Origin of the sequence: Richelia sinica FACHB-800 (assembly GCF_014698825.1) — a bacterium.
Classification (GTDB): domain Bacteria; phylum Cyanobacteriota; class Cyanobacteriia; order Cyanobacteriales; family Nostocaceae; genus FACHB-800.
This window is the reverse complement of record NZ_JACJTT010000002.1, coordinates 346,027-389,893: the sequence shown is the minus strand read 5'-3', so window position 1 is coordinate 389,893 and position 43,867 is coordinate 346,027. Positions and strand designations below refer to the sequence as shown.

Below are 43,867 nucleotides of genomic sequence, written 5' to 3'. Positions count from 1 at the left end.
GTTATGTTCATTGGCTTGAGGAGATAATGTTATGTTGACTATTTTAGGCTTTTTAGAGCTACTCTATCTAAAGATGTAAAGTTTTGTATCGACATTCAACATTTCTGGTTTTGATCATAATTCAATCTGTTTTAAAGATTGTTTGGCGTTTTTTTTATCCACCAATTTGCCAGATAGATTTTTTATTAATGTGGATAAAGTTTCCTTCATTGTTTATTTTTTTGCTTGCGCTTTATTATTGGCCAATCCATTTATTTAATCAATGGAAATCGAATGATAACACTAATTACGACCATTATTCATCACATCGTCATACATGGCTTGATTTATTAAAGCTTTTATTAATGCTATGTCTTTCTTTCTTCTTATTAATGGCAGTATTGGCTCGCGAAGTTTATGAGACTTATCGCATATTGCAGATAGCTCTGGCGTTCGCAGTGCTTCCTGCTCACATTAACAGTTATTTTTATCAGAAATTTAAGACTAATTCTATACTTTTCTGTTTAGTTGTCTCATTACCTATAGTTACAATATTTTTATTTATTAGTAGTTTTTCATATTTAATCAACTTATCTCTACTTTTGCTACTAATAGGGTTGACAATTTGGACATTTTACGGATTATCTTTTTTGCCAAGAAATCAAATAGTTAGTTTGCTAAACATAAATCACTACAATCCTTGTTACTTACCAGGAATGACAAATCAATATCGAAATAAGACACTTAAATTAATTGGTTTAAGTGGGATAACTACTGTTATGTTTTTAATATCAGCATATTTCGATATACCTCGGATAGAAACATTTGCATTATATAGACCAGCTTTTGAACGAGTCGTGCAAATGGTAAAAACCAACAAAATTGTCAAAGATAATTCAGAACCAGAATTTTTTCAAATACCTTGTGATTATAGTTATTTAACTCCTGCTTCTCCTCAAGGCATTGTCAGAGTAAAACAGGAAGGAGATAGCTTAACGGTTACATTTAGGATATTTAACATGGGTTTTGGTGATGGATATACAGCATTTGTTTATCGGGATCACCCATTTGATTACAAGCAAGATACTAACTATATCGAATTTAAAGATTTGGGTAATTACTGGTATTGGGAAAGGTGGACTTCTTAAATTTTTCTCATACTCATTAATAAAAACTGTAAATCACCCCTACGGTGTTCTCTGACACCTCGAACATTTTTTTCCCTCGCTTGCTTCTAATAATCTCGCTAAATAATTTCTAAACTCCCGTTATGACCACATTATCAAACTGTTCGGCTGACACTCACTGCGAAGCCTTTGACACCATTTTTTAAAGCATGGGGATATGGCTATGGCTGTGGGAGTTGTCTCTTTCATTAGGGTTTGCTTGACACAAAAGCTTTGCCATCTCTGCATCATACTCTTTTGTTCCCTACGCCCCATTAATTACCCTTATAATTTTCCAAGGAATCTAATCTTATTTTTAATAAATCTATTTGTAAATAAACGTAATCTCTCAAAACAGATATTTTCCCTATTTGAGAATGCAAGTTTTTTTGTTCTTCTTGAAATTGGTTTAACTGCAATTTCAAATCATCTAAATGGTTGTAAATTTTTTTGATTTCTAAATATAAATTTTCTCTTGCTACTTCTGTATTTGGTTGAAATTCTGAAAATTCTAATAAATTATTATCGATATTTAATATAGATGAAAAATGCAAGGACGGATTACTAAATTCTAAAATACCCTTTTCTTCTAATTTCCATTCTTTTCCATTGGGTAAGATGGATACTTTCGCGGATTTAATCATTAGAAAATGAGTATCTGCTGAGGGAGTAAAGCCTGTAAAATAAAATAATTTTTCTACCGTTTTTAGTTTATGAATATGTAATTTAATATTAATACTGGGAACAAGAAAAATTTTATTTTTATTAGAAACAATTATCCAGTATTTACCATTGTCATCTTTTTCTAAAAAAATAGGCTGATTTTGGTTGTTTTCTCGATAACTTTTAGCTGTTAATTCGGCAATAATTGAATTTTTTAATAAAACTTTGGGGACGTTATTATAAACTTCTATTAATTCTGGTTCAGATATATCTAGAGGTGTAATTTTTTCCGTTGTAAAAGCACCTGTCACGATAACTGAGCCATTTTGCACTCTTTCGGTTAGTGTGGATAAATAATTTTCTATATTAGTTATTCTTGGTGCAAAATTCTGTTCAACAATTTGCTGTAATCGTTTAACTCTCCGAATTAAATCGTCTTTAAAATTCATTTATTATTTATCTCCTTACATAAAACTCTAAGCAATGCTTTTAATTCTAAAATAAAAAGTGGTTCTTGTTGGATATATTTAACATCAGCCTTTATAAAATTTAAATAATTTTGTAAATCCCTTGATATAGCTTGCAATAGTTTTTGATTATATTCAAAGTTTGATATATTGAGTCCTTCTTTCTTAAATTTGTAAACCTCTATTGGTTTAATAACTTCGATCTTTAAAACATTTAAACTATAATGAAACCTATTAATAAATAGTTGTGTCGGAATAAAATTAGTAATTTTGTATTTGTCAATATTGTTTACAGTTATATCTAATTCTTGTAATTTTTTATCTTGCAAAACTAAACCACAAGCAACTTCATCTTGGGGGTTTTGACTCATACGTGTAATTTCTTCTGTGTCAGAAAAACCAGAACCTATACTCATCATCCGACCGAGTAAAGAATTAATTTCTGAATAGCGATCAAATTTTCCACCTTCTGACAACCAATTTAAAATACTTGAACCAATTCCACCAATATAAACAGGAGTAATTTCTTTAAGAGTGTATTTACCTTCTTGATATAAAACAGCAAGAATTTGACCAATATAAAAATATAAACCAGATAAACCAATAGACATTAATGTTATTAGTTGTTGAAATTCAGGATGATTTATAAATAACTCTCGTTTTCTTGATAACCAGGTTACAGAATTTAGACGTAACCAAGTATCTAATTTGTCATAGAAAGGATATTCTGGTAGTTCTATCCAGTTGTTAGGTTCAAGGTCAAATATTTTCAAAATCTGAGGATTAATTCTTAAGAATTGAGAAAAAATATCTATCTTGCCAAAGTTGAGAGAACATTGATGAACAAGTTGATTATCTTGCCAAACGGATATATTAGAAACTGCATTACCGATATCAATACAAGTGGTATTTACTAAATCATAATCTTCATATTCAGTAAAATATTGAGCAAATGCTAAACTTTGTGAGCGGAAATGTTGACCATCATTAATATTTGGGCAAAGGTGTTTAACACCTGTTTTATTTTGTAACTCTTGGGTTATATCTTTCCACATTTGAGCATATTCATATTTATCTTCGCGGGAAAAGTTAGGAGGATAAGAAATACACCATTGAATTGTTTTAACTTGCTTGTTAACAGCATTTGCAGTCAGGTGTAAAGTCAGGTGTTTAAGAAATAACCGAATATATCTGAGATTTTCATTTGACCATTGTAAATCTTTTTTCACCCAAGTTTCTTGCAGTGAATATCTACGATCAGGAATATAAACTCTACCATCAAAAATTGGACGCTCTTGATTTATTTCTGTACTTCCCCTAGTAGTTAGTACGGTAGGCATTGGGAAAGGTTTATCTACTGGAATAAAACTTTCAGGAATAAAATATTCAAATAAAACTGGAAACCTAGTTTCCACTAAAACATAAGTAACTTTATAATTTAGATTATCTAATTTAAAATATTCAACAATTTTATCATCTTTATTAACATAAACGCTAGTATAATCATTTCTAAAATCTATACCGATTGTCCAGCAATATGCAAGCTCTATTTTTTGGGGTGTTGGTAGTAAAATAATACCAATTATATTTTCTTGGCTATTTTTACATTCAATAAATTTAGGAAATTCATGACACCGAATTATCTGATAACTACCTTTACGGTCTTTCAAATTTTGAATTTCCTCTACATTGGGAAAAGCAACCTGAAAAGTTTCTTCTCCATATTCAGCATCATAATAAAAACCATAATATTCTGTCCATCCTTCTGCTTGAAAGTTAGGCCATACTTCTAAAACTGGAACTTCATAAATAATATTTTCTGCTTGAAGTGTATAATCTTTAAACAAAGGTATTTTAATATTTGGTAAATCTAAAATTAGCGTTACCTGTGATAAATCATCTTCATCAATTAATTCAAATTTAAGCTGTTTCGTTAATTCTTCTGGAGTAAAATAATCTAGGAGAATAGGGTTAAGCGGTAAAATAGGAGTAATTTGGCGATTTTCAAATACTAAAAATTGCGTACATCGAGGAAGTAAAGCACCTGGTAAAATACCCTCTTGATCAATAAATACGAGTTGATTTAAAAATAAATCTTGGGTTGTAATTTTAAGTTCCTTGAGTTTATTTAATAAACTTTCCGTTTTCAATTTTAAATTGTGTACATTCTTATTCATATCTATTCAAATTCAATAATTCCTTTTTCTGTTAATTGCCAAGTTTGGGAACTACCTATCATCACCACTTTAGCAGGTTTGAGTAATTTAAACTTACTTGTAACCTTACTTCCTCGAATTTGAAACAACGCTCTAAAAGTATCTATCGTTGAACGACTGAAACCAAAACCCCTTTTAGGCATAAGATATAATGTATCTCTACCAAATAACCAGTATAAACCTTGAGCTTGTCTTTCTAAAACAACTGCTTCATTAATACCTTGACTACGGTTTTGAATACTAGAACTGGTTTCCGAAACTTGTTTTGCTTGCTGTGAAATTACAACAGGATTAGAATTATAAGTTTCCACAATGCGTAATTCGTCAGGATTGAGATTTAAACTGTTAGCTGTATTTACTGCTTGCTGCTGATTTGATGTTATTTCCTGATGATTATTTTCAACTATATGAGAACTTTGGGTTACTTCTTGAACTGGTGATTTAATTCTATTTTCTAACTCACTATACTTATTTTCTATTGCTTGGATTTCAGTTTTAAATTTTTCCCTTTCTTCTATTAATTTTTTAATTTGCAATTTTAAATCATTAATTTCTACATCAGTTTTATTTGTATAATCTGTAAATTCATCTCTTGATATAGATGAAATTACATTTTTTTTTATAACTTCCTGTGCAACTGGTGAATTATGAACTTTACCATTTGATAGTTCAATGGGTAATAGTGGTAAATTCCCAAACTCTATTAAACCCTGTTCTGCTAATATCCAACCTTCTGCTTTTCTAGGTGGGTGAACTTGAGCAGGTTTTTTGAGAATAAATTCACGTTTATCTGAATCTTCGTAATTATGATGTTGAAAGAGTAAATTAAATGCTTCATTCACACGGGGGTTAATTTTACCATTGAGTTTGGTAATAGGAAATAGCCAATAAATATCATTATCGGTAGCAATTATCCAATAATTTCCTCTATTATCTTCTGTGAGTAATGTTTCTTGTGTACCGTTGGTATAGTAGTTTGGTGAAAGGTTAACTAATATTGCTGTTTTTTCAATTAACCGAGGAATGTAATTATATAATATAATTAATTCCTGTTCTGAAAAATCTACTTTTTCAAGATTATTAATTGGCATAATAAATAATAAAATCAATTAATTAGAAAAATGTAATTGTCCAATCTCTCTTAACTCCCATTGTTCACCAATGGAAGATACCTTTGCAGCTTTAACAACAGTAAAATTATTAGAAATATTCGGTTGATAACCTACACATTCAAAAAATGTAGCTATTGTGTGATAGTTATGTTCATTAATTTTCATTCCTCCTTTGGGAAAAAGATATTCATGACTACCTTCTGCTAAAATCCAATAATTGCCTCTATTACTAGATTCTAAAATGGGGGAAACACTGCGCCCAAGACGACGTTGTTCTGCTGTATACTCACTTTCTGAAACAGTAATTGCACTGCGCGAAAGAGAACGAGAATTATGATTATATGTTGATAGTAATTGACTGTTAGAATTAGATGTATGACTTTGAAAATGTAAGTTACTATTAGTTGGTTGATGAATGTAAGCAACTTGTCTATTTTGGGTAATAGGTTGATGTGTAATAGGATTGGTATATGTAGACGAATAAGTTTGATTAGTTGGATTGTTATTTTGAGAACTGTTCTCTATTTCTTTGATTTTTTGCTCTAATCTATTTAATATTTTATAAACTTCACTGAGTTCTCTTTGAAAATTCTCAATATCAATAAATTGGGTTTTATTGTTATTTGGTGCTGCTTTTTTATTGGGTGTATTCACAAACAGATAAAATTTATAACCATAAATACCCATACCAATTAAAATCATAAACAGCAACATATAAACAATTAGTGATAATTTATTAATATCATTTTTTAAAGTATTAACTCGAGAATGTAATTCTGTAATTACATCAGTATTTGTAGTTGCTGGTAAATTCTCTATTGGTAATTTATTCTGCGGGTCTAAACCCTTCTGAAAGTTTGTTTTAATCTGATTAGATTCTTTTTCTAAAGCATCAATATTTATATTCAAAAAATTGTTTATTTTGCTTTGAGTAGCTGGTCCAAATTTACCATCATAATTTTTAGGTACACTCTCTCCATCAAAAGAAGCCAGTTGTCTCTGAACCTTAGTTACACCTTCTGTTTTTAATCCGTCTTTTAATGGTTCAACAGTTGCGTTAATATCATCGGTAATTTCAATAACTTTTTTTACCTGTTCTGTCTGTTGAATTTTTGACAATTCTTCTCTAAATTTTTCGATTTTTGAAATAACATCTTGAGAGTTAATTTTATCCCGTTGTTCAGGATTATTTACTGCTGATTGAAGTTCTGAGTTAAATGATTGTATAGATTTTTTCAATTCTTCAAAACTCTTAATCAATTTTTTATTTTCATTATTTTGGCTAGATTGTTGATTTATTTGGGCGATATTAATATTTCTATCACTATTATTAGTAGTACCTAAAACAGTTGGTTCTGTTACTAACAATAAATTAAGTGATAAAAGTATGGGTGTAATCGTTTTCAAATAAATATGTAGTTTCATGTTTTAACTCTTTAAATTACAAAAATTCTATGATTCCTCTTTCTTCAAGCTGCCATGTTTGCTGATTACTTAAATAGTTAACCTTCCCTGGTTTGATGAGTCTAAAGTTCTCTTTTGTTGATTGTTCATAATTTCTACACTCAAATAATATCGAGAAAGTTTCATAGCTATGTGAGTTAATTTTATGATGATATTTTGGTACTAAATAAATATCTATTATCCAATAGTCACCTCTAGCTTTAGGTTCAAAAATTGGATTTACCTGATTCCCATTCATACGCAGTGATTTACTTTCCTGAGTTTCTGCAACTTCTCTTTTGCCTGAAAACTCTGATTTGTTATTATAATATTCTACTAACTCTATATATTCTGGATATTCATCTGGATATTCATGTAATTGGTGATTATCTGTTTCTTCTCTAATAACTGGTTCGTAATTTTCTGATAGGTTAAAACCAGGAGAAATATTAACAGGATAATTATTAACATCATTGTTAACAATCTTTTCCTTAATATCACTTACTTCTGCAAATACTTTTCTAAATAATACATTTTGTTCTTCGATTAACTTTATCTGTCGTTCTTGAGAGTCTACTAAAGACTGCAAAAAAGTTTCTGATTTTGATGCTACAACATTAACAGATGTTGTATTTGCTTTTTTCAATTGCTGTAAATCGTATGTATTTCTCCGCCATGAATCATAAATATTTCGCGCCCAATATAGCATTTTTTGTTCTCTAATATCTGAACTAAAGCTATCTAGATTTAGAGGCCAATGACAGTTTTTGCATTGAATTTCACTCACAATGTTTTCATACCTACAAACTGGACATTGTTTTTTTTCCATTGTTCTTACCTTTAAGAATGATCGGTTTGGGCGAATTTCATCGCCCATGTTTGATATGAATTTTATTTACCAGCCCAGCGTTTACCTAAAACTCTGAGTAATGCTTTTAGTCCAAGAATAAAAGGCGGTTCTTCACGAATATTATCAACTTCACCTCTAATAGCATTGAGAGAATTTCTCAGTTCCCTTTCTGTTTCCCGCCATAGTCTTTGATTAAATTCAGCATCAGGATCATCTGGATACAGTTTTTCAAATTCATATTCTGGTATTGGTTGAATACTATCAATCCTTAAATGATCTAAACTTGCATGAAAAACATTCAAAAATAACTTTAACTGATTTAATTCGGGAATTTCATACTTATTAATATTTCTGCCCCGAAAATCTAAACGATTTTGCCAACCAAATTCTTCATCATTAATTTTACAATATTCACCAGTAATGACATGATCTATTTCTCTTCTATCTAGTCCTTCTAATCTTCTACCTTGTAAAACTAAACCACAAGCAACTTCATCTTTAGGCTTTTGACTCAGGCGTGTAACTTGTTTGGTATCATCAAAACCAGAAGCTACACTCATCATTCTACTAAGCAATAAATTGATTTCTGAATAACTATCAAATCTACCTCCTTCAGCTAACCAATGTAAAAGACGGGAAGCGTTACCACCTATGTAAACCGGGGTAATTTCATCAACAGTATATTTACGCTCTTGGTGTAAAACAGAAAGAATTTGACCTACATAGAAATACAACCCAGATACACCAATTGCCATCAAACGAATTAACCCTTGAAAGTCTGGATTTTCTTCAAAAGTATCTCTTCTTTTTTCTAACCAATTTGTAGCTTCTAGCCGCATCCATACATCCAATTTGGCATTGAAAGCTGGACCCCTTAATCTAGTCCAATCATTAGCATTAATGTCAAAATTTTGCAAAAAATTAGGGTTCATCTCAATAAATTGAGAGAATAAATCACGCCCTGCTAACTGCACTGAACATTGATGTAATAGTTGATCATCTTGCCAAATAGAAATATCTGAAGTTCCACCGCCCATATCAATACAAGTGGTACTAACTAAATCATGTCCTTCATCTTCAGCAAAATATTGTGCAATAGCTAAACTTTCTGTGCGGAAATAGGTGGTGTTATCTCTAGTTGGGCTAATATTTTTAATTCCCGTTTTAGCTTGTAGTTGTTCAGTTAATCTTTGCCAATTAACTGCGTAGTTTTGCTGTTCTCTAGATGAAAATGCTGATGGAAAAGATAAAGCCCACTGAATTTTTTGTACACCATTTTTAGCAGCCATAGCTGTGATATGCAGGGCTAAATGTTTCAAAAACAGTTGATTATCAGTAGGGTTAGTAGTTGACCATTTCAGATTAGTTTTAATCCATGTTTCTTGAGGTGAAAAGCGATTTCTGTCGGGAATATAAAGTCTACCATCAAAAATAGGGTTTGAATCTTCGTCTCTAGAGTTTGTTTGCCCTCTTCTGGTTAATACTGTAGACATGGGGAAAGGCTTTTCTATGGGAATGAAACTTTCAGGAATAAAAAATTCAAACAACACAGGAAAGCGAGTATCAATAGAAACATCCGTGACTTTTTTGTGCAGGTTTTCTAAGTTCAGACGTTCTACCACCTTGTCATTTTTATTGACATAAATATTAGTAAAAGAAGTACCAAAATCTACACCAACTACCCATTCACCAGTTAAATTAATTTGTTCTGGAGTAGGTAATATAATCAATCCAATTGTGTTAGTATAAGTATCTTTACATTCAATAAAACTCGGAAATTCCTCAAACCTGACTACTTGATATAAGCCTTTACCTTCTTTAAACGTATGAATGTTTCTTGATGTAGCTGTGGGAAAACTAACCTGAAAAGTCTCCTCCCCATACTCAGCATCATAGTAAAACCCATAATATTCCTGCCAACCCTTAGCCCGAAAATCAGGCCATACCTCTAAAACCGGAACTTCATAAATAATATTTTCCTCTAACAATGGATAATCCTTAGTTAAAAAGAAATTTTGCGGAACATTTCCACCTTTAACACCATAAAGAGGCAAAGTTAAATTTACCCGTACCTGTGAACCACCTGCACCATTATTAACCAGTTGTAATTTAATTCTCTTGGTTAAATCCTCCGGCGTGAAATAGTTTAATAAAATCGGATTCAAAGGAATTAAAGGCGTAATATTCCGATTATTAAAAACTAAAGATAGTGTACCTTCAGGTAGTAAAGCACCTGGTAAAATTCCTTCTTGATCAATAAATTTTAATTCTGGTAAAAATAAATCTTTCGACTCTAAACAAACTACTTGTCTACTTCTATTCCATGTTTCAATATCTTCAGGGAGAAAAGCAGCTAAAGTTTTACCTTCATAAACAGATATATTTTGTGGTGGTTCATTCCAAGCAGTAGCAATATTTGGATCAATAATTAACAGTGGAGGAACATTCGGTTTAACTAAGCTGGGAATAACCCTAACATTAGATTCTTTCACCTCTACCTTAACAGGTAAATTCAGCGCAGTTAACGCCCCTCGGTTAATTTCTACTTCAAAATATGCCGGGTTATTACTAAATTGAAAATTCGGTGTGTTTGTCACACCCAAACTGTTAATAAAACCATTAACTAAACCAAATATCCTATCAATGGCTTTACTCTCACCGTTATATCTTCTAATCTCTCGGCGCAAATTATCTAACCAAAATACTAACTGTTCTTTTTCTGTTTGATTGAGACAATTATGGGGTGATTTTAACTGTAATGTATTAGCATCCCACCAAGGTATACCATCCCATTTTCCCTGTTCTGAAGGTACAACTAAGGTACTAGGAGAAGTCATGCCTACAGGTTGATCCTTACAGGTAAAAACATATAAATCTTCCCAAGGATGTTTATTATTATTAAATGTATAAAGAGTATTAACTGGATCAGGTAAAAGCTCATATAAAGAACGAGCAAAAATATGATTACTTTTCTTTGTTCCCAATTCTAAAAGTTGGGCTTTAATGGGAAAATTTCGGACTTCTGCTAATGCTAAAGCTGCTAACATCCCTTGCCATTGAATAATCATTTGTTCCCGAATTGGATAAGCATCATTATGTAATGCCATTTCCATTGATAAAGCTCGCGCCCAAACTGTGGGAACAGAACTCACACTGGTTACCGCTCCCGGTGCTTTGTAGTCTAAACTAGAGGCAACATCATTAAAAGCTTTTGGTGCTTGAGTATCCCAAATGCCAGGATTACCCGATTTGACATCACAATCATTTTTCAGTTTTGGCAATAACAAAGCAGACTGATTATTAGTATATGCACTGGTCATGATCAAATTTCCCTTTCATCAACAAGCTTCTTTCTACGAAAATTTCTGCCTACAAGCGACACACAATATATAAAGCCTTAGCCAGTCCAAATATTCCTATTTTGGGTAAATTGCTGATGGCAGCCGGATTCAAACGTCTTTTTAATTCTTGCACTGTATCCCTAGATTTTTGGTTTTTATCTCGACTGTCACCACCTCCAATGATTAAATCTGATAAATTATCAGGTTTCATGGAACCATTAGCGAAATGTTTAGCGTTGAATAATTGAATATTCTCATCAACACATTGATGAATTTGCGATAACCAGCGTAAATAATCTTGGCACCAAATACTAATTGTTTCTATGGCATTTTGTTGTTCAGGATCATTGAAATCAACTAATTTTTGTTGATTATTTCCTAGCACTGCGCGATCAGGAAAGAATTTCACAAACCAAAATGCTTGGGGACTTCTTTGAATCTCTCTTACTCCTGCTCTCTTTCCTTCTGCTAATAATGGAGCAATATCAGCTAACCATACAAATGCAAACCGAGTAGCATTTACTAATTCATCTCTAACTAATTTGTGTTCAGGAATATCTCGCCAAGTGATATTCTTTAAACTCTCCCGATTCATTAATACTACAGTTTTTTGCTGAGGATTTGTATTTAATAAAAATTGTCTAGCGGCTAATGCAGCGTACATTTCAATAAAATGGGGATCATTACGTTGGGTGTTTTTACCCACACTAAAAACTTTAACTGGAGATAAGTTTTGATTACCCAATAAATAGACGGTATCAAAAGTTTCTTGTGATTGAATACCATAATAACGTAATGCGGCTTCTGTATTTAATAAAAACTGATCAGAACGGGCATAAACTGTTTCTGAACTATCCACTAAAGTAGGATTAAATCCAAAATAAGGTAGTGCAAATAAACAACCAATATCTACTTTACTTCTGATTCTCAAATTTTCTAGCTTGTTATGAATTAACCGCCCAATTGTTGGTAATCCTGAAGCACCAGTACCCCCAAAAATTGACCCGCATAAAAATACTTTTGGACGTTTACCGCTGCCTGTATCTGTTTGCAGTTGGTTCAGTAGTTGACACCATGAATCATAATCTAACGCGTCAAGTTTTACCTGACTCATTACCGCCGCACCGATAGCAGGACGACCCCGAAAACCTACATCTAAATTAGCTTCTCGTTCTTGGGAAGTATAGAGAACATCAAATAAATTTCCTAATGCTGGTTCATCATCTTTGAGCAGGTTATATTCAAAAAATGAACCCAGATTTTTATTGACGCTGGTATTAGCAAAAGGCGACCATAAACCAAAGTCTCTGATTTCCGTTTTCATCCAAGGAAATTTATCAGCTAAGTTTAATTCATGGCAGTCTTGATAAATTTTCAGACTTTTTCGCGCTCGTTCTAAATTACCGTTATTTTCATCAGCATCAACAAATAATAAATTTAGTGTTTCTTCGTTAAAAAGTCCTATAGATGCTAATTGAATTATTGCTTCAATGCACTTAGCACCAGTTCCACCAATTCCAATGACATAAATTGACATTTGTTAATCTCCCATTAGTTTATGACGGATAAAAAAAGCTCCAGGGGCAATATATTTGACAGTTTCAGGAGAACTGGTAGCGGTACTTAACCAATACAACCAGATACTATCAAACAAGAAAAAACACATTAAGGAAAATTGCGCTTCATCGCTGCGGTTGATGTACAAGACTGTAAAAAAAATGGTGAGTAAAGGTAGCAGTCCCAACAAAAACCAAATTAACAACCATTTACCCCTGCTACTACTGCTAGACCTGCTCATTGCTCCCAAGACACACCAAAAAATTGTAGAAAACATACAAACACCGAACATAATCAGTGCAGCTGTTGTATAGTCAGCAGCAAGCCATGTATCCAGGGGTACTTTCTGAATAGGTATAACTTGATTTTCATAGATAAGACGCTGACCCAAAAACATCAAGCCAGCACCAATCACAGTAAAGATAATGATCCTGATAATCTCCCAAGGCTTCATTAGCCCTCCTTCATAACGTTTTATGCAGGATTAATGTTGCATTTCAACAAAACAAGGCTCTTCTTTGATATACTCCCATATTGTGATCTATAAGGCAATACAGACCACCGTAAAATTACTTAATAAACATTAGTAATTTATTCATACTTATTCTTTGGAGGCTAAAAAATGATGTGGATGAAATGGCTATTTGTAGCGAGTGTTACAAGTTTTTTATTATCTTGCAGTCCAGCTAGAGTTAAGGAGCAGTTAAATTGTGAAATGCCTCCTACTCAGGAGCAATCTTCTAAATCTAATAATTTGAGGGTTGCAATTTATATTGATGGTAGTGGCTCAATGTTGGGTTATGTGAAAGATGGAGAAACTAATTATGTTAAAGCTTTACATGCTATCAGAAATGTATTTGAATTAACGGGTAAATTACCAGTTGAATATTATCGCAATGGAAATAACAGCCAAAGAATTACTACTAGTGAATATTATAGTTATGCAGCACGTCCAATATTTTATGATGGCAGTAACTCTAAATATAAAGCGGTCTCTAGCCCAATTGATGCTGCTATTGTTGCACCTCGAAAAAATGAAGATAAAATGACTGTTATTATAACTGATTTAGAACAAAATAGTGGTGATGTTACTAAGCTCAATAAAAAAATACAGGATACTTATTTTAATGCTGAGAGACCAGATTATGCAGTGGGCATTTGGGCGGTTAAAAGTCAGTTTAATGGTAATGTATATATACAAAACTCAGATATTCTAAAGACTTTTAATTATAAGTCAGGTAACACACCTGAAAAATTACGTCCATTTTATATTTTATTTTTGGGACCTTATAGGGATATCAAATATTATTTTGAACAATTAAAGAACTATGACTCTCAAGAATTATTAGCTAACAGTAAATTGATAATTTTTCATCCCGACAATCTAATTGAAAGTATATCTAACTTACAAACGTTACCTACAAATCTACCGAAAGGAATAAATAGGCCATACTCCCTTGTTAAAGATGGGCTTTATGCTAGTAAGAATAACAATGTGCCAATAGACTTATTGCAAATAGATAATACTACACAAAATGAGTTAGTCATTGATTACAACGTACCTTTTAAACAATATAAAAACAGTTTATTAATTGATGTTAATTCCATTCAACATAAGAAAAATGTTCAAAAATTTGATAAATTTCTGAAAAAATTTACGTCCAATATTGAAACCTCGGAAATTAACGAAGCTATCAAATTAACCAATTGGCAAATTCTAGATCAAGAAAACAAGTTGAAATTTTCAGCTATAATTCAACCTCATAAATTCACATCGCCAGGCGTTTATCAATTTAAATTTGACATTTTTACCCAGAACTTACAATCACCTAGTTGGTGGCAAGAATGGGACTGGACATCAAGAACTAGTGATAAAGATGGCTCAAAAACTCATAATTTAGAGGCATTTTTAATTGGACTTAAAAATAGAACAGAAACAATGAAAGTAGAACAATCAGATACACGAATAAATAATTATTGGTTAATTGGACGTTTTTGTTATGCTATTCAGAAAAATTGATTTTTGTTTGTATGTGTTATTTTCAGATTTATCAAATTCAAGAAAATGACTAATTGACCAAATTTTAACTATATCAATATGAATTGCAAAGCTATCTACTGGGATTTCCATAGTTTAGTTGACCTTGGTTAAGGTCATAGCACTTATGCGCTTACTTCGTTAGGATATTAACTTCATGTATGACAAACTTAAACCATAAGTTCCATAATTTGCTAAACTCCAAAATCGGACAGAATGAGAACATCAAGAATTTGGAGGGGTCGCAGAGTGACTCATGGTGAAAGTACAGTCAATGTAGAAAATGTTCGTCTTCAGGAATATTCCTGGCCGTTTTGGCCTATTTTCCCCCTCTACCCCTATGGTCAGCGTCGCACCATTCGCAGAGAGGTAATTAAAGATACCATTTGGACGTTTGACCAAATGCAGGGGGTTTTCTATGTTGTTGTACCCATACGCATGACTGTGGTGAAGTTGGAAACAGGAGGTTTGCTGGTTTATGCACCTGTCGCACCAACAAGAGAATGTATCCGCTTAATGCAGGATTTGGTAGCTGAATATGGTGATGTTAAGTATATTATTTTACCTACTATATCTGGATTAGAACACAAAGTTTTTGTTGGGCCTTTTGCAAGGTACTTTCCCTCTGCACAGGTGTTTGTCGCACCTCAACAGTGGAGTTTTCCTGTCAATTTACCTTTGAGTTGGTTGGGTTTACCAGGGAAGCGGACTCAGGTGTTACCGACAGATAGTAGTCAAGCACCTTTTGCTGATGAGTTTGATTATGCCATACTAGGGCCGATTGACTTGGGTCCTGGTCGATTTGCAGAGGTGGCATTTTTGCACAGGCGATCGCATACTCTATTAGTAACAGATACCATAGTTTCCGTGCCAGCAGATCCACCAGCGATCGTGCAAATTGACCCCTATCCCTTGCTGTATCATGCTAAGGACAGAGCTTATGATATCGTAGCTGACACCCAAGTTAACCGTCGTAAGGGATGGCAACGTATCACTTTATTTGCTTTTTATTTCCGTCCCAGTGTGGTAGATGTACCAACCTGGAAAGATATATTCAGAGATGCCCAAAAAGCCCCAGAACGCTCTCGAAAAGCATATTTTGGGTTTTTCCCCTTTAAATGGCAACAACAGTGGCAAAGGTCATTTGAAGTCTTGCGGGGAGACGGGAGGATCTTTGTTGCCCCAGTTTTACAAAGTTTAATTCTCAACCGCGCACCCCAGGAAACTATTAACTGGGCTAATCAAGTAGCAAAATGGGATTTTCAATGGATTATTCCCTGTCATTTTGATGCCCCAATTAAAGCGAAGCCACAGGAATTTAGACAAGCATTTTCTTTTTTAGAAAAATATCCGACTGGTGGTTTAATTAATAGCTATAGTTATCCTCTACCAGCAGAAGATTTTCAGGTATTACGAGATATTGATGAGGGTTTAAATAAGTTTGGTATTGTCCCTCCTGCAAAAGAAAAAGTTTGATATCTACTCACAATTAACATTCAATTAATTAAGATGAGACTGCTTACATTAGTATTTATTTTTTTGTTTTTAACTAAATATCTCATCTAGGTTGAGAAATGTTCATCTAAGGTACATTGTGCTACGCGACAACACACCCTACAAAATCAATATACCTCTTGCAAAAGTCTTTCTTTTTTAGGACTTACACACAAGTTACGAAAGAATAAACCACGTTCGCGTAGCGTCCCGTAGGGATAGGAAATAGGGTTTCAGTGATATTTTGCGTAAGTCCTGTTTTTGTTAAGCTGCTGTGCGTGAAACAAAAAAATATGGCTCTTCAGTACATAAAGAGTAAGTATAAAAGAGTAAAAACCAAGGAAAACTAATTATTACTCTATCTTTCTCTTTCTACTTCCATAATTTCAGTATATTCAAACTCATTGGGACTCTGACGCACTAAAGGATATCGTTCTCCTCCTAATTCAATATAATCTTGTTCACAATCAGGTTTAGAAGAATAATAAGTCAGTACATATTCTTTACCAATTCTATGGGTAATTTCTTCTTCTACTTCTCCCCGCCATTGGGTTTTGGTCACTAAAATGATTAATTGATTAGCTAATTGGGGAATAGTTCTAGCAATGTGTCTTCGGGACATTTCATCTAAACTGCCAAAAGGAGAATCCATAACCATTGGAAATGTGCTACTATCTGGCAGCATCATCATTTTGCGTTTTTCGCTCCATTCCCGCACCTTATCAATGATGCTAGCAATGAAAGATAAACTGAGAACTTGGTTTTCTCCGGTAGATGCAGCTACAGGTGCTTCAGTTCCTGCGGTATTTTCTACTAAATTCAGTTCATATTTATCACTGATTTTGGGAATATATGGTGTAAAAGATATTTTGGCGAATATTTCTTGAACGCGCTTTTCTAATTGCAGTCGGAATTGTTTTTCTTGACGATTTTTTACTTCTATTAGTCTTTCTATGGCATCTTGAGTAGCATTAATACGTCTTTGTGCCAGCAGTTGCTTTTCTTCATTTAATTTTTGTTTGGCGATTTGTTTAATTAAACTATCGATTTCTATTTTTAAATAAGTGATTTTCTGTTCATTTGCTCCCTGCTCACGATTCAGATCATCAATTTTCGCTTCAATTTCATCTAAACGCTTTTGTAGTCTACTAATTTCTTCGTTAGGGTCTTTTCGCAGCAGTTCTTGAATACTATCTAATTCCTCTTCAATTTGAGCAATAGTATCCCGTAACTGTTTAATTCTTTCTTGCTCTCGGTCAACTTCTACCCAAAATGCTATGGCTTGTTTATCAATTTCATCAACTTGAGCACTCATACGTATAGCTGTTTCTTCAACTGTGGAAGAACCAGCACGTTCTAGTAAATGTAGGACATGATTATGTCCATGAGTGCCTTCGCTTAAGTCTGCACCACAAATACAACTACCAGATGATAACAATTCGTTGATAAATTCCCGTGAAATACCAACAGTTAACTCTCCACGCTGTTTCAAATCAGTGATGATATCACGAAATTTTGCAGTAGTTTCTGATAAAAGTACAGTATATCCACGTGAGGAAATAATTTTTTTTAGTGCTTCTCTAGTTTTCCTCAACTCTTCTCGATGAGATGCTCGTTGCGTTTCTAAATTCTGCCGTTTCTCTTCCCGTTCCTTGGCAGCACTCAGTTCTCGTAGCTTTTGACTAACATCTTTCTTGAAGGTTTGTTGATATTCTAACTCCTGTTGAATTTCACTTTGGCGTTTGGTGATATAGTCAATTTCCCGTTCTAACTTTTCTTGTTGACGTAACAGTTGTTTAATTTCCCCTTCACCAATATTTTTTAACTCTGTTTCTAAAGCTTTCTTTGCTTCTCCTAAATGTTTAATAGAACGCTCTATTACTTCCACTCCTAAAAAAATTCTGATGGCATCAGCAATTTCTGTTTTGTTGTCAGAACGGACTATTTCTTCAATTCGTTCACCATCAAAGAAAAAGTATTGATGTAAATTTACAGGCAGAATTTGATTAATAATATCGTCAGGATGTTGGTTAGGAATGTGCCACTTGCCATCATCACCACTCACCCACATAGTTAACTGAGTTTTTCCAGGCTCGATTTCATTACTGCCTTTATAAACTCGACAAGTCCGTTTTGCTCGATAGCGATTGTTTTCATGTTCCCAAGCAATTTCTACCCAACATTCTACAGATTGACCTGGTGAAGTTTCAGTAATTGCTCTTTTATTGACTAACTGTTCTGCTACCGCAAAAGCTGCACTGAATCTTTCATACAAAACCCAAGTAAACGCATTTAATAAACTGGTCTTACCGGAACCATTGCTGCCATGAATCATCGTCGTACTAGTGGCAAGATTGATTTCTGGTGTGGTGGCATAAAAAGACCGAAAATTGCAAAGTTTAATAGAAGTCAGTTTCATTGCACTGATTCCTTCACAATTTCTAAAATATCTTCGTTTATGTGGCTTTTCCGCTTCCGGTCTAGCCGACTTTTCTCTAACTTCAGAACTTTATCAATAATCTGTCTGACTTCCAAGGGTGCATTATTGATTGGTTCGTATAAGTCTTCAATATTTTCTGGTGGCAACATAATGGCAGCTATAGAGATAGATTTAGCATCTATTTTAACTGTCTGCTTTGGTGTAATTACCAGTGTGAATTTACTGTTACTTTCAACTTAAAAATCTGCAAAAAATTGAAAAATTACGACTTTTTACATTGTAAATTTATTGATTTTTATATGTTTTTATGATATTTATGGATTTTGTCAAGGTTTATGATTCACCCTTTTTTAAATTTTTCCCATTAGCAAAAAAAGCATAACACTAAATGATAAATCTATTTTGCTCCAACTGTAAATACAGGTTTTATCAGTATTTACACTATAAATATAATCAAACCAACCACAAAATCTATCACAAGCCTAATTCCTAGCTTCAAGGTCTATACTCATTTGAAGCTGCAATCTGTTTGAGAGTAATTTCTTTTAATCTCATCACGACGCAGTTTGTTGTGACGTAAAAATTAACCATCCTGCTCACTCATGCCTATTCCAAAAATGATCGGTACAAATGTAGGTTAGCTGAAGTAATATATCGCCAAATCGTTTGTACAGCTTGCCGTGAGTATCACCAAAAACATCAAAGTCTTGTCTGTGTTAGGTTTCCTTTGGTCAACCCAACCTACTGGTCTGTTTCATTTTTCCTAGAATTGGTATTTACTGATGACTGTACATAATACTCTGTACCCTTGGTGTGAGTTGTCGGGTAAAATTCCCTAAGTGCTGTTTTCATGGAAAAATAGCACTTTTAGTAAGTGTCAAAGACTCAAAACCGATATCCCAAAAAATTTTTCCAGAAAAAACTCAAAACATAGTTGACAAATCAGAAAAAGTTAGTAATAATAATAAAAGTGCAAGTCAAGGGACTGTAGTTCAATTGGTTAGAGCACCGCCCTGTCACGGCGGAAGTTGCGGGTTCGAGCCCCGTCAGTCCCGTTAAAAAAGTTGAGAGTGCTGAATGCTGAGATAGCGCCACCTAGAGTATTATGGCGAGCATTCCTAAGAATAGCGATATAAATAAGGGACAGTGGTGAAATAATCACTACTGTAACTCAGCGTTCAGCACTTGTATTGCTTTTTGAAAGAGAGAATTAATTGTGACCGTCAGAGTCCGTATAGCTCCAAGTCCTACGGGAAATTTACACATTGGTACAGCCAGAACTGCTGTATTCAACTATTTATTTGCCCGTCACCATGGTGGTAAGTTTATCCTGCGAATAGAAGATACAGATCTAGAGCGATCGCGTCCTGAATATACTGAAAATATCATGACTGGATTGCGTTGGCTGGGATTGAACTGGGATGAAGGCCCATTTTTTCAATCTGAACGGTTGCACCTGTACCAAGCCGCAGTTCAGAAACTCCTTGATCAGGGGTTAGCCTATCGCTGTTACACCACATCTGAAGAATTAGAAGCATTACGGGAAGCACAAAAAGCTAGAAACGAAGCTCCCCGCTACGATAACCGTCACCGCAACTTAACTCCAGAACAACGAGCAGCTTTTGAAGCCGAAGGACGCTCCTATGTAATTCGCTTCAAAATTGACGATAACCGGGAGATTGTCTGGAACGACTTAGTAAGGGGTTCCATGAGTTGGCGTGGTAGTGATTTGGGTGGTGATATGGTCATTGCTCGCGCTTCCTCTGAAGGTGTGGGACAACCACTCTATAACTTTGTGGTGGTCGTGGATGACATTGATATGCAAATTACCCATGTCATTCGCGGAGAAGACCATATCGCCAACACTGCTAAACAAATTCTGTTGTATGAAGCTTTAGGTGCAAAACCACCAGAATTTTCCCATACACCCCTGATTTTGAATATGGATGGTCGCAAACTTTCCAAACGGGACGGGGTGACATCCATTTCTGACTTCCAGCAAATGGGGTTCACTGCGGAAGCGTTGGTTAATTATATGACCTTACTCGGTTGGTCTCCCACGGACTCAACCCAAGAAATCTTCACCTTAGCTGATGCAGCCAAAGACTTTAGCTTTGAGCGGGTAAATAAAGCTGGTGCTAAGTTTGACTGGGCCAAATTGGATTGGATCAATAGCCAATATATCCACAGTATGCCCATTGATAAACTTACAGATTTACTCATTCCTTATTGGGAAGCAGCAGGTTATCAATTCACATCGGGAAGAGAACGCCCTTGGTTAGAACAGTTAGTCAGCTTACTGGCTGCTAGTTTAACTCGGTTAGTAGATGCTGTAGCCATGAGCAAAGTATTCTTTACCGAGACGGTAGAATTGAGCGAAGAAGGTAGCCAACAACTCGAGCAAGGTGGGGTAAAAGCTGTATTGGAAGCTATTGTCACCGCTTTAGATACTCAACCGGAACTGACAGCCGACATTGCCCAAGACATCATTAAAAAAGTGGTGAAAGCTGAGAATGTGAAGAAAGGTTTAGTGATGCGATCGCTCCGTGTAGCTTTAACCGGCGACGTACACGGCCCTGACCTGATTCAATCCTGGCTATTACTCCATCAAATTGGTTTAGATAAACCCCGTTTAACTCAAGCGATCGCTGCTGTTAGTTAAATTTATGATAGGGACACCTGATACCATTTTGGATTTTAGATTTTGGATTTCGGCTTGAGAATGCCTTTGTTGTCAGGCATTGAGTCTATCCATCTTTATGGAATCATTTTTAAACTTGGTATGAGAGTGTCCCTAAATAAACATATTGTAAAGAGAACGTCAATTTCTCTGATGAGGGGGAACTTGGTGTGTAAGATACATGTCTTGAACACCACTTAAAAATATATTTTAATGACAATGCTGAGAACACCGCTCACCAAAGTAATCAGATACTCATCATTGACAATACTGATGGTTTCCTTGACAGCGTTAATTAATACCATCGCTCACGCTCGCGAAACTCCCGGCATTTTTGATGATGTCACCATCAGTCATCCATTTTCCCCAGATCCTTTAATGGTCAGGGGGATGAGTGGTGGTTCAGTTCCTGCTAGTCAAGTAGCTGGGAGAACCGAGACTCCCACAGGCCCTTGTAGTGGATTTGTGGATGCAGCACCAGATCACACCCTGAAACTTGGTACTAAATTTGATTATTTGAAGTTAGTAGTGCAAAGCCCAGCCGATACTATTATGATTATCAAAGGCCCCGGCGGTACTTGGTGTAACGATGATTTAGACGGCAAAAATCCCGGTATTGTCGGTGAGTGGTTGCGTGGGACTTACCAAATTTGGGTTGGTTCCTACGATAAAGGCAAGTATCTACCTTACAGCTTAAAAATTACAGAAACAAAATAGCTGCGAACAGGGAGTACAGAAAGAAGAAGACAGAAGTTACAGAAGTTGCAGGAGTTACAGAATAATTAATGCCATTACTGCGGAATTCTTGCATTTTTAAACTTCTGTTCGCGCAACGTGCCATAGGCATACTCCTGTACGGGCGGGTTTACCAAAATTCTCGTTCATAGTTGATGATATCTGTAAACCCGCCCGTACTGACTTCTGTTCGCGCAGCGTGCCGTAGGCATACTCCTGAACTCCTGAACTTCTGAACTTCTGAACTTCTGAACTTCTGAACTCCTCTCCTTGCCGCAGAGGTGCAACCTTGTATTAGAATTAAGTTAACTTTAGTTAAGATTCTTGATAAAAATCACGAATCTGCCATAAAGAGGCTCCACTCTCATGGCAAAAATTAAACAAAATGGATTTATAAACATCCGTTGTAAAGCATATTGGCTCAAACAGGATGGGGCAAAATGCCTACTTTATCCTCAAAGTGAGTCAAATTGATATCTAGAGGCAAATTAAAGATGAAATTCTCTTGGAGAGTAGTAGCACTCTGGTCATTGCTGGCTTTGGTTATTGGCTTTTTCTTCTGGCAAGGAGCATTTGCAGGTGCTCCAGCTGATATGAATAAAAATGCTGCCAACACCCGCATGACCTATGGTCGCTTCCTAGAATACCTAGATGGGAATCGTGTTACCAATGTGGATTTGTATGACGGTGGTAGAACAGCAATTATTGAAGCTGTAGATCCTGATATTGAAAACCGCATTCAACGGTGGCGTGTTGATTTACCCGTGAATGCTCCAGAATTAATCCAAAAGTTAAAAGAAAAAGAAGTCAGTTTTGATGCCCACCCCATGCGGAATGATGGCGCGATTTGGGGACTTTTGGGTAATTTAATCTTCCCAGTATTGTTGATTACTGGATTATTCTTCTTGTTCCGCCGTTCTAGCAATCTTCCTGGTGGCCCTGGCCAAGCGATGAATTTCGGCAAATCCCGCGCTCGTTTTCAAATGGAAGCCAAAACAGGGGTGAAGTTTGATGATGTGGCTGGAATTGAAGAAGCAAAAGAAGAATTACAAGAAGTTGTTACCTTCCTGAAACAGCCAGAAAAATTCACTGCGGTTGGTGCCCGTATTCCTAAAGGTGTGCTATTAGTTGGCCCCCCAGGAACTGGTAAAACTTTATTAGCAAAAGCGATCGCTGGAGAAGCTGGTGTACCATTCTTTAGCATTTCCGGGTCTGAGTTTGTGGAAATGTTCGTGGGTGTGGGTGCTTCCCGTGTGCGCGACTTGTTCAAAAAAGCCAAAGATAATGCTCCCTGTATCATCTTTATTGATGAAATCGACGCTGTAGGTAGACAACGGGGTGCTGGTATTGGTGGTGGTAACGATGAACGGGAACAAACCCTCAACCAGCTACTAACAGAAATGGATGGTTTTGAAGGCAATACAGGCATCATTATTATTGCTGCTACCAACCGTCCTGATGTTTTAGACGCAGCTTTGTTACGTCCCGGTCGTTTTGACAGACAAGTAACTGTCGATGCACCAGATATCAAAGGCCGTTTGGAGATTTTACAAGTTCACGCCAGAAATAAGAAATTAGACGCTGGTGTATCCCTAGATGCGATCGCCCGTCGTACCCCTGGTTTTAGCGGTGCGGATTTAGCTAACCTCCTGAATGAAGCAGCTATTCTCACAGCCAGAAGACGCAAAGAAGCCATTACTCTCCTAGAAATCGATGATGCTGTAGACAGAGTAGTTGCGGGGATGGAAGGCACCCCCTTGGTTGACAGCAAGAGCAAACGTTTGATTGCTTACCATGAAATTGGCCATGCTTTAGTCGGGACTTTGTTAAAAGACCACGACCCTGTACAGAAAGTAACGCTCATTCCTAGAGGACAAGCACAAGGTTTAACTTGGTTTACTCCCAACGAAGAACAAGGGTTAATTTCCCGTTCTCAACTCAAAGCCAGAATTACTGGTGCTTTAGGTGGTCGTGCTGCGGAAGAAGTGATTTTCGGTGCAGCTGAAGTGACAACCGGTGCTGGTGGAGACTTACAGCAATTGTCAGGTATGGCCCGGCAAATGGTGACTAGATTCGGGATGTCTGATTTAGGCCCCTTGTCACTGGAAAGCCAACAGGGAGAAGTATTCCTGGGTCGTGACTGGATGACTCGTTCAGATTATTCTGAAGCGATCGCTTCTCGCATCGATGCTCAAGTTAGAGCCATTGTTGAGGAATGTTACGAAAACGCCAAAAAAATCATGCGTGAACATCGTAGCGTTGCTGACCGCTTGGTTGATTTATTAATTGAAAAAGAAACCATTGACGGTGAAGAATTCCGGCAGATTGTGGCTGAATACACGGATGTACCAGAAAAGCCCCAATATGCACAGCAACTGTAATCGTTAATCTATAAAATTCTCTAAATGGATGTGGTTTATTCGACCATATCCATTTTTTTGCTTTATATATATCTATTAACTGCTACCACGCACGATACAGATGAAAGATGCAAACAAATGTGTACCAATAGGAGATATAGCCTAAATGTGTTTCTATGTCTAGACAATCCATTCCCCGTATAGAATATCTCAGAGTCAAAAACTATCGAGCCTTGCGTGACCTAGAACTCAAAGGAATTACTCCCCTCACTGTCTTCTTAGGGCCTAACGGCAGTGGCAAATCAACTATTTTTGATGTTTTCGCTTTTTTATCAGAGTGCTTTACAGTGGGTTTGCGTAAAGCATGGGATAGACGCGGACGCTTTCGAGAACTGCGGACTAGGGGTGCAGATGGGGCGATCGTTATTGAATTAAAATATCGTGAAAAGCCAGATTTACCCATTATTACTTATCATCTAGCTATTGCAGAAACACCAAGAGGACCTTATGTAGCAGAAGAATGGTTACAGTGGAGAAGAGGTCAGACTGGTAAACCATTTAAATTTCTTGACTTTCAAGAAGGAGCAGGGCGAGTAATTACAGGTGAAAAGCCGGATGAACAGGATGAAAGAGTATTTGAACAACTAAATTCCTCTGAACTATTCGCTGTAAATACTTTGGGACAATTTTCTAAACACCCTCGTGTTAGTGCATTACGCAATTTTATTAGTAGCTGGTATCTTTCATATTTAAGTGCAGATAACACCCGCAGTATACCGGAAGCGGGACCGCAAGAGAGATTATCACCAACAGGTGATAACTTACCTAATGTAATTCAATATCTCAAAGAACAACATCCTAAAAGATTACAACAAATTCTTGATACTTTATCATGTCGTGTTCCTCGACTAGAAAGAGTAGATGCAGAAATGATGCAGGATGGACGGTTATTGCTGCAAATTAAAGATGCCCCTTTTCAGCAACCAATACTTGCGAAATTCGCATCAGATGGCACACTCAAAATGTTAGCTTATCTCACCGTATTATATGACCCAGACCCGCCGCAACTTGTTGGCATTGAAGAACCAGAAAATTACTTACACCCGCGTTTATTACCAGAATTAGCAGAAGAATGCCGTGCTGCTTCCGCGAACACTCAATTAATGGTAACAACCCATTCACCCTTCTTTGTGGATGGTCTCAAACCCGAAGAATTATGGGTACTTTATAGAGACGAACAAGGATACACTCAAGCCAAACGCACTGCTGATATGCGGGGAGTTAAAGATTTTATGGAACAGGGAGCTACTTTAGGTTCTTTATGGATGGAAGATTATTTTGAAGTTGGTAATCCTTTAATTAATGCCGGTGGACCGAAGAAAAATACACCTCAAAATCAAATAAAGTGGGAGTAACTAGACTTGCATATTGAGTTTTTAGTAGAAGAATCATCAATGAATGAAGCTCTGCAAAATTTATTACCTAAAATACTAGGAGAAAAAATTACTTTTGATATTCATTCCTATCAAGGTAAATTTGATTTACTGTCCAAATTACCTCAGCGATTGAGAGGATATAAATCTTGGTTGCCATCTGATCATAAAATTGTAGTTTTGGTTGATGAAGACCGAGAAGATTGTAAACTATTGAAGGAGAAATTAGAAAAAATCGCTATTGATGCAGGATTTAGCACTAAAAAATCTGTCAGTTTAGGTGATCAATTCCAAGTTCTCAATAGAATAGCCATTGAAGAACTAGAAGCATGGTTTTTTGGTGATGTACAAGCTCTTATCAATGCTTATCCTGGAGTTTCACCCAATCTAGAAAATCAAGCAAAATACCGAGACCCAGATGCAATTACAGGTGGTACTTGGGAGGCTTTGGAAAAAGTTCTGCAAAGAGCAGGATATCATAAAGGAGGTTTAGAAAAAAGAAAAGCAGCACGAGAAATATCACTATACATGAATCCATCAAATAATCGTTCTAAAAGTTTTCAAATATTCTACGATGGTTTATTGAAACTTATAATATCTTACTCATAGATGAATCAAGATATTCACTAATCTATTGACACAACCAGCATGTCTAGTCCCAATTGGTGACATATCAATCATTTCCCCCCGAATTAACTCGACTCTTTCATTTTCAGTTAAGATACCGACAGTAACCATTTGATGATATTGCTTCACTGTAAATTGGTGTCTGACTAAACTGATAGTCATTGTCACCTCCGCTTAAATTTGGGTTTTAACAAACAAATAAATCCGAAAATAGATATTTAATATTGTATCTAAAATATAGAAACATTCTCAAAATACTATGAATAGCAAAGCTCAATTATTAACTATTGCAACTATCACTGTCATGATTTCTACATTGACTGTAGGAACAGTAATTGCACAAACAAAACTCACCAGTCAAGCTAAAGTAACTACCAACGGTATTGGCCCGGTAAAAGTGGGAATGAATCTTCCTGAAGCTGCTGCCGCTGCTAATACTCGTTTATATGTCAGCTATTCTGGGAATGATAGTTGCTACTATTTAGAAACAGAAGGAGAACTAAAAGGGGTATCATTTATGGTGACAAAAGATGAAGCTAAAAGTAAGCTGCCCTATGTCACCAGCGATATCATTTCTAGAGTAGATATTGATACCCCAAAGATTACTACGGCTTCTGGAGCAAAAATTGGTGATACAGAAGCACGAATCAAATCACTTTATCCTGGACAAATTAAAGTGACATCTCATCAATATGTCCAAGGTGGACATTATTTAACTTTTATTCCCAAAAACAAAGCTGACCAAAACTACAGAGTCATTTTTGAAACTGATGGTCAGCGGGTTACAAGGTATAGAGCAGGTAAATTACCAGAAGTAGAATATGTGGAAAGATGTTTATAAAAGGCTATTTTAGTTTTGTCTGGTATTGACTTTTGGATCTAAAACGATGGATGAACCTGTTTCATTTACATGGTAAGTCCAAAGTTTACCTTTCACTTTCACAACTACTTCCCAACCTTCAATGGGATCAAATAACTGGATACAGACTTCACCAAAATTAAATTCACAGGCATTACCAAAGGTTTTCTTTGTCGATTGAGCAATTTTCAGCGATTTAATTGGTAAGCCAGAACGATTTGCTGCATCTGTTAAAACAGCGTTAGCAAGATTTTTGGGCAGTTCATTAGTTATAACTTTGGGATCTAGAAGGATTTGGGAACCAGATTTATTAACATGATAAGTCCAAGAGTCTTCTTTGACTTTTACTACGACTATCCATCCTTGAATCGGTCTATATTCTTTTGTACAAATTTCGCCAAATTGGAATTCACAGGGATTACCAAAGATTTTAGAGGTAGTTTCAATGATTTTTAAATCTTTAACTTTGATGCCAGAACGTTTGCTAGCATCTCGTAAAACTGCATTAGCTATATTTTTTGGTAGGTTATTTTGACTTAATTCTATCGGTTCGCTTCTGGGAATAGCTGTAGCTATTTTGTTGCTACTAATTACTAATCCACAGGTGAGTAGACTGGTGAGAGCAAGGGAAAACAGAAGGGATGTTTTGAGTTGGTAAGAGAAGGGGGATAGAGATTTCATGATGAATATAGATGTGCTGCGAAAAAGATGGTATTGTATCCAGTGCTCAAGACACCCAGAAAAGCAGTAAGATTCAAAATTCTGGTGCTGATGTGAGAATTCTCCCCACTGGACAGGATATAAATTATTTGACGCAGCATTTGCAACACAGTTTCCAGATTAGCAATACACCTCTATTTGCCGGCAGTATGGGAGTGATGGTTTCTGTTTTTAGCTGCCATCTCACTTACGACCTGCAAAAAAATCGCCCCCTGAGTTCAGGAGGCGCGTCGCCAATGGCGAGACAATGTATTAGCTGGCGATGTATTCTTTAACATTGGCTCGACGACGACGTAAATGAGCAAGAGCTTGATGCTCTAATTGGCGGACACGCTCACGGCTGAGATTTAACCGTTCACCTACTTTCGCCAAGGACATTTCGTTACCATCTTCTAAGCCAAAGCGGAGGGTCAAAACTTCCCGTTGTTGGGGGGTAAGTTCTGCTAATAAGTTATACAGGTCTTGGCGCAAGAATTCTTGAGTAGTGTAATACTCTGGGGATGGGCCTTCATCTTCTAGCATTTCTTGCAGTTCAGTGTCTTGGTTATCACCGACACGAATATCTAAAGACACTGGTTGACGAGCCATATTCAGATATTCGCGAATCTGAGCAGGTTCTAATTCCAGTTCTTTGGCAATTTCGCCGGGAGAAGGTGATCTTCCTAATTTTTGTGCCAATTCACGCTGCACTTTTTTGATTTTGTTCAGCTTTTCGGTAATATGAATTGGTAAGCGGATGGTGCGACCTTGTTGAGCGATCGCTCGCGTAATAGCCTGGCGTATCCACCAGTAAGCATAGGTAGAAAATTTATAGCCTCTGGTGGGGTCAAACTTTTCTACACCCCTTTCCAAGCCTAGAGTACCTTCTTGGATAAGATCCAAAAACTCCATATTCCGTTTCTGGTACTTCTTGGCAATAGCTACCACCAAGCGCAAATTGGCTTCAATCATCTTTTGCTTGGCTCGCTTCCCCTGTGCTACCGTCTGTTTAATCTCTGTTTCAGATTGATTAACATGGGTAGCCCATTCTGATAAACTAGGTTCACAGTCAAGTTTATTTGCTAAAACTTCCTTCGCTTCCAGCAAATTCATCATCTGTTGTACCTGCTTACCGTAAACTATTTCTTGCTCACGAGTTAGCAGCGGTACACGACCAATCTCCCGCAGATAGGTACGCACCATATCAGCTGTGAATTTGGTATTCAGATTTTCAGCTTGGGTGTTAATAGTAGGCATTGGTGTGTTGTCCTCTACTCCCTAAACAAAATGAGTATTTTCTCAACAATGGTTGGCGAGGGAGGGTAGTACACACATCACTGGACTTCGGGAGCTACCATAAACGATATATCTATCCAGCCTGTGTCAGGATGGTGTTACCCTCACATTAGGTTCTCCTACCCCTTTAAATTTTGGAATTTCTTAGAAGCACACCGTTTTCTTTTCCAGAATTCTTCTCTTCTTGAGTCGCTGACAGCAACCTATAAACGCAGAATCGGTATGAGTTTTACTTGCTTTTGATGGTATTAAAAACCGGGCCGATGGTAAAGGTGCCCACAGGATAAAGGAATTTAATTATAAAGCAAAACGGGCTACTAGAGATTTTTTCTTCCTTAAAGATGCTGACTATATCTATAGTGACGCGAAAACCCCCTCTTATGTTGCCCGCAACTAGCCGGATAACCGAACTTGAGAGGCTCTATATATGGAGGGATGTTACGAAACGGCGACTAGTTAATTTTAACTCGTCCCCAATGGAAATTTATTGAAAATAATTGTTGACTAATGATAAAGAGATTCCTAAAAACCTAGATCAGCTTTCGCTAGTTCTGCCGCAGCAAAAACTTCCGCATCGGATTTTTCTTCCCAGGCTGGGTCGCCGATTTCGGCATAGAAGGTGGCATCATAGGGACGAGTACGCACAACTACTGGCATGGGGACAGCATGACCTAAAATTAAGGCTTGTTGCTTGGAATCTAATTTTGCCAGGACGGAACGTAAACCCCCTGCACCAGAAACTCCCGTAAAAATCGCATCAATATCTTTTTCGTCGTTAAGCAAAGCCGTGATGCGGGTGCCAATCTGGGACATAACTTCATTATCTATCCCCGAAGGGCGTTGATCAACTACCAAAAGTGTTACGAAATATTTCCGCAGTTCTCTAGCAATGGTACCGAAAATGGTACTTTGGACGATCGCTGGATCTAGGAAGCGGTGAGCTTCCTCAATGGTAATCATTAGGGGTGTAGGTCGGTCTAAAGGGTTCTTACTTTGCAAGAACTTATCGGCTTTCTTGACGTAATGTTCGTGAATACGTCTGGTGATCATATTGGTCACCAACATATAAGACAGCATATTAGACTGGGAACCAAACTCCACTACTACATTTTTCCCAGCTTCCAAAGATTGCAAAATTTTATTGATGTAGTTTTGGGGGCAAACCGCCCGCATATATTTAAGACTATCTAACCGTAATAATTTACGCTGTAATGCCATAATCGAGCCTTTGTGCCCCCGCTTTTCGTCACAAAACATCTCGATATCTTCATTACTCATATTCAATAGCTGCACTATCCAAGACTTGCCAAATTCACTAAATAAAATATTGGCGTTATCTAATGCTGCGTCAGAAAGTCCTAAATCGCGACTACACAATTTAATATCTTCTACTTCGATTTGTTCATAGCTGAGATATAGTTCGTGGGAATCTCGCACACCACGGCGTTTGGTTGATTCTGGGTCTAGGGTGTAAACTTCGACTTTACCAGGAAATAATTGTTTGAGACCTTTGACGGTATTGACGTTTTTACCTTCGGCTACTGCTTCCCAACCATATTCGGAGTGCATATCAAAAATCAGGTTGACAGCAGCATTTTTGCGAATGACACCCGCTAACAGTAAGCGAGTTAAGAAAGATTTACCTGTACCAGATTTACCAAATACACCGTTACTTCGTTCTACAAACCGGTTTAAGTCGATACAAATCGGCACATCCATATCTAAGGGTTTACCGATAGAAAAATTCTTCCTTTGGGGGTCATCTTCCCAACCAAATACCCGTCGGAAGTCTTCTTCACTGGCTTCGTAAACTTGACTAAAGTGACTTGGGATAGTTTTGACAGGTAACAATTCCATCGTCGTACTGGTTTGGGGTTGAAAAGAAGCTAAACCAGTAGCAGATGGCACAAAGGGATTGGGAGATTTACCGTTAGTCGGGGAGTAGGTTTCTGTTGATTCTGGTGTAAACATCAGCATGGGTGAGAGGTTAATCATCCCATAGGTGCCGCTTCCAGCTAATACTTCTCGTAAAAAAGTATCTTCCCACCCTGGAGGACTGGCGAAAATTCTTTGGTTAGCTGTGCCTAAGGTTACATCTGTGAGCATACAGAAAAAACGCGATCGCATCCCTTGGACAACTAAGAATTTCCCCACCCGCATATCTTCCACAGAAATATCCGGGTGGAGTCTCACTTCTAAACCCCCAGTCAGCGAACCTTGGATCACTGAACCTAATGGTTGTGCCGAATTCATACTTTGGTCATTGGTCATTGGTTAGTTGTGATTCTCCTTCCTGTGTCACCCTATGGCTAACGCTGATGGGGAAACCCCCAAGACCGCCCTGACTCACCTGTCACTTATCCACTATCCCCTAGTCAATTTGAATTGTTGTTGGTGCACTGCCTGTAGGTGGTGTAGTGTTGGTTAACGGTTTTCTAAATTGTGTGTAGATGCGATCGCGCCAACTAAAAAATAGTTCATAATCAGGGTTATCTGCTAGTATGGGTAATCCTTTGCCCTGGAGAGATGCTGGCAAATCTAAATAATTGCCTTGGGGGAACTTTAATAAAATAGACAACCCAGCTACTGCTAAGTCTGCTAAAGTCGGTTCATTCCCCAATAAGTAGGGGCTATCTTTCAATAACTGGGTAAGATGGTCTAAATCTTGTTTTAAACTAGCGATCGCTGCATTCACCACATCCGGACTAAAACCTACCCCAAACCCCAACACCGTAAACAAATCACCAGGTACACCTTCCACCACAGTTTTGAAAAAATCTGGTGTAGACAGAGGTAATAAAGACTTACGGAAATTTTGGTCTTGGCTAATGGCAGCAAACAAAGCCTTTCTACCTTTAACGCCAATAGACTCATCGGCCCAGTCTTCTAATAATAGAGCGAGAGCACGTTTTTTTGGTTCTGTGGGTAACAAGGGACGGTCAGGATATTCTGAGTCTAAATACTTAGCAATTTCTGTTGAATCTACAATATATTTATGCCCATCTTTTAACACAGGGACTTGTTTTTGACCGGTCAAACGAAATAATTCTACCTGGCCAATACCAGGTGTCACCTCGATTTTGCGATAATTCAAACCCTTATAATCGAGAATTAGACGGACCTTTTCTGAAAATTGCGATAACTCCCACTGATATAATTCCAGCATTTTTTATACCCTGTAAATACTACGCTTAATCTTTGTTTATGATTCTATCTTTAATTTCCGTAATTTTGCTGTTAAAACCATGATTTATGCTTTTACACAAAGCTCTAGCGTATGTTCATTACCTAAAAAACTGGAAATTTTGAAAATTATATTCATAACTTTTTCAATTCTACTGTTAGGCCTAATCTTCTGTAAGTATTCCCTAGAGGATTAAGCCTCAGTCCATAACTTAAATATATATATATTACACATTCCTATAAGGAATATCCCTACATAACCCAAATTTCTCGATTAGTTATTTTGCTAATCAAAATGCTATAAGTCTTTATGTGACATCTCAACGATGAAAGAAAAACAAAATTTATGAACACCAATAACAGCAAATTTTGGCATCAGTTCTTAGGAAGCATGGGATTAGCTACCGTTAGTCTCTTCATGGCTTTACCATCTCATGCAGAATTAGTCCTCAAGACTGATCACAATATTTCTGCTCAGACTTATGATTTGACTCAACTCACCACAGCAAAAGAAACAGGTAACAAAAAACCTCAATTACAATTAGCACAAAATAGAGGAGGTAATCCCCTCAATCCTCGACCCAGCATTTTCAATGAACCTCCCTATAGTCGTCGTGGTAACTCTAGTCAAACTACACCTAATACCTCTCCTGCTTCTACACCAACAACTCCCGCAACTGAAGTGCCGACAACTCCGACAACGGAAACACCAGTTACTGCACCCACAACTTCCGAAACTAAAAATATCATTGAAGTAGCAAACGCTAGTGGTTCTTTTAAAACTCTGCTTAAAGCTTTAAAAGCTGCTGGATTAACTGATGTTTTACAAGGAAAAGGCCCATTTACAGTTTTTGCTCCTACAGATGCAGCCTTTGCCAAATTACCACAAGATGCTGTTCAAGACTTATTAAAACCAGAAAATAAAGAAGTATTAGTCAAAGTTTTGACGTATCATGTAGTTACAGGTAATGTACGTTCCAGTGATTTGAAATCTGGTCAAGTAACTAGTTTGCAAGGAGACCCTATCACAGTTAAAATCGACGAAAAAGGTGTAATGGTCAACGATGGAAAAGTGACTCAAGCAGATATTCCTGCCAGTAATGGTGTAATTCATCAAATTGATAATGTGATTCTCCCACCAAGTTTATAAGTCAATTGATTTCATCGATAATCCTTTAATCTTTGTAGGTTGCGTTGACACAAATAAGTTCAAATGAATTTGTTTCTTAACCCAACCTACTTTTTATTTTATTCATTGACTAGTGAAGATTTAGTAACTCTCTAATTTCTGCGAGAGTATAATCAATATATAAAGAAAAATCGAAATTATTAATATTTTTAAAACTTACCTCCCGTCCATATGCAAAACCCAAATCAAAAGATTGTAAATGGTTTTTGTTAAACCGACTTTTTCGCGGATAAAGATATTGAGAGATACATTTAAAAATTAAGCAATGAATAGGTTTAGTATTCATATCATTACCCATACAAAACCCAATTAAAAAAGCTTCATCTTCTAGAGAAAAGCCTTTATTTAATAAAATATGTAAACAATCATGGTTATAAAGACTAATTTTTCCAGGTAAAGCTAGAAAACTATCTGGATTTTCTAATAACCAAATTAAAAAAGGAATATCACTTTGAATATCACCTTTTAAAGTTTTCAAAACATCATTTAATTTTCTATCTTCAGAGTAATTATCTATGGCTACAACAGACTTTTGACGAAGTTTTATACCTAACTTAATACCCATCTATACACCCCTAAGCAATCAACAAATATAAACACAGATGCAGAGTAAAAAATCATACTTTTATCTTTTAACAAGATACTAGCTACTAGTAATTGACTAGAACTCATAGCTAGAAATATAAAACCATATCCACTGATAGAAATTTTTGAAGCTAACAAAATACCACCAATTAATGCACAGGTGCTGCTAGACCATTTCAAAAATACAGGAGTAGAAAATGTAGCTTTTTTGGATTGGTTGTTAGGTAATTTCATAGGAACTTGTGGATTTTAGATTTCGTCAAGATCATCCCAAATCCCTAACATATTTTTTGTTATTTATCTACATAATTTTTAAGCTAGATATAGTATGTAGTTTTTCTTGAATACGCGATTGTTCAAAATGATTCAAATCAAAATGAATCATGAATGGTTGGCTAACAATTTAATGTTATTTAATACCTATAACTTTTTTATAGTGTTGCAAAGCATAACTCAACCGCAAAAATAACTAATTTTACGGAGTATTCTCTCAAATTTTATGATTAAGCCGCGTAATTCTACTTAATATATACAAAGCTTATGGATATGATAGATGATTACTTAATCAAATATCATCCGTGGTGCGTTGATAAACGCACCTTACAAAACTGATCCAAAATTCACAGCTAACAGTTAACTATGATTCTTTGACAACTATCACTTCTTGGTCATGAATTAACGGTAACAAATGATCAAATAATTGCATTGCTTGCAAACAACCATTAATTTTATGCACTGCTTCATTATAGTTAGCAATTTTTTGTTTTACTGCATTCAATAACTGCTGATTATAAGCAATTTTTTCCTCTGCTTCCTGTTCCAATGTGTTCTCTAAATAAGCACGAGCACAGGGAAATTGTTGTAATATATAGTCAGCTTGTTTTTCTGCCATTGGTAACAGATGGTTTTTGAGGGTTTGGTTGATAGTTTGTCGAAAAGATTTACGAATTGTGTGGGAAACTTTGGGTTCAAAATCTAACTTTAATAATTGTCTAATGGCAGGTTCAGCTTCAATCATACTTTCTGCGTCGTAACCTTGAGATGTTTGTTGTAATGTTTGACGAAATTGATAAATAGAAAAAGTTCCTTCATCGTAGAATCTTGGACTTTCCCGCACGAAGCGATCGCACTCTACACTAGCAGCAGCTACCAAGGCTTGAGAAACCTGTTGTTCAATGGTTTTTACCTGTTCCTCAATTCCTCCATCTTTCCCTAACAATCGATACAATTGACGATAATATTCTGATTTGCGAATCTTATCCATTAATATTTGAAAAAGCTTATTGATTATTTGTTGGGTTGATTCAACTAAAATGTCCTCCAACTGATTTGCTAAGTAATAAAATGCCTCAACTAAAATTGCTAGTAAAGGTGCTGTGGCATTACGAGGATGGCTCAAAGTAGCTCGACGGTAAGCATCAGCTACAGAAAATGTATCTAACAATTCATCTAATCGACGAATCATTCTCACTTGTAATTGGCGAAAATCTGATTCAAATTCTTCACAGCCGTTATTAATTAAACTGTTAACTTCTGTATGAATATGTTGACTAAAATCCTTGCCAATTTGTTGGAGTTGCTGATTGAGACGTTGCAACTCATACTCTTTCATACTTTCAATTTCTTGCGGCTGACTTTCTAACTCCCGCTGTAAATTTTGATAATGATTTTTGAGTTTAATACAAACATCTTCTAAATCATCAGCCAGGTTTTTAAATAATTCTGGACGCTTTTGTTCAGTTAAGTAGCGAGTAATAGCTGTGCGAAATTCTTCAATCCCACTATCATGAATAAGTTGGTTAATAAGTGGTGTACCTTGTTCTGTGAGAATTCTTACATAATTTTCATTGGGGGTTTCATAGCCATTCAGAGATATACGAAAATGACTAGGTAGTTTTCCCGCATTCACACAATAATTATTAAAAGCGTAAACAAATTGTGGTGTTTCCTCAGTTCCATCTTCACCTTTCACCTGTTCCACGAAGATGGAATCTAAACCAAATCTATCTACTAAGCTAGTTTGTTTGATTTGACTACCAAAAAATCCTAACAGTCCACTGGTTTTATAAACTCGACTACTGTCTTGGAACTGTAGATTAATTAAATCGTCCAGACGTTTTCTCAGTTGGGGATTAAACCAAGTTTCATCAATACGATTGAAAACATAGAAAAATCGGTCTCTGATGCCCAAATTTTCCCGCATAGTTTCCAACAATTTGGTTTCTTCCTTTGTCATATCTCCTGCTGCGGCCGGTTTGAGGACACAAACGACAGCGGATGTATCTGGATGTTGAATTTTGGCATAGGTAAGTTGTGCATCTCTTTCTACTGGTGCATCAATACCTGGTGTATCTATTAAAACATTACCATCTTCTAATAATGGATGATGACAATAATATTCAATGCGTTTTAAAACCGCACTATTACTACCTCTGCGGGCATATCCAGCAGCTTCTTTGAGGTTAGTAAAATTAAAATCATCCATGGAATAAGTAGTATTTTGAACAGGATGCAAGCGATCGCGATTAGCTACGTATCCAGTCAATAACAGCATTAAAGCCTTGGCTTGTTTAGCTCGTTCTGACTTATTCTCCCCTCCTTCTTGCTGGACAATAGCCTCACAGCCTTGTTGAAGCAAGTCAATGACTTCTTGTTGATTAATATTTGTGACCGACTGAAAACCCAAACCTTGACACAAAGATATGGCTTGTTCGTAGATTTCTCTTTCACTCAAAAACGTCAAAACTACTCGTTCTTGATGAGCAGGTGCGTACTCAATTTTACACTCTGTCCCGGTAGCATGTCCCTCTGCACTGTACAGTAATTCCCGCTCTAACAGTGCATTGATGAGCATAGACTTACCCGCACTAAAGGCACCAGCAAAGACAATTTCAAATTTGGGTGCAACAGCTTTATCCAGGGAAGTTTGCACAGCAGTAAGATCATGCGATCGCAAAGCCGATTCTTGCTGTAACAAGTGTAATATAAACTCTACTTGACCTGGCAAATTCTCGCATTGAATAGACAAAGTTGACATACTGTATAACAAATATCATTAAGATATATTTTAATCATCTTATTTTTTACATAAACATAGTGTTATTACTGAGAATTTACTGGTTTTCATTAATTGCATAAACCCCAAACAGACCCATATCTAAAACAGCAGTAACATTTGTCCAACAGGAAATATCAATATAAATAGTTTCTATGGTTCTATGATTTGGCACTACATCGATAAGTGTAATCATCATCCGTTCTTTAGACCATGATTACCCCAAAATTATTGATTAGTTAATTAAATATCTATATAACAACAACCAACTTTACAAAAAAAATATCAAAAAATTATCATAATTCATATTTAAATCACTACTTGATGATGGAGATAGATAAATCTTCAATTACACCTGAAAGCCAAGTAAATCAAGCATTTTGTCTCCAGACACATATCAAATAGCTGTAACCCGATATTTGTTAAAAAATATGCACTTACGGAAATTTCCAACTAAAACAACATCATTGACAAAATAATGCAATTTTGAATGGAAATTCCCATGAAAACCTGATTTTTGACTTTTAAATGCTGTCTATTTTCCCGGTATTAGACGAAAAGATATGAAATTTAATGAGGAAAAGCCATTTTTTGAGGGCTATTTTAGCCAAGATAGATTATAATCTATTGCCGTTTACCCCAAATAGCCTTGGTATAATTTTGTCAGCTATATAGTGGATACAAAAATGTGAGGAGTAGTGCTTTGACAAAAGAAATTTTTTCCACTAAACTATCAGCCAATTGGGTGCAGTTTTTAGGCACAACACTGTTAAGCTACCTCGTAGTTTCTACAGCAATTAACATCAACCCTGCATCTGCGGCAGAAGAGTTAGCTTCTGCAAGTCCAAATACTGAAGTAACCTCTGCTCAGTCTACTCAACATTCCACGGTATCTGAGCAACAGCAAACAGCAACAGAAAATGTAAGTCTAGTTCCAGACATAGCAGTTGTCCCAGTTACCGAACCAGTCGTTGATCAACAAAAATCTCAAATAATTGCTCAAGGTTCCTCCGGAGTTGTAGGTGACACTTTAGGAGAAGTAAATAGATTACGTCAACAGTTGTTGATTGATCCTCTCATCCAAGTTGCCCAACCTTCTGCACCAGTAGCAGCACCAGGTTCCAGTGCTGGTACACCCACAGCTTACGGTGCAAGTTGGCGACAAGGCTACATTGGTGGTGGTGCATACTTCCCCCTAGATGAAGGTAGAGTTGACGGCTCCTTATCTGTGGGTTTTGGTTTGGGAGATCCAGTTAAGTCTGTAGGTGTTGAAGTCAGTGTAGACATCCTCAGTGTCGGTGGCCCAAATAATAGACGTGTTGGCTTTGATGGAGGAGACTTTGCTGACAGTGGTAATGTTGGCTTTAAAATTCATAAATACCTCCCAGATGGTACAGCGGTAGCCGTCGGTTGGTCAAACCCAATTAAATGGGGAGATGGGGACGACTCAAAAGAAACTATCTACGGGGTAGTAACCAAGTCCTTTGAAAAACTGACCGTATCTCTGGGTGTTGGTAGCGGTGTCTTCCGGTCTAAAGGTGCCCTCAAAGCATCAGAAAATTCTGCCAACGTCTTCGCTGGAGTCGGATATAGAGTCATTCCTCAAGCCTCTTTAATTGGTAGCTGGACAGGGAACAGTCTCAACTTAGGTGCTTCCTTCGCACCTTTTAAACAGCTTCCTATCGTCGTCAATACTATCTTCACAGACGTAACTGACAATTTAGATCAGGGTGTTGGCTTCAGTCTAAGTGCAGGGTATACTTTCCAATTCTAAAACCTGAGTTTTTACTGCGTGAATTGAAGGCAAAAAAATGAGTAAGCAAAAATTAGCCCTGAATGTTGGTTTAGCATGTATCCTCTTAGGCTCCCTGATGACAGTACCTTTGAGAGCAAATGCAGGTAAAGCTCCTGTGGCAGGTGTTAGTGGTGGTGGTTCTACCTTTACAGGTGGAAGTTTTGTACCTGGAGCAATCTTAACTCCCAGAGGCGCTTTCAGTAACTATGTTCCTAACGTTGGTAGTGGTAATGGCGCAATTATTTCCGTACTACCTGGCGTAACTATTCAATTTAATGCTGCTACCAATAGCTACATTCTCACTGCTTCTTCTCAAACTCTAGGTCGTGTGATTGCTGCTTTTAATCGGTTACGCAACACCGGATCTAACGACAACGGTCAAGGTTCCAGCGTAGTTGTCAGCATCTTAGGCGGCGGACAAAATAGAAATGAAGTTGCTAATCAATTAGCAAATAGATTTCAACAAAACTTGGAACTTGATTCCGCAAATGTCGGAGAATTATTAAGTTCTCTGGGCAATATTTTTGAAGTGAGAACCGCAGCTAAATTAGGTGTCCCAGTAGCTGAATTAGCACCAGTTAGACTAGTAGCTAGTGTCAAAGGGTTAGCCAAAGAAAGCAAAGATACTATCGTTGCTCAAAATAGCGAAGTCACAAATGTTAATTTGACTGCTTTGAATAGTGCCATCATTGCTTACAACAAGATTATCATTGAAAGCAGCCCTGTTAGCTTGCAAAAATTGTCTCAAGACAAAGACTTTCTAGAAATTGGTACTACTTTGAAAGAGCTAAGAAATGCCTTAGCAGAAGCTCAATAAAACTTTTGTCTATGTAGAATTCAAGATTCAGAAGTCAGAATGGTTATGAAATCAGGAATATAGAGAAGGAAGATTTGCTCAAGATAATTACTTCTGTTTATCAATACCTTCTAATTGCTGATGATTGAATTCTTCATTTCCATACCAATTCTTTGTGCAGTTGCGGCAAATGAGTTTTGTAGAGATTTTTCCACAAAAATGCTCTACTACTAACCAAGAAGCTTATCTGCATTCAGAATCGGAAATGGTCTAACTTTGTCAAATATCTGGTCATTTGTTTGCGAGCCATGTCTCTCTACCAGGACATGGTTTTTTGCTGGAAAGTTCCCTTGGGATGCCAAATTTAAAAATGTTGGCAACATATGATGACCTCACCCACGAAGAAAGCGAATCTTCTCCGCAAACTGGGAGGATTGGGGATGGGTTTGCTCAATGTGTTGGTTGTTTTTGGCAAATTGCTATTACTGGTCACTTATCAAGTAATCAATTCATAGATAGGGATTGACTCATCCTTGCCTTTGACTTTGACTGATTCATCTACTAATTGAAGATTATATAATTCAGGGTAAGATAAGTTGTTAACTACAGATTCAGTCACAAGAGTGTTGCAGTTATATTGTTTAGTCAGTCCCTCAATGCGAGAAGCAACATTAACTGCATCCCCAATGACAGTAGAGTCGATGCGGGAAGTGAAACCAACAGTACCCATAACAACTTCACCACGATGAATACCAATGCCAATCATAATTATCGGTAGTCCTTGGTGCGATCGCTTATGATTAAATTTATCTAGGGCTTGCTGCATCAAAATGGCTGCTGTCAATGCACAGTCTGTAGATTCATCATCAAACAGTGCCATAATCGCATCACCTATATATTTATCAATAAATCCCCCCGCTTCATCAATGGCCTTGCCCATACAGGCTAAATAATCGTTTAAAAAGGTAAATATTTCGATGGGGGCCATGGCTTCTGACATGGATGTATAACCCCGAATATCACAAAATAAAATTGTCATGGTGCGGACAGCTGCTACACCTACGGAAATATTTTCTATGCCTTGGGGAGCAATCACAGAAATAAATTTATTGGGAACAAATCTGGAAAAGGATTCGGAGGTTTTTCGCAATTTACTAAAAGAAACTTGCAATGCAGCTGACATTTCATTAAAGGAAGCTGCCAATGCTCCCAACTCATTAGCATAGAGATGAATATCTGCCCGATGTTCTAAATTTCCTCCGGCAATTTTAGCGGCACTTAATTGTAAACGCTGTACAGGTTCACTCAATCTACCAGCCAAAAAATAAGCGCCTATCCATCCGGCGATTAAACCGATAGAACCCACTAATATAGCTTTATTAATGGCGTTGCTAACAACAATATTTACTTTTTGTAAAGAAATACCAACTCTTAATATTCCTAACTTTTTCCCTGACAGAGATTTAATATCCGTAGCAACTTCGATGACTGGTTCTCCCCGCTTGGCCCGTAGACGATTGGCAAAATAGATATCTCGCAGGACAAAAGTCTCAGATATTCTCACTTCTTGGGAATCATTAATTGCTCGATTGGTAACTGTTAATTTAACAATATCAGGAATATATTGATTTTGAAATTCATTAGGAGAAGCAGCAGCAATTATATTATCTTGGCGTTGATCAGAGATAAAAACATAGAGGAATTCTGAGTTTTCTTTTAATAATAAATCGAGATTTAAACGGATTTGACTCCAATTTTCTTCAGAAAGTTCATTGGAATAATTACTGCTTAAAATTTGTGATACTGTTTCCGCATCATTAATTTTTTCTTCCCGATAAAGATGTCTTTCACTATTAGCCCAAACTGTGACTATCGCCCCGATTAAAGTCACTATCAGCAGGGTAATAGAAGTCATGATTTGTGTGCGAATAGAACTGTAAAAGAGTAATTTCATGGCTGGATACTCAACTCTTCTACAAAGGTCACCCAGGGCATAGCTTGAGTTTTGCCCTTACAGTTTTTGCCAACGGCTAAAGTAACGGGGCCTCCCATTTTGGCAGGGATGGGTTGTTTATCTTCGCCCCAGCGAGTAGCTAAAATCAAGTCGCATTCACGGATATCAGCGGCATTGATACTAATGGGGTTAAGGTTGCTTTGGTAAATAGGTGGTTTGCCTTTGACGACTATTTTCTCGGCATCAGATACTTGTAAATTAGCTGCGGCTAACAGGTCGCGAATACGAACGCCATGTAAGGGAATTGGTGTACTAGGCCACCAAGCACGATAACCAACTGGTTGCAAAAGTTTAACTTGGGGTAATTTGTCTAATTCTTCTAAGTTAAATTCTCGATTTCCAACTTTGACTTGGGCTGTTTCTGTACCTATGACCATGTGGCTAACATAAAATGCCCACATAGAGTCGTTGTATGTTTGTTTAAGTTGGGGATATTGGCTGTGGGGAAAGACTAAATAAATGGGGCCACCTTGGTCGCGTTGAATAGGTTTACCATCCCTGGCGATCGCTAAAATAATTGGATAAGTGAGTAAATCTTGCAATTTCACTGTGACTTGATAGGCATCGTAACAGACAAAGGTTACCTCTGTTGTCCCTGGCTGATAACCAAATTTTTTCAGTAAGGAGGCCACAGATATACCTTGAAAGTTGAACATTTGACTAACTTGACTCACATGGTTGGGATCATTGGTCTCAACCTCGGTAGTGGCTAACTCAACTAATTCCTGCCAACTAACTGTGGCTGGTTTACCAGTTGCTGTTTGACCCTGTATAAGTAAATTCCACTCTCTCTGCTGCCGCTTTTTGGCATTATCTGCCATAATTTGGACGTTGCGATCGCTCGCTTCTCTACGCCATACTTCCAGTTGTTCATCTGTTGGCTTTTGTGTGCAACCTCCTAAGCAAATTGTTATCCCTAAGGATAATACAGCCCAGGTTTTCCAGTTATTTAATCTCACCACATTCAAAAAATAGGTTTTGAGAAAGTGTACATACTGGCTTCAGCTACTGTATCCGCAGCGCTGTTATCCAGTTTGACACGAAGATTCAACAATCTCTAGATATAAACTCAACATAAATATTCCCTTCATGGCTACTTTACAGTAACCACGCCACAATGGTGGGTGGGGTCAGGCAATGGGGGGAAATAATTTACTGGTGAATTTCTGTCAGCTATCTGCCTTTTGATAATTAAACTCATCAAGAATTTATGGTATTACAGGTACAAAACAGCATTTACGAAACTAAGACTCAAGAAATAGCTAAACAACTTTTAGCCGCTACCCAGGAGAATCGCTCGTTTTTCTCTGCTTTACGCGACCAAATGCGCTGGGATGATAAGCTGCTGGCTTGGGCGATGAGTAACCCTGGTTTGCGGGTGCAGTTATTTCGGTTTATTGATACTTTACCTGCTTTACATAGTAAATCAGAAGTTGCGGCCCATTTGCAAGAATATTTGGGTGATGAGTCGGTGGAATTACCCGCAGCGTTGAAAGGGATGCTGAACTTTGCTTCCCCTGATTCCATGCCGGGACAGGTGGCAGCAACAACCGTAGGGACTGCGGTAGAAACTCTAGCCCATAAATATATCTCTGGGGAAAATATCCAACAAGTCATTAAGACTGTGGAGAAATTGCGGAAGGAGAAAATGGCTTTCACCATTGATTTGTTGGGTGAGGCTGTGATTACGGAAGCTGAGGCCCAGTCTTATTTAGACCGATATTTAGAATTAATGCAGCAGTTGGTAACAGCCTCGAAAAATTGGCCTCACATTCCTGCCATTGATGAAGCTGAT

At 36.8% G+C, this 43,867-nt stretch carries 36 protein-coding genes and 1 tRNA gene (1 of these 37 cut by a window edge); 15 read left to right on the top strand and 22 right to left on the bottom strand.

Annotated elements, in window-relative coordinates:
- The first annotated feature begins 758 nt into the window (after nucleotides 1-758).
- Nucleotides 759-1,127: a hypothetical protein gene (locus tag H6G73_RS03520; RefSeq protein WP_190601552.1), complete on the top strand. Its 369-nt coding sequence runs from the start codon at nucleotides 759-761 to the stop codon at nucleotides 1,125-1,127.
- Between the two features lie 293 nt (nucleotides 1,128-1,420).
- On the opposite strand, the gene H6G73_RS03515 is transcribed toward H6G73_RS03520, so the two are convergent.
- The 8 genes from H6G73_RS03515 to H6G73_RS03480 all read right to left on the bottom strand — a co-directional run bounded on the left by H6G73_RS03515 (nucleotide 1,421) and on the right by H6G73_RS03480 (nucleotide 13,248).
- Nucleotides 1,421-2,257, bottom strand: coding sequence for a hypothetical protein (locus tag H6G73_RS03515; protein ID WP_199317588.1), 837 nt, complete (start codon nucleotides 2,255-2,257; stop codon nucleotides 1,421-1,423).
- Nucleotides 2,254-4,452, bottom strand: a complete 2,199-nt coding sequence (locus tag H6G73_RS03510) for a hypothetical protein (RefSeq protein ID WP_190601551.1) — start codon at nucleotides 4,450-4,452, stop codon at nucleotides 2,254-2,256. The genes H6G73_RS03515 and H6G73_RS03510 overlap by 4 nt, the downstream gene beginning before the upstream one ends.
- A 2-nt stretch (nucleotides 4,453-4,454) precedes the next feature.
- Nucleotides 4,455-5,582: a hypothetical protein gene (locus tag H6G73_RS03505; protein ID WP_190601550.1), complete on the bottom strand. Its 1,128-nt coding sequence runs from the start codon at nucleotides 5,580-5,582 to the stop codon at nucleotides 4,455-4,457.
- An 18-nt stretch (nucleotides 5,583-5,600) separates the two neighbouring features.
- Entirely contained in the window at nucleotides 5,601-7,028 is a 1,428-nt protein-coding gene (locus H6G73_RS03500) for a hypothetical protein (protein WP_190601549.1), read from the bottom strand.
- Between the two features lie 16 nt (nucleotides 7,029-7,044).
- Nucleotides 7,045-7,875: a hypothetical protein gene (locus tag H6G73_RS03495; RefSeq protein WP_206756228.1), complete on the bottom strand. Its 831-nt coding sequence runs from the start codon at nucleotides 7,873-7,875 to the stop codon at nucleotides 7,045-7,047.
- A 62-nt stretch (nucleotides 7,876-7,937) separates the two neighbouring features.
- The gene (locus H6G73_RS03490) at nucleotides 7,938-11,216 is read right to left on the bottom strand and encodes a hypothetical protein (RefSeq protein WP_190601547.1); all 3,279 of its coding nucleotides are present in this window, start codon (nucleotides 11,214-11,216) and stop codon (nucleotides 7,938-7,940) included.
- 49 nt (nucleotides 11,217-11,265) lie between these two features.
- Nucleotides 11,266-12,774 carry a tubulin-like doman-containing protein gene (locus H6G73_RS03485; RefSeq protein WP_190601546.1) on the bottom strand — a complete coding sequence of 503 codons (1,509 nt, stop codon included), beginning with the start codon at nucleotides 12,772-12,774 and terminating at the stop codon, nucleotides 11,266-11,268.
- 3 nt (nucleotides 12,775-12,777) lie between these two features.
- Nucleotides 12,778-13,248, bottom strand: coding sequence for a hypothetical protein (locus H6G73_RS03480; protein WP_190601545.1), 471 nt, complete (start codon nucleotides 13,246-13,248; stop codon nucleotides 12,778-12,780).
- A gap of 168 nt (nucleotides 13,249-13,416) precedes the next feature.
- Between H6G73_RS03480 and H6G73_RS03475 the strand changes: the two genes are divergently transcribed.
- On the top strand, nucleotides 13,417-14,814 hold the full coding sequence (locus H6G73_RS03475) for a hypothetical protein (RefSeq protein ID WP_190601544.1): 1,398 nt from the start codon (nucleotides 13,417-13,419) through the stop codon (nucleotides 14,812-14,814).
- Between the two features lie 234 nt (nucleotides 14,815-15,048).
- Complete coding sequence (locus tag H6G73_RS03470) at nucleotides 15,049-16,308, top strand: DUF4336 domain-containing protein (RefSeq protein ID WP_190601543.1); 1,260 nt, start codon at nucleotides 15,049-15,051, stop codon at nucleotides 16,306-16,308.
- Between the two features lie 376 nt (nucleotides 16,309-16,684).
- On the opposite strand, the gene H6G73_RS03465 is transcribed toward H6G73_RS03470, so the two are convergent.
- Both H6G73_RS03465 and H6G73_RS03460 read right to left on the bottom strand, forming a co-directional pair.
- Nucleotides 16,685-18,745: an AAA family ATPase gene (locus H6G73_RS03465; protein WP_190601542.1), complete on the bottom strand. Its 2,061-nt coding sequence runs from the start codon at nucleotides 18,743-18,745 to the stop codon at nucleotides 16,685-16,687.
- The gene (locus H6G73_RS03460) at nucleotides 18,742-18,915 is read right to left on the bottom strand and encodes a hypothetical protein (protein ID WP_190601541.1); all 174 of its coding nucleotides are present in this window, start codon (nucleotides 18,913-18,915) and stop codon (nucleotides 18,742-18,744) included. The genes H6G73_RS03465 and H6G73_RS03460 overlap by 4 nt, the downstream gene beginning before the upstream one ends.
- Before the next feature lie 832 nt (nucleotides 18,916-19,747).
- Here H6G73_RS03460 and H6G73_RS03455 point away from each other — a divergent pair.
- From H6G73_RS03455 to H6G73_RS03445, 3 genes are all read left to right on the top strand, one after another.
- Nucleotides 19,748-19,821: transfer RNA gene (locus H6G73_RS03455), tRNA-Asp, on the top strand.
- 161 nt (nucleotides 19,822-19,982) lie between these two features.
- On the top strand, nucleotides 19,983-21,428 hold the full coding sequence (gene gltX, locus H6G73_RS03450; protein WP_190601540.1) for a glutamate--tRNA ligase: 1,446 nt from the start codon (nucleotides 19,983-19,985) through the stop codon (nucleotides 21,426-21,428).
- 291 nt (nucleotides 21,429-21,719) lie between these two features.
- Nucleotides 21,720-22,163: a hypothetical protein gene (locus H6G73_RS03445; protein WP_390839075.1), complete on the top strand. Its 444-nt coding sequence runs from the start codon at nucleotides 21,720-21,722 to the stop codon at nucleotides 22,161-22,163.
- Here the strand turns inward: H6G73_RS03445 and H6G73_RS03440 are convergent.
- Complete coding sequence (locus H6G73_RS03440; protein WP_190601538.1) at nucleotides 22,147-22,287, bottom strand: hypothetical protein; 141 nt, start codon at nucleotides 22,285-22,287, stop codon at nucleotides 22,147-22,149. The two genes, H6G73_RS03445 and H6G73_RS03440, sit on opposite strands and share 17 nt — an antisense overlap.
- 388 nt (nucleotides 22,288-22,675) lie before the next feature.
- On the opposite strand from H6G73_RS03440, the gene ftsH2 reads away from it, so the two are divergent.
- The 3 genes from ftsH2 to H6G73_RS03425 all read left to right on the top strand — a co-directional run bounded on the left by ftsH2 (nucleotide 22,676) and on the right by H6G73_RS03425 (nucleotide 26,583).
- The gene (gene ftsH2, locus H6G73_RS03435; protein WP_190601537.1) at nucleotides 22,676-24,562 is read left to right on the top strand and encodes an ATP-dependent zinc metalloprotease FtsH2; all 1,887 of its coding nucleotides are present in this window, start codon (nucleotides 22,676-22,678) and stop codon (nucleotides 24,560-24,562) included.
- A gap of 155 nt (nucleotides 24,563-24,717) precedes the next feature.
- Nucleotides 24,718-25,956: an AAA family ATPase gene (locus H6G73_RS03430; RefSeq protein ID WP_190601536.1), complete on the top strand. Its 1,239-nt coding sequence runs from the start codon at nucleotides 24,718-24,720 to the stop codon at nucleotides 25,954-25,956.
- A 6-nt stretch (nucleotides 25,957-25,962) separates the two neighbouring features.
- Nucleotides 25,963-26,583, top strand: a complete 621-nt coding sequence (locus H6G73_RS03425; RefSeq protein ID WP_190601535.1) for a DUF4276 family protein — start codon at nucleotides 25,963-25,965, stop codon at nucleotides 26,581-26,583.
- Here H6G73_RS03425 and H6G73_RS03420 read toward each other — a convergent pair.
- The gene (locus tag H6G73_RS03420) at nucleotides 26,578-26,763 is read right to left on the bottom strand and encodes a hypothetical protein (RefSeq protein ID WP_313946895.1); all 186 of its coding nucleotides are present in this window, start codon (nucleotides 26,761-26,763) and stop codon (nucleotides 26,578-26,580) included. The two genes, H6G73_RS03425 and H6G73_RS03420, sit on opposite strands and share 6 nt — an antisense overlap.
- 97 nt (nucleotides 26,764-26,860) lie before the next feature.
- Here H6G73_RS03420 and H6G73_RS03415 point away from each other — a divergent pair, with 97 nt between their 5' ends.
- Entirely contained in the window at nucleotides 26,861-27,442 is a 582-nt protein-coding gene (locus H6G73_RS03415) for a hypothetical protein (RefSeq protein ID WP_190601534.1), read from the top strand.
- 9 nt (nucleotides 27,443-27,451) lie between these two features.
- Here the strand turns inward: H6G73_RS03415 and H6G73_RS03410 are convergent, their stop codons facing one another.
- The gene (locus tag H6G73_RS03410) at nucleotides 27,452-28,141 is read right to left on the bottom strand and encodes a hypothetical protein (RefSeq protein ID WP_190601533.1); all 690 of its coding nucleotides are present in this window, start codon (nucleotides 28,139-28,141) and stop codon (nucleotides 27,452-27,454) included.
- 11 nt (nucleotides 28,142-28,152) lie between these two features.
- Here H6G73_RS03410 and H6G73_RS03405 point away from each other — a divergent pair, with 11 nt between their 5' ends.
- The gene (locus H6G73_RS03405) at nucleotides 28,153-28,455 is read left to right on the top strand and encodes a hypothetical protein (protein ID WP_190601532.1); all 303 of its coding nucleotides are present in this window, start codon (nucleotides 28,153-28,155) and stop codon (nucleotides 28,453-28,455) included.
- Here H6G73_RS03405 and H6G73_RS03400 read toward each other — a convergent pair.
- From H6G73_RS03400 to H6G73_RS03390, 3 genes are all read right to left on the bottom strand, one after another.
- Nucleotides 28,433-29,416, bottom strand: a complete 984-nt coding sequence (locus H6G73_RS03400) for an RNA polymerase sigma factor, RpoD/SigA family (RefSeq protein WP_190601531.1) — start codon at nucleotides 29,414-29,416, stop codon at nucleotides 28,433-28,435. The two genes, H6G73_RS03405 and H6G73_RS03400, sit on opposite strands and share 23 nt — an antisense overlap.
- Before the next feature lie 561 nt (nucleotides 29,417-29,977).
- Nucleotides 29,978-31,708 (bottom strand): helicase HerA domain-containing protein, encoded by a 1,731-nt coding sequence (locus H6G73_RS03395; RefSeq protein WP_190601572.1) that lies wholly within the window; start codon nucleotides 31,706-31,708, stop codon nucleotides 29,978-29,980.
- A gap of 118 nt (nucleotides 31,709-31,826) precedes the next feature.
- On the bottom strand, nucleotides 31,827-32,621 hold the full coding sequence (locus H6G73_RS03390) for a glutathione S-transferase family protein (protein ID WP_190601530.1): 795 nt from the start codon (nucleotides 32,619-32,621) through the stop codon (nucleotides 31,827-31,829).
- Nucleotides 32,622-32,984: 363 nt separating this feature from the next.
- Here H6G73_RS03390 and H6G73_RS03385 point away from each other — a divergent pair, with 363 nt between their 5' ends.
- A complete protein-coding gene (locus tag H6G73_RS03385; protein ID WP_190601529.1) occupies nucleotides 32,985-33,788 on the top strand; it encodes a fasciclin domain-containing protein in 804 nt (267 codons plus the stop codon).
- 109 nt (nucleotides 33,789-33,897) lie between these two features.
- Here the strand turns inward: H6G73_RS03385 and H6G73_RS03380 are convergent, their stop codons facing one another.
- The 4 genes from H6G73_RS03380 to H6G73_RS03365 all read right to left on the bottom strand — a co-directional run bounded on the left by H6G73_RS03380 (nucleotide 33,898) and on the right by H6G73_RS03365 (nucleotide 37,666).
- Entirely contained in the window at nucleotides 33,898-34,392 is a 495-nt protein-coding gene (locus H6G73_RS03380; protein WP_190601528.1) for a hypothetical protein, read from the bottom strand.
- A complete protein-coding gene (locus H6G73_RS03375; RefSeq protein ID WP_190601527.1) occupies nucleotides 34,377-34,646 on the bottom strand; it encodes a hypothetical protein in 270 nt (89 codons plus the stop codon). The genes H6G73_RS03380 and H6G73_RS03375 overlap by 16 nt, the downstream gene beginning before the upstream one ends.
- 403 nt (nucleotides 34,647-35,049) lie before the next feature.
- Nucleotides 35,050-37,449, bottom strand: coding sequence for a dynamin-like GTPase family protein (locus H6G73_RS03370; RefSeq protein ID WP_190601526.1), 2,400 nt, complete (start codon nucleotides 37,447-37,449; stop codon nucleotides 35,050-35,052).
- Nucleotides 37,450-37,525: 76 nt separating this feature from the next.
- Nucleotides 37,526-37,666, bottom strand: a complete 141-nt coding sequence (locus H6G73_RS03365) for a hypothetical protein (protein ID WP_190601525.1) — start codon at nucleotides 37,664-37,666, stop codon at nucleotides 37,526-37,528.
- A 504-nt stretch (nucleotides 37,667-38,170) separates the two neighbouring features.
- Here H6G73_RS03365 and H6G73_RS03360 point away from each other — a divergent pair.
- The gene (locus H6G73_RS03360) at nucleotides 38,171-39,241 is read left to right on the top strand and encodes a hypothetical protein (RefSeq protein WP_199317587.1); all 1,071 of its coding nucleotides are present in this window, start codon (nucleotides 38,171-38,173) and stop codon (nucleotides 39,239-39,241) included.
- Between the two features lie 37 nt (nucleotides 39,242-39,278).
- The gene (locus H6G73_RS03355) at nucleotides 39,279-40,079 is read left to right on the top strand and encodes a hypothetical protein (RefSeq protein WP_190601523.1); all 801 of its coding nucleotides are present in this window, start codon (nucleotides 39,279-39,281) and stop codon (nucleotides 40,077-40,079) included.
- A 475-nt stretch (nucleotides 40,080-40,554) separates the two neighbouring features.
- Here H6G73_RS03355 and H6G73_RS03350 read toward each other — a convergent pair whose 3' ends face one another.
- Both H6G73_RS03350 and H6G73_RS03345 read right to left on the bottom strand, forming a co-directional pair.
- Entirely contained in the window at nucleotides 40,555-42,012 is a 1,458-nt protein-coding gene (locus H6G73_RS03350; RefSeq protein WP_190601522.1) for an adenylate/guanylate cyclase domain-containing protein, read from the bottom strand.
- Nucleotides 42,009-43,034 (bottom strand): molybdopterin-dependent oxidoreductase, encoded by a 1,026-nt coding sequence (locus H6G73_RS03345; RefSeq protein ID WP_190601521.1) that lies wholly within the window; start codon nucleotides 43,032-43,034, stop codon nucleotides 42,009-42,011. The genes H6G73_RS03350 and H6G73_RS03345 overlap by 4 nt, the downstream gene beginning before the upstream one ends.
- Nucleotides 43,035-43,282: 248 nt before the next feature.
- On the opposite strand from H6G73_RS03345, the gene pruA reads away from it, so the two are divergent.
- Nucleotides 43,283-43,867 carry the 5' end (the start) of an L-glutamate gamma-semialdehyde dehydrogenase gene (gene pruA / locus H6G73_RS03340; RefSeq protein ID WP_190601520.1) on the top strand. Its footprint extends 2,400 nt past the window's final position, so the window shows 585 of its 2,985 coding nt (coding positions 1-585); its start codon is at nucleotides 43,283-43,285; its stop codon lies beyond the right edge, outside the window.

Coding starts and splice junctions, on each gene's coding strand:
- H6G73_RS03420 (WP_313946895.1), bottom strand. CDS start 26,763: ATGACTATCAGTTTAGTCAGACACCAATTTACAGTGAAGCAATATCAT.
- H6G73_RS03495 (WP_206756228.1), bottom strand. CDS start 7,875: ATGGAAAAAAAACAATGTCCAGTTTGTAGGTATGAAAACATTGTGAGT.
- H6G73_RS03370 (WP_190601526.1), bottom strand. CDS start 37,449: ATGTCAACTTTGTCTATTCAATGCGAGAATTTGCCAGGTCAAGTAGAG.
- H6G73_RS03480 (WP_190601545.1), bottom strand. CDS start 13,248: ATGAAGCCTTGGGAGATTATCAGGATCATTATCTTTACTGTGATTGGT.
- H6G73_RS03415 (WP_190601534.1), top strand. CDS start 26,861: ATGAATAGCAAAGCTCAATTATTAACTATTGCAACTATCACTGTCATG.
- H6G73_RS03440 (WP_190601538.1), bottom strand. CDS start 22,287: ATGGCACGTTGCGCGAACAGAAGTTTAAAAATGCAAGAATTCCGCAGT.
- H6G73_RS03500 (WP_190601549.1), bottom strand. CDS start 7,028: ATGAAACTACATATTTATTTGAAAACGATTACACCCATACTTTTATCA.
- H6G73_RS03460 (WP_190601541.1), bottom strand. CDS start 18,915: ATGTTGCCACCAGAAAATATTGAAGACTTATACGAACCAATCAATAAT.
- H6G73_RS03395 (WP_190601572.1), bottom strand. CDS start 31,708: ATGAATTCGGCACAACCATTAGGTTCAGTGATCCAAGGTTCGCTGACT.
- H6G73_RS03375 (WP_190601527.1), bottom strand. CDS start 34,646: ATGAAATTACCTAACAACCAATCCAAAAAAGCTACATTTTCTACTCCT.
- H6G73_RS03520 (WP_190601552.1), top strand. CDS start 759: ATGTTTTTAATATCAGCATATTTCGATATACCTCGGATAGAAACATTT.
- H6G73_RS03490 (WP_190601547.1), bottom strand. CDS start 11,216: ATGACCAGTGCATATACTAATAATCAGTCTGCTTTGTTATTGCCAAAA.
- H6G73_RS03385 (WP_190601529.1), top strand. CDS start 32,985: ATGAACACCAATAACAGCAAATTTTGGCATCAGTTCTTAGGAAGCATG.
- H6G73_RS03365 (WP_190601525.1), bottom strand. CDS start 37,666: ATGATGATTACACTTATCGATGTAGTGCCAAATCATAGAACCATAGAA.
- H6G73_RS03400 (WP_190601531.1), bottom strand. CDS start 29,416: ATGCCTACTATTAACACCCAAGCTGAAAATCTGAATACCAAATTCACA.
- H6G73_RS03445 (WP_390839075.1), top strand. CDS start 21,720: ATGGTTTCCTTGACAGCGTTAATTAATACCATCGCTCACGCTCGCGAA.
- H6G73_RS03470 (WP_190601543.1), top strand. CDS start 15,049: ATGAGAACATCAAGAATTTGGAGGGGTCGCAGAGTGACTCATGGTGAA.
- H6G73_RS03465 (WP_190601542.1), bottom strand. CDS start 18,745: ATGAAACTGACTTCTATTAAACTTTGCAATTTTCGGTCTTTTTATGCC.
- H6G73_RS03410 (WP_190601533.1), bottom strand. CDS start 28,141: ATGAAATCTCTATCCCCCTTCTCTTACCAACTCAAAACATCCCTTCTG.
- H6G73_RS03485 (WP_190601546.1), bottom strand. CDS start 12,774: ATGTCAATTTATGTCATTGGAATTGGTGGAACTGGTGCTAAGTGCATT.
- H6G73_RS03515 (WP_199317588.1), bottom strand. CDS start 2,257: ATGAATTTTAAAGACGATTTAATTCGGAGAGTTAAACGATTACAGCAA.
- H6G73_RS03350 (WP_190601522.1), bottom strand. CDS start 42,012: ATGAAATTACTCTTTTACAGTTCTATTCGCACACAAATCATGACTTCT.
- H6G73_RS03510 (WP_190601551.1), bottom strand. CDS start 4,452: ATGAATAAGAATGTACACAATTTAAAATTGAAAACGGAAAGTTTATTA.
- ftsH2 (WP_190601537.1), top strand. CDS start 22,676: ATGAAATTCTCTTGGAGAGTAGTAGCACTCTGGTCATTGCTGGCTTTG.
- H6G73_RS03505 (WP_190601550.1), bottom strand. CDS start 5,582: ATGCCAATTAATAATCTTGAAAAAGTAGATTTTTCAGAACAGGAATTA.
- H6G73_RS03475 (WP_190601544.1), top strand. CDS start 13,417: ATGATGTGGATGAAATGGCTATTTGTAGCGAGTGTTACAAGTTTTTTA.
- H6G73_RS03430 (WP_190601536.1), top strand. CDS start 24,718: ATGTCTAGACAATCCATTCCCCGTATAGAATATCTCAGAGTCAAAAAC.
- H6G73_RS03390 (WP_190601530.1), bottom strand. CDS start 32,621: ATGCTGGAATTATATCAGTGGGAGTTATCGCAATTTTCAGAAAAGGTC.
- H6G73_RS03405 (WP_190601532.1), top strand. CDS start 28,153: ATGTGCTGCGAAAAAGATGGTATTGTATCCAGTGCTCAAGACACCCAG.
- H6G73_RS03380 (WP_190601528.1), bottom strand. CDS start 34,392: ATGGGTATTAAGTTAGGTATAAAACTTCGTCAAAAGTCTGTTGTAGCC.
- H6G73_RS03355 (WP_190601523.1), top strand. CDS start 39,279: ATGAGTAAGCAAAAATTAGCCCTGAATGTTGGTTTAGCATGTATCCTC.